The 56,407-nt window shown below is 68.9% G+C and carries 48 protein-coding genes and 1 pseudogene (1 of these 49 running past the window's edge); 14 read left to right on the plus strand and 35 right to left on the minus strand.

Going from position 1 to position 56,407, the window contains the following annotated elements:
* The 4 genes in view from DDV73_RS15225 to DDV73_RS15240 are tightly spaced (each overlapping or abutting the next) and all read left to right on the plus strand, a layout consistent with a single transcriptional unit that may run on beyond the window.
* On the plus strand, positions 1-977 hold the 3' portion of the coding sequence (locus tag DDV73_RS15225; protein ID WP_109508102.1) for an NAD-dependent epimerase/dehydratase family protein. The gene continues 25 nt to the left of window position 1, outside the view; the window shows 977 of its 1,002 coding nt (coding positions 26-1,002); its start codon lies off the left edge, out of view; its stop codon occupies positions 975-977.
* Positions 974-2,140: a glycosyltransferase gene (locus DDV73_RS15230; protein ID WP_206050892.1), complete on the plus strand. Its 1,167-nt coding sequence runs from the start codon at positions 974-976 to the stop codon at positions 2,138-2,140. The genes DDV73_RS15225 and DDV73_RS15230 overlap by 4 nt, the downstream gene beginning before the upstream one ends.
* A complete protein-coding gene (locus tag DDV73_RS15235; RefSeq protein ID WP_109508104.1) occupies positions 2,140-2,700 on the plus strand; it encodes a hypothetical protein in 561 nt (186 codons plus the stop codon). The genes DDV73_RS15230 and DDV73_RS15235 overlap by 1 nt, the downstream gene beginning before the upstream one ends.
* Positions 2,697-3,947, plus strand: coding sequence for a glycosyltransferase (locus DDV73_RS15240; RefSeq protein WP_109508105.1), 1,251 nt, complete (start codon positions 2,697-2,699; stop codon positions 3,945-3,947). Before DDV73_RS15235 ends, DDV73_RS15240 begins: the two co-directional genes overlap by 4 nt.
* A gap of 6 nt (positions 3,948-3,953) precedes the next feature.
* Here DDV73_RS15240 and DDV73_RS15245 read toward each other — a convergent pair whose 3' ends face one another.
* Both DDV73_RS15245 and DDV73_RS15250 read right to left on the minus strand, forming a co-directional pair.
* Positions 3,954-4,607 carry a response regulator gene (locus tag DDV73_RS15245; protein WP_109508106.1) on the minus strand — a complete coding sequence of 218 codons (654 nt, stop codon included), beginning with the start codon at positions 4,605-4,607 and terminating at the stop codon, positions 3,954-3,956.
* On the minus strand, positions 4,604-5,791 hold the full coding sequence (locus DDV73_RS15250; RefSeq protein ID WP_161962415.1) for a sensor histidine kinase: 1,188 nt from the start codon (positions 5,789-5,791) through the stop codon (positions 4,604-4,606). The genes DDV73_RS15245 and DDV73_RS15250 overlap by 4 nt, the downstream gene beginning before the upstream one ends.
* A gap of 142 nt (positions 5,792-5,933) precedes the next feature.
* Between DDV73_RS15250 and DDV73_RS15255 the strand changes: the two genes are divergently transcribed.
* Both DDV73_RS15255 and DDV73_RS15260 read left to right on the plus strand, forming a co-directional pair.
* Positions 5,934-6,881 (plus strand): ABC transporter ATP-binding protein, encoded by a 948-nt coding sequence (locus tag DDV73_RS15255; RefSeq protein ID WP_109508108.1) that lies wholly within the window; start codon positions 5,934-5,936, stop codon positions 6,879-6,881.
* The gene (locus DDV73_RS15260) at positions 6,878-7,744 is read left to right on the plus strand and encodes an ABC transporter permease subunit (RefSeq protein WP_109508109.1); all 867 of its coding nucleotides are present in this window, start codon (positions 6,878-6,880) and stop codon (positions 7,742-7,744) included. Before DDV73_RS15255 ends, DDV73_RS15260 begins: the two co-directional genes overlap by 4 nt.
* A gap of 112 nt (positions 7,745-7,856) precedes the next feature.
* Here DDV73_RS15260 and DDV73_RS15265 read toward each other — a convergent pair whose 3' ends face one another.
* The 5 genes from DDV73_RS15265 to DDV73_RS15285 form a co-directional block, all read right to left on the minus strand.
* Positions 7,857-8,435: a class I SAM-dependent methyltransferase gene (locus DDV73_RS15265; RefSeq protein WP_206050893.1), complete on the minus strand. Its 579-nt coding sequence runs from the start codon at positions 8,433-8,435 to the stop codon at positions 7,857-7,859.
* Entirely contained in the window at positions 8,432-8,833 is a 402-nt protein-coding gene (locus tag DDV73_RS15270) for a VOC family protein (protein WP_109508110.1), read from the minus strand. The genes DDV73_RS15265 and DDV73_RS15270 overlap by 4 nt, the downstream gene beginning before the upstream one ends.
* Before the next feature lie 88 nt (positions 8,834-8,921).
* Positions 8,922-10,343, minus strand: coding sequence for a Cys-Gln thioester bond-forming surface protein (locus DDV73_RS15275; RefSeq protein ID WP_109508111.1), 1,422 nt, complete (start codon positions 10,341-10,343; stop codon positions 8,922-8,924).
* Positions 10,344-10,473: 130 nt separating this feature from the next.
* Positions 10,474-10,971: a GNAT family N-acetyltransferase gene (locus DDV73_RS15280; protein WP_240617303.1), complete on the minus strand. Its 498-nt coding sequence runs from the start codon at positions 10,969-10,971 to the stop codon at positions 10,474-10,476.
* Positions 10,968-11,261, minus strand: a complete 294-nt coding sequence (locus tag DDV73_RS15285) for a hypothetical protein (RefSeq protein ID WP_109508113.1) — start codon at positions 11,259-11,261, stop codon at positions 10,968-10,970. Before DDV73_RS15285 ends, DDV73_RS15280 begins: the two co-directional genes overlap by 4 nt.
* Before the next feature lie 108 nt (positions 11,262-11,369).
* On the opposite strand from DDV73_RS15285, the gene serC reads away from it, so the two are divergent.
* On the plus strand, positions 11,370-12,488 hold the full coding sequence (gene serC, locus DDV73_RS15290) for a phosphoserine transaminase (protein ID WP_109508114.1): 1,119 nt from the start codon (positions 11,370-11,372) through the stop codon (positions 12,486-12,488).
* A 71-nt stretch (positions 12,489-12,559) separates the two neighbouring features.
* On the opposite strand, the gene DDV73_RS15295 is transcribed toward serC, so the two are convergent.
* A complete protein-coding gene (locus DDV73_RS15295) occupies positions 12,560-13,210 on the minus strand; it encodes a LuxR C-terminal-related transcriptional regulator (protein WP_109508115.1) in 651 nt (216 codons plus the stop codon).
* Positions 13,198-15,153 carry a sensor histidine kinase gene (locus DDV73_RS15300; RefSeq protein WP_109508116.1) on the minus strand — a complete coding sequence of 652 codons (1,956 nt, stop codon included), beginning with the start codon at positions 15,151-15,153 and terminating at the stop codon, positions 13,198-13,200. Before DDV73_RS15300 ends, DDV73_RS15295 begins: the two co-directional genes overlap by 13 nt.
* 149 nt (positions 15,154-15,302) lie before the next feature.
* Between DDV73_RS15300 and DDV73_RS15305 the strand changes: the two genes are divergently transcribed.
* The gene (locus DDV73_RS15305) at positions 15,303-16,013 is read left to right on the plus strand and encodes a DUF4386 family protein (RefSeq protein WP_109508117.1); all 711 of its coding nucleotides are present in this window, start codon (positions 15,303-15,305) and stop codon (positions 16,011-16,013) included.
* Here the strand turns inward: DDV73_RS15305 and DDV73_RS15310 are convergent.
* The 3 genes from DDV73_RS15310 to DDV73_RS15320 are packed head-to-tail and all read right to left on the minus strand — an operon-like array spanning position 16,010 to position 18,747.
* Positions 16,010-16,507 (minus strand): O-acetyl-ADP-ribose deacetylase, encoded by a 498-nt coding sequence (locus tag DDV73_RS15310; RefSeq protein WP_109508118.1) that lies wholly within the window; start codon positions 16,505-16,507, stop codon positions 16,010-16,012. The genes DDV73_RS15305 and DDV73_RS15310 overlap by 4 nt on opposite strands.
* A gap of 25 nt (positions 16,508-16,532) precedes the next feature.
* On the minus strand, positions 16,533-17,540 hold the full coding sequence (locus DDV73_RS15315) for a hypothetical protein (protein WP_109508119.1): 1,008 nt from the start codon (positions 17,538-17,540) through the stop codon (positions 16,533-16,535).
* Complete coding sequence (locus DDV73_RS15320; RefSeq protein WP_109508120.1) at positions 17,533-18,747, minus strand: class I SAM-dependent methyltransferase; 1,215 nt, start codon at positions 18,745-18,747, stop codon at positions 17,533-17,535. The genes DDV73_RS15315 and DDV73_RS15320 overlap by 8 nt, the downstream gene beginning before the upstream one ends.
* A 145-nt stretch (positions 18,748-18,892) precedes the next feature.
* Here DDV73_RS15320 and DDV73_RS15325 point away from each other — a divergent pair, with 145 nt between their 5' ends.
* A complete protein-coding gene (locus DDV73_RS15325) occupies positions 18,893-20,257 on the plus strand; it encodes an FAD-binding oxidoreductase (protein ID WP_240617304.1) in 1,365 nt (454 codons plus the stop codon).
* A gap of 43 nt (positions 20,258-20,300) precedes the next feature.
* Here DDV73_RS15325 and DDV73_RS15330 read toward each other — a convergent pair whose 3' ends face one another.
* Complete coding sequence (locus tag DDV73_RS15330; protein ID WP_109508121.1) at positions 20,301-20,660, minus strand: hypothetical protein; 360 nt, start codon at positions 20,658-20,660, stop codon at positions 20,301-20,303.
* On the minus strand, positions 20,657-21,532 hold the full coding sequence (locus tag DDV73_RS15335; protein ID WP_109508122.1) for an NUDIX domain-containing protein: 876 nt from the start codon (positions 21,530-21,532) through the stop codon (positions 20,657-20,659). Before DDV73_RS15335 ends, DDV73_RS15330 begins: the two co-directional genes overlap by 4 nt.
* 97 nt (positions 21,533-21,629) lie before the next feature.
* Between DDV73_RS15335 and DDV73_RS15340 the strand changes: the two genes are divergently transcribed.
* Positions 21,630-22,703 (plus strand): acyltransferase family protein, encoded by a 1,074-nt coding sequence (locus tag DDV73_RS15340; protein WP_109508123.1) that lies wholly within the window; start codon positions 21,630-21,632, stop codon positions 22,701-22,703.
* A gap of 46 nt (positions 22,704-22,749) precedes the next feature.
* A complete protein-coding gene (locus DDV73_RS15345) occupies positions 22,750-24,216 on the plus strand; it encodes a M28 family metallopeptidase (protein WP_109508124.1) in 1,467 nt (488 codons plus the stop codon).
* A gap of 48 nt (positions 24,217-24,264) precedes the next feature.
* Here the strand turns inward: DDV73_RS15345 and DDV73_RS15350 are convergent, their stop codons facing one another.
* From DDV73_RS15350 to DDV73_RS15365, 4 genes are read right to left on the minus strand one after another with little or no spacing between them, the layout of a single operon-like run.
* The gene (locus DDV73_RS15350) at positions 24,265-24,750 is read right to left on the minus strand and encodes a hypothetical protein (protein WP_161962416.1); all 486 of its coding nucleotides are present in this window, start codon (positions 24,748-24,750) and stop codon (positions 24,265-24,267) included.
* 17 nt (positions 24,751-24,767) lie between these two features.
* Positions 24,768-25,262, minus strand: coding sequence for a hypothetical protein (locus DDV73_RS27990; protein WP_154402774.1), 495 nt, complete (start codon positions 25,260-25,262; stop codon positions 24,768-24,770).
* Entirely contained in the window at positions 25,259-25,648 is a 390-nt protein-coding gene (locus DDV73_RS15360) for a DUF7919 family protein (RefSeq protein WP_109508127.1), read from the minus strand. The genes DDV73_RS27990 and DDV73_RS15360 overlap by 4 nt, the downstream gene beginning before the upstream one ends.
* A 3-nt stretch (positions 25,649-25,651) precedes the next feature.
* Positions 25,652-31,636, minus strand: coding sequence for an RHS repeat-associated core domain-containing protein (locus DDV73_RS15365; RefSeq protein WP_161962417.1), 5,985 nt, complete (start codon positions 31,634-31,636; stop codon positions 25,652-25,654).
* 143 nt (positions 31,637-31,779) lie between these two features.
* Here DDV73_RS15365 and DDV73_RS15370 point away from each other — a divergent pair, with 143 nt between their 5' ends.
* The 3 genes from DDV73_RS15370 to DDV73_RS15380 all read left to right on the plus strand — a co-directional run bounded on the left by DDV73_RS15370 (position 31,780) and on the right by DDV73_RS15380 (position 35,188).
* Entirely contained in the window at positions 31,780-32,814 is a 1,035-nt protein-coding gene (locus tag DDV73_RS15370) for a Dyp-type peroxidase (protein ID WP_109508129.1), read from the plus strand.
* 58 nt (positions 32,815-32,872) lie between these two features.
* Positions 32,873-34,609 (plus strand): M14 family zinc carboxypeptidase, encoded by a 1,737-nt coding sequence (locus tag DDV73_RS15375; RefSeq protein WP_109508130.1) that lies wholly within the window; start codon positions 32,873-32,875, stop codon positions 34,607-34,609.
* Positions 34,610-34,693: 84 nt separating this feature from the next.
* Positions 34,694-35,188, plus strand: a complete 495-nt coding sequence (locus DDV73_RS15380) for a hypothetical protein (RefSeq protein ID WP_109508131.1) — start codon at positions 34,694-34,696, stop codon at positions 35,186-35,188.
* A gap of 19 nt (positions 35,189-35,207) precedes the next feature.
* Here the strand turns inward: DDV73_RS15380 and DDV73_RS15385 are convergent, their stop codons facing one another.
* From DDV73_RS15385 to DDV73_RS28765, 17 genes and pseudogenes are all read right to left on the minus strand, one after another.
* Complete coding sequence (locus DDV73_RS15385; RefSeq protein ID WP_109508132.1) at positions 35,208-35,612, minus strand: SRPBCC family protein; 405 nt, start codon at positions 35,610-35,612, stop codon at positions 35,208-35,210.
* A gap of 96 nt (positions 35,613-35,708) precedes the next feature.
* A complete protein-coding gene (locus DDV73_RS15390; RefSeq protein WP_109508133.1) occupies positions 35,709-39,584 on the minus strand; it encodes a DNA-directed RNA polymerase subunit beta' in 3,876 nt (1,291 codons plus the stop codon).
* 17 nt (positions 39,585-39,601) lie between these two features.
* Positions 39,602-43,081 carry a DNA-directed RNA polymerase subunit beta gene (gene rpoB / locus DDV73_RS15395; protein ID WP_109508134.1) on the minus strand — a complete coding sequence of 1,160 codons (3,480 nt, stop codon included), beginning with the start codon at positions 43,079-43,081 and terminating at the stop codon, positions 39,602-39,604.
* 275 nt (positions 43,082-43,356) lie between these two features.
* On the minus strand, positions 43,357-44,169 hold the full coding sequence (locus tag DDV73_RS15400; protein WP_109508135.1) for a DnaJ domain-containing protein: 813 nt from the start codon (positions 44,167-44,169) through the stop codon (positions 43,357-43,359).
* Positions 44,166-44,771: a hypothetical protein gene (locus tag DDV73_RS15405; protein WP_109508136.1), complete on the minus strand. Its 606-nt coding sequence runs from the start codon at positions 44,769-44,771 to the stop codon at positions 44,166-44,168. Before DDV73_RS15405 ends, DDV73_RS15400 begins: the two co-directional genes overlap by 4 nt.
* A gap of 4 nt (positions 44,772-44,775) precedes the next feature.
* Positions 44,776-46,071 (minus strand): MCE family protein, encoded by a 1,296-nt coding sequence (locus tag DDV73_RS15410; protein ID WP_109508137.1) that lies wholly within the window; start codon positions 46,069-46,071, stop codon positions 44,776-44,778.
* Complete coding sequence (locus tag DDV73_RS15415) at positions 46,068-47,462, minus strand: MCE family protein (RefSeq protein ID WP_109508138.1); 1,395 nt, start codon at positions 47,460-47,462, stop codon at positions 46,068-46,070. Before DDV73_RS15415 ends, DDV73_RS15410 begins: the two co-directional genes overlap by 4 nt.
* A complete protein-coding gene (locus tag DDV73_RS15420) occupies positions 47,459-48,595 on the minus strand; it encodes an MCE family protein (RefSeq protein WP_109508139.1) in 1,137 nt (378 codons plus the stop codon). The genes DDV73_RS15415 and DDV73_RS15420 overlap by 4 nt, the downstream gene beginning before the upstream one ends.
* A gap of 1 nt (position 48,596) precedes the next feature.
* Positions 48,597-49,562, minus strand: a complete 966-nt coding sequence (locus DDV73_RS15425) for an MCE family protein (RefSeq protein WP_338066399.1) — start codon at positions 49,560-49,562, stop codon at positions 48,597-48,599.
* Positions 49,559-50,596: an MCE family protein gene (locus DDV73_RS15430; protein ID WP_109508141.1), complete on the minus strand. Its 1,038-nt coding sequence runs from the start codon at positions 50,594-50,596 to the stop codon at positions 49,559-49,561. The genes DDV73_RS15425 and DDV73_RS15430 overlap by 4 nt, the downstream gene beginning before the upstream one ends.
* Positions 50,593-51,885 (minus strand): MCE family protein, encoded by a 1,293-nt coding sequence (locus DDV73_RS15435; protein ID WP_109508142.1) that lies wholly within the window; start codon positions 51,883-51,885, stop codon positions 50,593-50,595. Before DDV73_RS15435 ends, DDV73_RS15430 begins: the two co-directional genes overlap by 4 nt.
* Positions 51,882-52,718, minus strand: coding sequence for an MlaE family ABC transporter permease (locus DDV73_RS15440; protein WP_109508143.1), 837 nt, complete (start codon positions 52,716-52,718; stop codon positions 51,882-51,884). Before DDV73_RS15440 ends, DDV73_RS15435 begins: the two co-directional genes overlap by 4 nt.
* Positions 52,719-52,728: 10 nt before the next feature.
* Entirely contained in the window at positions 52,729-53,514 is a 786-nt protein-coding gene (locus tag DDV73_RS15445) for an MlaE family ABC transporter permease (RefSeq protein ID WP_109508144.1), read from the minus strand.
* Positions 53,515-53,521: 7 nt separating this feature from the next.
* Entirely contained in the window at positions 53,522-54,478 is a 957-nt protein-coding gene (locus DDV73_RS15450; protein WP_109508145.1) for an ABC transporter ATP-binding protein, read from the minus strand.
* A 227-nt stretch (positions 54,479-54,705) separates the two neighbouring features.
* Positions 54,706-55,101 (minus strand): 50S ribosomal protein L7/L12, encoded by a 396-nt coding sequence (rplL, locus tag DDV73_RS15455; protein WP_109508146.1) that lies wholly within the window; start codon positions 55,099-55,101, stop codon positions 54,706-54,708.
* A 78-nt stretch (positions 55,102-55,179) separates the two neighbouring features.
* Positions 55,180-55,812 (minus strand): 50S ribosomal protein L10, encoded by a 633-nt coding sequence (rplJ, locus tag DDV73_RS15460; RefSeq protein ID WP_109508147.1) that lies wholly within the window; start codon positions 55,810-55,812, stop codon positions 55,180-55,182.
* 415 nt (positions 55,813-56,227) lie between these two features.
* Positions 56,228-56,407, minus strand: a pseudogene (locus DDV73_RS28765) (IS110 family transposase); the annotation flags it as partial.

Consider the following 56,407-nt stretch of genomic DNA (forward strand, 5'->3'; position numbering starts at 1 on the left):
CCGGGTTCGTCGGGGGCCGGGTGCTCGAGCTGGGCGGTGAAGGCACATTCGGGACGGGTCGTCGGCCGCCGGTTGAGGAGGTTGCGCAGCAACCGTCTCGAAACCAAGGCACCCGCTACCTCGGCGGCGTGGATCTCGGCCGCATCGAGAACGGCGAGATCCCCGGCCTGGCTGAGCTGATGGACGGGCAGCCGGACGCGGTCATCCACTGCGCGGCCCGGGCAGCGCCGTACGGATCGAAGGTGCAGTTCCAGCGCGACAACGTCGACGCGACCCGCAACGTCGTGGAGTTCTGTGAGCGGCACGGCCGGCCGCGGCTGGTCTACGTCTCGTCGAGCTCGGTGCTCTACCGTGACGGCGACCAGCTGGACCTGACCGAGGAGTCGCCGGTCGGGCCGGGCTTCGCGAACGACTACGCGCGCACCAAGGCGGCCGGCGAGGAGATCACCCGCACCTATTCCGGCAGCTGGGTGATCGCCCGGCCACGAGCGGTGTTCGGGCCGGGCGACACAGTGCTGTTCCCGCGGATCATCACGGCCGCCAAGGCCGGCAAGCTGCCGCTGCTGACCGGCCGCACGACGCCGGCGATGGGCGACGTGATCTACGTCGACAACCTGGCCGCCTACCTCCTGCAGCTGGCGCACCGGCCCGAGCTGAGCGGCGTCTACCACCTCACCAACGGCGCGCCGATCGACATGCAGTCGCTGCTGCTGCAGGTGCTGGACCGGCTCGGCTTCGCGCGACCGGACCGCGAGGTCTCACTGAGTACGGCGCTGCGCGCGGCCACCCTGATCGAGCGGACCTGGCGGGTGGTGCGGCTACGGGGCGAGCCGCCGATCACCCGGTACGGCGTCGGCGTACTGGCCTGGTCGAAGACCTTCGACCCGACCAAGATGCTGACCGACCTCGGCCCGCCGGCGATCTCGATCGACGAGGGCATCGAGCGGTTCGTGGCCTGGCAGAAGGAGCGGCTGTGAAGGCGTCGACTCTCGCCGGCGCGGCGTACCTCGCGCTGCTCGGCGGCAAAACCGTCGCCACCCTCCGCGGCGCCAGGCAGGCGCCCGCGCCGCGGGCGCCGTCGGACGAGGAGCTGGGCCGGGTCGTGGTCGCACAGCCGATCCTGTCCGGCGATCCGGGCCTGCGCGACGCCCTGGCCGACAACCTGCGCGAGCTCGCCGGTGCCTGGCTGGTCTGGCTGGTCGACGACGATGACCCGGAGGCCCAGCGGATCGCCGCCGAGCTGGCCGACCACCACGTGCTGGTGATCAGCTGCCCGCCCGCGCCCGACGGCGTGAACCCAAAGCTGTGGAAGCTGCGGCGGGCGCTGGAGAAGTGCGGCGACAACGACGTGTTCGTGGTGCTGGACGACGACACCCGGCTCCCCGCGGCCAGCCTCGGCGCGCTGCTGGACGGCCTCGAGGACGGGATGGTCGCGACCGGGCTGCCGGCGTACCTGCCGAGCGAGACCCTCTGGGCTCGGCTGGTCGAGCAGTTCGTCGACAACAACGCCGCGCTCACCTACCTCTCGCTGCCGCCGGTCACGCTGAACGGGATGACCTACGCGCTGCGGGTGCGCGACCTGCGCGCGCTCGGCGGGTTCGAGCCGGTGCAGCGCAGCCTGACCGACGACCTCGCGGTGGCCGGACTGGTGCACGGAGCGGGCGGCCGGATCGTGCAGACCGCCTCGCCGCAGTGGATCGCCACCACCGTCGACGGGCCGGAGCAGTACGCGCGGATCATGCACCGCTGGTTCCTGTTCGCGACGATCCTGCTGAAGCGGCAGCCGCCGGGGATGGTGGCCGCGATCAGCGGGCTGCACGGCACTCCGCCGCTGCTGCTGTGGGCGGTGCTGGCCGGGTCGGTCCGGTCCCGGAAGCCGTGGCCGGCGCTCGTCGTGCTCGGTGTTCGCGCGGCGACGCTGGCCGGCGTACAGAAGCGCATCTACGGCCGCAGCCTGCACCGGCCGGTCACGTCGTTGGTCGCCGAGCTGACCCAGCCGGTGCACCTCACCCACGCCTCGGTACGCCGCACGATCACCTGGCGCACCCGGCGCTACCGGGTGGTGCGAAAGTCGCGGAGCGCCTTCCGCGCCACCCGGGGCTCCGCTGGCGTCGACGACGCCGACTTCAGGCCGATCTAATGCTGCCGTTCCAGGTCGTCTTCCTCACCGGCCAGAGCGACCCGCGCTCGTGCGACCTGTCGCCGGCCCAGTGCGCCTTCCTCGACGCGCTGCCGGTGCCCGACGAGGCGAAGGCGCCGCTCAACTTCCCGTACGACGCCGCGATGCGCCCCTGGCGGAAGGTGCCACTGTGGCTGGCGAGCGTGCGGCACGGGCGGCTGTTCCTGGCGATGCGCCGACCCGCCTTCTCAGAACACCGCGACGCCGTGATCGCCCAGCTCGACCGCGCCGACCGGACACTGGTGCTGGCGGGCAGCATCGGGCTGGACCTGCTCGGCCGGCTCGACCTGCCGCCCGAGCTGCTGGACCGGTTGAGCGTGTTCGCCTACGGCCCGGTCGCGACCAGGCCGCCGGCCTGCGAGACGCTCCGCGTGTGCAGCCGCCAGGACTGGGTCGCGCGCTGCTTCCGATCAGGCCGTCGCGCCGATGTGTACGTCGACAGCGGCCACCTCGACTACCTGGAGAACCCCGAGGTCGCGCGGCTGTGCCGCGACCTGCTGACCGAAGTGAGCACTCGATGAGTCTGATCGACATCGTCGCGCCGCCGATGCGCGGCCACCTGCACCCGGCGCTCGGGATCGGCCGGGCGCTGGCCGAGGAGCACGACGTACGGGTGTTCAGCACCGCCGGCGCCCAGGCCGACATCGCTGCCGCCGGGCTGACCGGGATCGCCATCCTGGACGGCGGCGACGCCCGGATCGACGCGATCACCAGCCCGGAGGAGCCGATCAACGGCAACCCGCGCAAGCTGATCGAGGAGTTCCGGGCGTCACTGGCGATCCAGGCCGACTTCCAGCGCGAGCTGCGCGCCGCGTGGCAGTCGCGGCGGCCGGACCTGGTGATCGCCGACTACGTGATCCCGTCGGTCGGACCAGCGGCGCAGGCCCTCGGCATCCCGTGGTGGACCGGCCACTCCTCGCCGTGCGTGATCGAGGGTCGCCTCGGCCCGCCGGCGTACGTCGGCGGCTGGTCACCCGGCGAGGGGACGCTCGGCCGGCTGCGTGACGCGGCGGCCCGGCGTGGGGTGCGTGCCTTCAAGCGGACCGCGTTCCTGGTGGCACGGCGGCGGCTACGCGAGCTCGGCTTCACCGCGCCATACCGCGCGGACGGCTCGGAGGCGGCGTACTCCCCCGACGTGATCCTGGCCCAGATGCCGGCCGGCTTCGAGTTCGAGCGCTCGGTGCCGGAGTCGGTGGTCTGGGTCGGGCCGCTGCTCTACACCCCGCCGACCGATGCGCCGCAGCCGCCGTTCGTCGAGGGCCGCCGGCACGTCCTGGTCACCGCCGGCACCCACCTCGCCTGGCACAAGCTGCAGCTCGTCGCCGCCGCCGAGGCGACCGCACGTCGGCTGCCGGACCTGGAGGTGCACGTCAGCCTGGGCCGAACCGATGCCGCGCCCGTCGCATCGGAGCTGCCCAACCTCGCCGTGCTGCCCTACGTCTCGTACGCGCGGGACCTGGCGCGCTACGACCTGGTCGCCCACCACGGCGGCTCCGGCGTACTCAACCAGACGCTGGCCGCCGGGCTGCCGTCGGTGGTGACGCCGGTGGACTACGACCAGTTCGACCACGCGGCGCGGATGGAGGCAGCCGGACTGGCGGTCCGCGCCGACCGGCTCGACAACCTTCCCACCGCGATCGAGGAGGCGCTGGGCCGTCCGGAGCTCGCTGCCGCCGCCCAGGTGTACGCCGACCGGATCGCCGCGGCTCCCGCGGCGGAAACGATTGCGACACTGGTGCGTGGACGGCTCGCGGTCGCCAGTCGATAGCCGCGGTTACGGCTCGAGACCGGACTGGATCGCGAAGACCACGAGCTGGGCGCGGTCGCGGGCGTGCAGCTTGACCATCGACCGGGAGACGTGGGTGCGCACGGTGTCCGGCGAGACCACCAGCTCTTCGGCGATCTCCGAGTTGGAGCGGCCGGTGGCGACCCAGGCGACGATCTCCCGCTCGCGCTCGGTGAGGCGATGCAGCTCGGGGTGCGGCTCGGGCGCCGCGCGCCCCGTCGTACCGAAGTGCTCGATGACCCGACGGGTCACCGAGGGGGCGAGCAGCGAGCCGCCGTCGGCGACCACCCGGATCGCGTCGAGCAGCGCGCTCGGGTCGGCATCCTTCAGCAGGAACCCGCTCGCGCCCAGCCGGAGCGCCTCGAAGACGTACTCGTCGAGCTCGAAGGTCGTCAGCATCACCACGTGTACGCCGGTCAGGGCGGGGTCGGCCGCCACCTCGCGCAGCATGCCGAGCCCGTCGAGCACCGGCATCCGGATGTCGGAGAGGCAGACGTCGGGCTTCTCGCGGCGCAGCATCGCCAGGCCCGCCCGGCCGTCGGCCGCCTCGCCGGCCAGCTCCAGATCGGGCTCGCTGTTGATCAGCGTGGTCAGCCCCATCCGGACCAAGCCCTGGTCGTCGACGACCGCGACCCGGATCATGCGCCCACCCGCGCAGCCAGCGGAATGGTCGCGCGTACGGCGAACCCGCGGGCTCCGTTGAGCTGTGGCCCGGCCTCGAGCGTGCCGCCGAGCCGTTCGACCCGCGTCCGCATGCCGCTGATGCCCATCCCGCCCGTGCCTCCCGTGTCGGTGCCGCTGTGCTCGCTCACGGCTCCACCCTGCCCGTCGTCGGCCACCGACACCACCAGCGACCCGCCCTTGTCGGTCACGCCGACCTGCGCGGTGGTCGCGTCCGCGTGCCGCAGCACGTTGGTCAGCGACTCCTGCACCACGACGTACGCCGCCTCGTCGACCTCGACCGGCAGCTCGCTGCCGACCGCGTTGCGGACCCGGACGTCCAGGCCGCCGGCCCGCACCCGGTCCACGAGCACCTCGAGGTCGGCCAGCCCGCGCCGTGGCGCCAGCTCGGCCGCCGCGGTGCCGGGCCGGAGCCGGGACAGCTCGGCCCGCAGCGCCTCCAGCGACTCGCGCGAGGTGTCCCGGATCGCCTCCAGCGAGGCCCGGGCGGCGGCCGGGTCCTTCTCCAGCACGTGCAGCGCCACCCCGGCCTGCATCGCGATCACCGCCAGCCCGTGGCCGACGCCGTCGTGCAGGTCCTGGGCCATCCGTAGCTGCTCGACCGTCGCCGCTCGCTCCGCCCGCACCGCACGGGTCTCGCGCCGGTTGCGCAGGTTCGCGCCGATCGCGACGGCGGCGACGTTCAGGCCGATGATCGCGAGCGACTGGGCGAAGACCCCAGGGTCGTCGATGCCGCCCCAGGTGCTGAACATGCCGCCGAGCTCCAGCGCGAGCCCGAGCACGCCCCACCACAGCCAGCGCCGGACCGGCCAGTAGAACCCGACGGCGAAGCTGGCCACGATCGGAGTCAGGTAGACCGGCCCGTCGTCTCCCCCGATCAGCAGGTACGTCGCGACCAGCGCACCGATGGCGACGACGGTCGTCCGGGGCGCCCGGCGGGCCAGTGCTGGCGCCAGGGCCGCCAGCACGGCAATCACGACCGCCGCCTTCTCGGTCCCGGCCAGCGCGTGCAGCTCGGGCTCGCTTCCCCCTGGTCCGTCGCTGTCGTCCGCGGCGTTCGCGAAGAACGAGCCCACACCGACGAAGAGCGCCAGCGGTAGGGCCCAGCGAAGCTCCCGGACCGAGCCGCGCAACAACTGCATCATGCGTCCGACCTTAGGGCGCGCGAGGTCTGGCGTCGTACGACCCGGCGCGGGACCGGCGTACGCAAACGTGCGTACGCCGCGGCCGTTGAGTGCCGCTGCCGGGCGGACGTCGTACCGGCCGAATCTCGAGAGCGTTAGACCCATGAACGAACTAGTGGTGGAAACCAAGGAGCTGACGAAGCGGTACGGCGACAGGCTCGCCGTCGACAAGGTCAGCATGACCGTGCACCGCGGCGAGGTCTACGGCTTCCTCGGCCCAAACGGGGCGGGCAAGACGACCACGCTGCGCATGGCGCTGGGACTGATCCGGCCGACCGCCGGCAGTGCCCGCGTCCTCGGGTCGCCCGCCGGGCGCCCCGAAGTGACCCAGAGGGTCGGCTCCCTGATCGAGGGCCCCGGCTTCTACCCGTATCTGTCCGGCCGGTCCAACCTGCAGGTGATGGCCCGCTACCGCGGCCTGCCGGACAGCGTCGTCGACGCGGCGCTGGAGCGGGTCGACCTGGCCTCGCGCGGCGGGGACAAGTTCAAGTCGTACTCGCTGGGCATGAAGCAGCGTCTCGGCGTCGCGTCGGCGCTGATGGGCGACCCGGACCTGATCGTGCTCGACGAGCCGACCAACGGCCTCGACCCGGCCGGCATGGCCGACATGCGGGCGCTGATCGTGGACCTGGCCCGCGGCGGCCAGACGGTGCTGCTGTCCAGTCACCTGCTGGCCGAGGTGCAGGAGATCTGCCACCGGGTCGGCGTCATCAACGGCGGCCGGCTGCTCAAGGAGTCGACGGTCGCGGACCTGCGTGGCGGTACGACGCTGCGGGTGCGCGCCACCCCGCTCGAGGAGGCGCTCGCCGTCGCGATGCGGATCGCCGGGGACGACAAAGTCGAGCTGGCCATCGACGACAACGGGGACTCGATCCGCCTCGCCGTCGACCCGGAGCGGGCGGCCGAAGTGACGCGCGAGCTGGTGCACGCCGGCGTCGACGTACACGAGGTCACCGCGTCGGAGCGGACGCTCGAGGAGGTCTTCTTCGAGATGACCGGCCCGGCCAACGGAAACAACAACCACACGAGCTCGAAGGAGAAGGTGTCATGACTGGGGCAATCACTGACGTAATGCGCAGCACCCGCGCGGAGCTGCTGCGGTTCCGCCGGTGGCCGGCGGTCTGGGTGACCATCGGGGCCTGGCTGACGATGACCGCGCTGTTCGCCTACGTGTTCAACTACGTGTCGTACGCGACCGGCGACGGGTCGTTCTCCAACGAGGGCACCTCCACCGATGCGCTGCTCGCCGACCTGCTGCCGGCAGCGGTGCCCCAGGCGGTCGCCCAGGGCATGCCGATGTTCGGCGGCGCGATGATGATGGTGCTCGGCGCGATCGTGGCCGGCAACGGCTTCGGCTGGGGCACCTGGAAGACCGTGTTCACCCAGGGTCCGTCCCGGCAGTCGGCGGTGCTCGGCTCGCTGGCAGCACTGACCGTGGCCGTGGCCACGACCGTCGTGATCACCATGGTGTTCGCCTTCGGGATCTCGCTCGGGATCACTGGGGTGGAGTCGCAGAGCTTGGTCTGGCCGTCGCTCGGTGAGCTGGGCCGCGGACTGGGTGGCGGCATGCTGGTGATGGAGATGTGGGCGCTGGCGGGCTTCCTGCTCGGCATCCTCGCGAAGGGCCCGGCGCTCTCGGTCGGCCTCGGCCTGACCTGGGCGCTGGTGCTCGAGAACCTGCTCCGCGGCGTCGGCAGCCTGCTGTCCGCGGTGGAGACGATGACCACCTACCTGCCCGGCACCGCCGCCGGCTCGCTGATCGGGGCCATCGTCGACCCGCCCTCGAGCGGCGACGGCACCCCAGGCGTACTCACGGTCCTGTCCGGCACCGAGGCCCTGGTCACGGTCGGCGTGTACGCCGTGATCCTGCCGCTGATCGCGCTCGTCCTGATGCGCCGCCGCGACGTCGCCTAAGCACGCCGACCCGGCCCTTGTTGACGCCTGAGAACGCCGACCCGGCCCTTGTTGACACAGATGTCGTCAACACGGGCCGGGTCGGTGCAATTTCAGGTCAATACGGGCCGGGTCAGCGGGCTAGGAGGAGGTAGCGCTCGTCGGTGATCGGCTTGCCCCAGTAGACGGGCTCGGGGAGCGGGGTGACGGTGACGTCGGCGAACCGGGTGCGGACGATCTCCTCGCACCCTTCAGCGGTGAGGCCGGCGCCGGTGGACCAGCTGCCCTCGACGAGTACGACGCGACCGCCCGGCCGGAGCAGCTCGACCCACCGCCCGAACGCGGCCACCGGGTCCGGGAGTGCCCACAGCACGTGCCGGCTCAGCACCACGTCGTACGCCGCCGGCTCTAGCGCGGGAGCGGAGGCGTCGCCGACTCTGAAGCTCGCGGCCGGGACCTTCGCCGTCGCTCGGCGCACCATCTCGGGCGAGAAGTCGACGCCGTCGACGGCGTACCCCTCCTCGGTGAGCAGCAGCGAGAGGGTGCCGGTGCCGCAGCCGAGGTCGGCGACCCGCGCTGGCGCCGGCGGCAGTACGCCGAGCAGCAGCTCGCGCCAGGCGTCTCGGGTCGACGGATCGCCCAGCCCGTGGTCGGGCTCGTCGTCGAACCCCGCCGCCTCGGCGTCCCAGAGCTGCGGCGTCTGAGCGCTCACCAGACCAGTGTGTCGTCGGGGTGCGCGGTGGCGGGGGCGTCGTACTTGGGCTGGTAGAGCGTCATCGTGCCGGCGCCGGGGACCACGAGCTGGATCGTCGAGCCCCACTGCTCCTCGACGACCTCACCCTCGAAGCTCGCGCCGCGCTCGGTCAGCTCGGCAACGGTCGCGGCCAGGTCGTCGCACATCAGCGAGAGGTCGAACCGCTGATCGGTGCTGCCCTTCTCGCCGCCGTGCTCCCACGACGACGGGTGGCAGGCGAGTTCGCTCGGGCCGGTCTGGAAGATCAGCCAGCCGCCGCCGGTGTCGGCACCGGGAAACTGCAGCACGTCGCGGAAGAACGTCCGCGCAGCATCGGGGTCCTCGGCGTACACCAGGGTGTGCAGTGCGGTGATCATGCAGCCGAGCCTAGGCCCAAATAGGTCGTGGGCCTCAGGGTGCGCGATGGCGCACGCTGAGGCCCACGACCGGTTGCTCCCTGGTGGATCAGGCCCTGACGCGGCGGCGGACGAGCAGGATGCCGCCTCCGACGAGGGCGCAGGCGAGGACGGCCAGGATGGCCAGGTTCGCCGGGGCGCCGGTGTCGGGAAGGGGACCGCTCGGGTTCTCCGGCTCACCGGGCGCCGAGGACGGCGTGTCCGACGGCTCCGGCGACTCGGACGGCGACGGGGTGGCCGACGGGGTGTCGGACGGCTCGTCGCACGGCTCGTCGGTGAACTCGTGGGTCCACTCGGTGGTGCCGGTCAGCGTGTAGCCGGCCTGCGGCTGCGCGGTGATGGTGACGGTGCCGGCGCCCGGGTGGGTGCCGGCCTCGACGACCTGACCGTCGACGTAGTAGTCGACGCCCTCGGTCTCCGGAACCGTGTAGGTGTCCTTCTCGATGCCGCACTCGTCGGCGAAGGAGGCCTCGGCCGGCGTGACCTCGGTCAGCGACTTGGTCCACGAGAACGTCGCGGTCGCAGACGCTGAGTCGACCCGCGGCTGCGCCAGGATCAGCGTCTGGGTGCGGGAGTTGGCGCCGAAGAAGATCCGGCCGGGACCGCTCAGGACCCGGTCGCCGGTGAGCGCCTCGACGGCGGCCGAGCCGTCCGGCGTACCCTTCGCGACCCGGAGGAAGAACTTGTCGCCGTCGTCGACCTGCTTGCCGAGGCGAGCCTTGGCGCCGGTCTCGGTGACCAGCTCGGTGCCGGCGGGCAGGTCGGCCTTGAGCTCGACGCCGGTGACGTTCGACGAGACCGTGATCGGGCCGAGGTCGGTGCCGTCGGTGCCGGTGGCCGACTCCGGGGTCAGCGACAGCGAGACCGGCTCGGACTCGTCGGTGCCGACGTTGGCCTCGCCGGTGAGGTACTCGTAGAGCTTCCACACGTTCTGGTTGTCGCCCTGGACCTCGGTCAGGTCGATCCGCTCGCTGAAGTGCCACACCGACGACTGGGTCGCGGCGACGGCCTCTTCCTTGGTCAGGCCGGAGACGTCCACGCCCGCCGCCTGCAGCTGGGACACGATCTCGTCCAGGCTCAGCAGCGGGTAGGAGTGGTTGAGCACCCACAGCACCTTGCGCGCGTTCTCCGGGAACTGGTTGCTGCCCGGGAAGTCGCTCCAGCTGCCTTCGCGCATGCCGGTGCCGGTGTCATTGCCGACCGACTGCTCGATGCAGTAGGTCATCAGGTCGTGCTCGGGGTTGTCGTCGACCCGCACCCGGAGCAGCGTGACGCTGCGGGCGCTGAGCTCCTCGCCGTTGCTGAACGCGACGCCGAGGCTCGGGAAGACACCTCCGCCCGCTTGCGGGTAGGGACCGGGGTCGGCCGCGGCCTGGCCGGGCATCGACAGGAACGAGAGAGCGAGTACGGCGATCAGGAACGTGGCGGCGCGCGAAAATGCCCGCCGGGCGGCGTGGGGGTGGGGGTTCACGAGATCCTCTGCGGGGTCGGTTCCGAGACCCGCGGGACGTTAGCGAAGGTTGACTGGAAAGTGCACCTCAACAGTAGGGTTTGTCAGCCAATGTCCGGTTTTGTCCGCACCCTCGGCAGTCCCCGAGAGGCTAAGGAGTGTCGACGCCCAGCAGGCGGGCGAAGCACACCGACTCGGGTTCGTCCCGGTAGTACCCGAAGTTCTCGATCTCGGTGTAACCGCAGCGCTGGTAGAAGGCGATCGCCTCGGGCTGCTTGGTCCCGGTCTCGAGGATCGTGACCTCGGCTCCGGCCTCGCGCGCGGTCCGCTCCAGGTGCTCGAGTACGGCGGCCGCGACGCCGCCGCGTCGGGCCGACGGTACGACGTACATCCGCTTGATCTCGGCCGCGTTCTTGGTGCCGAGGGCGAGTACGTCGTCACGCAGCCGCCAGGCACCGGTCGCGACCGGGGTGTCGCCGTCGTAGGCCACCACGAAGGTCCCGCGCGGGAGCTCGAAGGTGTCCGGCTCCAGCGGGGTGTCGTCACGGCCGCCGTAGCGGACGACGTACTCCTGCTGCACCTCCTCGACCAGCAGCGCCGCGTCGGCGTGGGTGATCGGCAGCCGCTCGATCCGAAGTCGCTCGCTCAATCCGACCATCCTCTCGATCTGCGGGCGCTCGGCTGCGGCCAGTAGCCGAGGACGCCGGCCTTCAGGAACCTCAATGACAGCAACACCAGCAGGAACCCGAGCGGGAACCCGAAGCCCCAAACCGGGCTCACCTCGGGTCCCTCGAACCCGGCCGACTCCAGCGCGACGAACATCCGGCCTGCCTTGTAGAGCAGGAAGCCGCCCAGGCCCAGCAGCGCCAGACCGATCGCCAGCACCAGCGCCCGGCTCGTCACCACGAACGCCAGGATTCCTCGCTCATGTGTGTCCATCGCACGTCCCCCTTCGTCGCGACCGCCGTCGGCGGTGCCAGAATAACGACGACATCTGACATCGTCGTCAGGGAATACGCCACGCAACCCCCGAAAGGTTGTCCCGACGTGACCGACGTCAAGATCCCCGCTGACCTGCTCCCCCGCGACGGCCGGTTCGGAGCCGGGCCGTCGAAGATCCAGACCTCCCACCTCGACGCGCTTGCGGCCACCGGCTCCTCGCTGATGGGGACCTCGCACCGGCAGGCGCCGGTGCGCGACACGGTGGGCCGGGTCCGTGCCGGCCTCGCCGACCTGTTCTCGCTGCCGGACGGCTACGAGATCGTGCTCGGCAACGGCGGCGCGACGGCCTTCTGGGACATCGCGACCTTCGGCCTGATCCGCGAGAAGAGCCAGCACCTGTCATTCGGCGAGTTCTCGTCGAAGTTCGCCAAGGCGGCCGCGCAGGCGCCGTTCCTGGCCGAGCCGTCGGTGGTCAAGAGCGAGCCGGGCTCGCTGCCGACGCCGACCGCCGAGGCCGACGTCGACGTCTACGCCTGGGCCCATAACGAGACCTCGACCGCGGTGATGGCTCCGGTACGCCGCGTCGAGGGCGCCGCCGACGACGCACTGGTCCTGGTCGACGCGACGTCGGGCGCGGGCGGGCTGCCGGTCGACCTGGCCGAGGTCGATGCCTACTACTTCGCGCCCCAGAAGTCGTTCGCCTCCGACGGCGGCCTCTGGATCGCGGCGATGTCGCCGGCCGCGCTCGCCCGGGCCGAGGAGATCGCGTCGGGCGGCCGCTGGGTGCCGGCGTTCTTCGACCTGCCGACCGCGATCGACAACTCCCGCAAGAACCAGACCTACAACACCCCGTCGGTCGCCACCCTGTTCCTGATGGCCGAGCAGCTGGACTGGATGAACGCCCAGGGCGGCCTCGCCGGCATGGTCTCGCGGACCACCGCCTCGTCCGACGCGCTCTACGGCTGGGCCGAGAAGACGTCGTACACCACGCCGTACGTCGTCGAACCGGCCCACCGCTCGCTGGTGATCGGCACCATCGACTTCGACGACACGATCGACGCCGCCGCGATCGCGAAGGTGCTGCGGGCCAACGGCATCGTGGACACCGAGCCGTACCGCAAGCTCGGCCGCAACCAGCTGCGGATCGCGATGTACCCGGCGATCGACCCGGCGGACGTCGAGGCGCTCACCGCGTGCATCGACTACGTCGTGGACGCGCTCTGAGGCGCGATAGTCCAGAACGTTTGACATCAATTTTTGGCGCCAGCTGATGTCAAACGTTCTGGACTATCCGCTCACCGCGGCTGGGCGTTGAGGTATTCGATGACGGCCAGGACTCGGCGGTGTCCGTCGGTGGAGGTCTCGGCGAGGCCGAGCTTGTGCAGGACGTTCGCGACGTGGGTCTCCACGGTGCGCTCGGTCAGCGTGAGCCGGTCGGCGATGCCGCGGTTGGTGCGGCCCTCGGCCATCAGCGCCAGTACGTCGTTCTCGCGCGGGGTGAGCGTCGCCAGCCGGGAGCGCTGCTGGCGGCCGCCGATCAGCCGAACCACTACCTCCGGGTCGAGCGCCGAGCCGCCGGCCGCGACCCGCTGCAGCGCGTCCAGGAAGTCGTCGACGTCGAGCACCCTGTCCTTCAGCAGATAGCCGAAGCGGCCGGAGGCGACCAGCGCGACCGAGTGCCGGGTCTCGATGTGCTGGGACAGCAGCAGGATGCCGAGGTCCGGGAACTCGGCACGGGCCTCGGCGGCCGCACGGGCGCCGTCGTCGTCGAGATCGGGCGGCATCCGGATGTCGAGTACGGCGAGGTCGGGCGCCGTACGCCGGATCTCGGCCAGCGCGGTGGGCGCGTCCGCGGCCGTGGCGACCACGTCGTGACCGGCGTCCTGCACCAGCAGCGACAGTCCCTCGCGGAACAGCGCCGAGTCCTCACCGATCACGATCCGCACGGCAGCACCGCCTCGATCCGGGTGCCTTGTCCAGGCGGGCTGGTGACGCCGATCGAGCCGCCGAGCGCGGCAACCCGGTCGCGCAGCCCGGCGAGGCCGCTGCCCGCCTTCACCACGGCGCCGCCGCGGCCGTCGTCGGTGACGAGTACGGCGACGCTGTCGTCGTGCTGGCGGACCACCAGGTCGATCGCGCCGGCCTCGGCGTGCTTCACCGCGTTGGCGAGCGCCTCGCTGGCGACGTAGTAGGCGGTGGTGCTGACGTGGTCGGGCAGGGCGCCGGTCTCCAGCTCGACCGTCACCGGCAGCGGGATGCCCTGGGTGAGGCTGGCCAGGGCGGCGGGCAGGCCGTCGTCCAGGCAGCTCGGCCGCAGTCCGTGCGCGATCTGGCGCAGCTCGCCGACCGCCGTACCCAGCTCGGCGACCGCGCCGTCGAGCACCGAGTCCACGTCGACGGTGCCGTCGACCAGGTGACGCTGCGCCAGCCGCAGCGACATCCCGAGCGAGACCAGCCGCTGCTGGGCACCGTCGTGGAGGTCGAGCTCGAGCCGCTTGCGCTCCTCGTAGCCGGCCCGCAGCAGCCGCGACCGGCTGGCCTCGACGTCGCGGAGCGCCTGCGCCAGCTCCAGCCGCAGCCGGGCGATCTCGACGACCAGGCCGCTGGCTTCCGCCACGTCGCGCATCAGCCACGGCGCCGCCGAGGCCGCTGCGACGAGTACGCCGACCACCTCGTCACCGACCGTGATGGTCTGCGCGCCCGGCCCGGACGGCACCGGCCGGCCGTCGCGGTCGCGGAACCCCTCACCGCCCGGCACGACGTACCCGATCCGCAGCTCGGGGTCGGCCAGCGCCCGCCGGAGCACCGGCTCCAGCTGTTCGGGCACCGCCTCGCCGCGGTGCACGCGCGTGCGAAGGTCCTCGATCGCAGCGAGCGCCCGAGCCCGGGCCGGGTAGAGCCGGCGGCCAACCGAGTCGACCAGGCGCGGCCGGAGCGTGCCGAGTGCCAGCGCCGACGCCGCCGTCGCGATCACCGCCAGCACCGTCGAGCCGCCGGCGAGTGCCAGCCCGGTGACCGCCGAGACGACCGTGAAGACCAGCAGCAGGCCGGCGCCGATGATCCCGTAGACCGTGGTCAGTACCAGCGCCCGGTCGACGTCGTACAGGTCGTGCCGGATCACCGCGACCGCTGCCGCGATCGGGAACGCCAGGAACATGAACAGCAGCCCGATCACGACCAGATCCGGCCCGTCCAGCACCAGGTAGCTGAGCCAGCACACCAGCAGCGTCAGCGGCAGCGAGATGCCGGCCAGCGCGAGCATCCGGAGCTGGCGGCGGGCCACCTCGCCGGAGCGCCGGTAGCGGACGACCGCGGAGGCGAGCGAGGCGATCAGCGTGGCCATGAAGGCGGGGAGGACCACGAACAGCGCGGCAGCCATCCACTCGACCTCGGGATGCTGCCGGTCCTCGAACGGCGCCGGGTAGGGCCACGGGATCAGCGCCGCGACCACGAAGAAGACCGAGATCACGACCAGCAGCGCGATCGGCACCACCCGCCACCGCCGGCTCGGCAGCCGGCCGTCGGGGAAGTGGAGCAGCAGCAGCGCCATCGGCACGTAGAGCAGCATCCAGCTCCCCTCGCGGGCAGCGACGAACCAGAGCGGCGCCGGCAGCTCACCGGCCCCGGCGACGATGGCATACCCGGTCATCGAGGTGTCGAACACCGCCACGAACGCCCCGAGCATCAGGATCGGGCCGACCGCGTTGGCGGGGGCATGCCGGGAGACCAGCACCGCCGCGCCAGCGGCGACCGCGGCGAGCAGCACGCCCACGGCAACCTCGACGCCGGCGCGGAGCTCGGGAGCGACCGCGAGCGCGACCAGCCCGGGCAGCATCGCGACGGCTGTGAGACCGCCGAGCGCCCAGGTCAGGATCCGCGCCGCTGGCATACGCCCAACGGTAGGTGCGCGCGGACCCCGCCGCCTCCGTATTGGCACGGAGACCAGGTCGGGTGGTCGCCACGATCCGCCCACCCGGTCCGCCGGTCGACAGTGGAGCTCCACCGACGCTGATCCGCGTTCACCGAAGGAGCCAGACCATGACCACCACCGCACCGGCGGCCGCACGTGCCGACGTACGCGACCTGCGCCGCACCTGGCGCGTGCTGCTCGCCTGCCTGCTGCCGATCGGACCGCTCGGCGTGCTGATCACCCGGGCCGCGATGCCCTACTGGACCGACCAGGACGAGGCCACGATGGTCGCCAACATCGCCGACTCACCGGGCCGCTCGGAGGTGATGATCTGGGCGTTCGGACTGACCTTCCCCGCACTGGTGCTCGGCCCGCTCGTGGTCGGCTACCTGGCCCGCCGCGGCGCGCCACGGCTGGCGACCTGGGGCGCCGCGCTGTCGTTCCTGGGCTTCGTGATGGCCGGCGCGATCGGCTCGACCGACCTGCTCACCCACGTGATGGCGCAGGACGGGTACGACGCCGCCACCGTCGTCGACGTCACCAAGCTGACCATGGCGCACCCGTTCGCCGTACTCGGCATCGGCGTGTTCATCATCGGCCACATCGTCGGCATGATCCTGCTCGGCATCGCGGTGGCGAAGGCCGGCGTGGTAGCCCGCTGGGTCGGCATCGCGCTCGCCGTCTCGCAGCCGTTCCACCTGGTGTCCGCGGTGATCCTGCCCAGCCGGATCCTCGACCTGACCCTGGGCTGGGGCCTGACCACGCTGGCGTTCGTGATGATCGCGCGGGCGCTGCTGCGGATGAGCGACGACGAGTTCGACCCGCGGCCTGCTGCCTAGCTCGTGACTGCGGCCCTGACGGCGTCGTATGTCGGCTGGTCGAAGGCCACCAGCCGGGCCTCCTCGACCTCGGTCGGGGAGGCCCGCAGCGTCTCCACGGCGGCCGCGATCGCGTCGTCCTTGGGCCAGCCGTAGACGCCGGCACTCACCAGCGGGAAGGCGACGGTCGTCGCGCCGAGCTCGTCGGCAACTGCCAGCGCCCGGGCGTAGCAGGAGGTCAGCAACGACCGGTCGCGCTGGCCGGCGGTGTAGTTGGGCCCGACGACATGGATGACCCACCGCGCGGCCATGTCCCCGGCCGTCGTCCAGCCGGCGTCGCCGGTAGCCAGGCCACGTGGGAACCGGCGTACGCAGTCGGCCAGCACCTCCGGCCCGCCCGCCAGGTGAATCGCTCCGTCCACGCCACCACCGCCGCGCATCGCGTTGTTCGCCGCGTTGACGACCGCGTCGACCTGCTGCCGGGTGATGTCGCCCTGGACCACGGTGAGCTGCATCTGCTCAGTGTCCCGGATAGTCCGTCTAGCGCGGCCGCAGCGACCTGACGAGTACGACGAGCGCGGCGATGCCGAAGGCGGTGCCGACCACCCAGGGCCAGGCTTCGCGCGAGGCGGCCTGTTCGTCGCCGTCCGGCGCCTCGTCGCGGGGCTTGGTGGACGGGCTGTCCTCAGGGCTTTCACTGGGAGTCGGCGCGGGCGGTGTGACCGCCCGGCGGACCTCGCGGGGCAGATTGAGCCGCAGCAGTGGCGCCTGCACGCCCTCCGACGACAGGAAGACCGCACCGGCCGGCGACACCGCGACTCCCTCGCCCTGTTCCTGGGCCGGCAGCCCGAAGCCGCCGACGACCGCGAGCGAGGGCCAGGTGTAGACCACGGCCCGCCCGTAGGAGCGGACGATCAGGTGCTTGCCGTCGGGGAAGAACGCCGCATCGGTCGCCATCCCGAGGACCGAGCCACTCGCGCGCATCTGATGCGTCTTCCCCGGCACCAGCTCCCGCGGCGCGGCGTACACGGTGCCGCCGAGGAAGGCCTTGGAGACCACGAACAGCTGACCGGTCCGCGGGTGGGTCAGCAGCGACTCGGCATCGTGAGCGCCGTCGGGATAGCTGAGCTCGACGACGTCGGCGTCGACCTCGCGGTCCTGGTCGCCGTACGGCACTCGGGCCACCTCGACCGACGACCGCGACTCGGTGTTGTCGCCGATGTCGGCGACCCAGACCTCGCCGTCGCCCGCGGGGGCCAGCGCCTCGACGTCCTCCGGCTCGCCCGACCAGCGGGTGACGCCGACGGTGCGGCCGGTCTTCAGCGAGACCGTGAAGATCCGGCCGGAGTCGCCCGAGTCGTTGGTGGTGACCGCGAGATCGTCGGCGACCACCAGCCCGCTGGACTCGATGATCTCCGGGTCCTGGAACCTGGTGACCACCTTGGCCCGCTGGCCGTCCGGCACCGCGGCCGCGCCGAGCAGGAACGGCGTCGCCAGCAGTACGGCGCCGATCACCTGGCCGGTCCGTGCGCCGCGCGTGTCAGCCACCGTCGACCGCCAGCAGCTCGGCCAGCTTGGGCCGGACCGCCCAGGTCGCGACGAGGTCGTCGTACTCCTTGCGGACGCTGCCGCCCTTGACGGCCGCGCCGGTGCGGGTGGCGCGAAGCATGGTGTTGCGCGGGGTGTGCTCGGACTCGACGAACTCGACCACGTCCACGCGGTAGCCCTGCAGCCGCATGATCGAGGCCCGCAGCGCGTCGGTCAGGGTGTCGGCGAACCGCTCGCGGAGGATGCCGTGCCGGGTCAGCATCGTGTACGGCGCGGGCGTGGGCGCCTGGCGCAGCTGGGCGGCGATGTCGTGGTGGCAGCAGGGCGCGGCCAGGACCAGCGAGGCCTGCCACTCGACCGCACGGGCGAGCGCCTCGTCGGTGGCGGTGTCACAGGCGTGCAGCGCCAGTACGACGTCGGGCGGCTCCGGCAGCGAGGCGCCGGCAATCGAGCCGACCACGAACTCGGCGGCCACCCCGAGCTCGCCCGCCACCGCGGAGTTGTGGTCGCTGGACTGCTGCTTCACGTCGACGCCGGTCAGGTGCACCGGCAGCCCGCGCACGTCGGTAAGGAACCGCTGCGCGGCGAAGGTCAGGTAGGCGTTGCCGCAGCCGAGGTCGACGATCCGCAGCGGGTCGTCGGCGGTCGGCTTGCGCACGTTGCCCTTGGCGATCGCCTCGGTCAGCGAGGAGTCCAGCAGCCGCAGGAACTCCTCAACCTGGCGGTACTTGGCCTGCCGGCTGGGCTTGATCTTCCCGTCCACCGAGGAGATCCCGAGCGCCACCAGCACCGGGTCGTTCTCGGCGAGCAGCCGCGGCTTCTCGCGGTCGTGAGCGGTGTCCACCTCGACCGGCTCGGCCCGATCGGTGGTGTGCACAAGCGCCTCGAGCCGCTTGGTCACCCGCACCTGGTGCTGCTGGGTGGTGGTCTCAACGTGCCAGTTGCCGAACGGCTCGTCCAGCAGGTCGTCCACCGCCGCCTTCGCCTCATCGCCGGGTGCGTGGTTGGAGGTGTGCGCCTGGGTGTCGTCGTACGCCGTGAGCTGCAGCCGGCGGCCGGCCTTGAGGTCGACGTACCGGAGCTCGACCCGCTTCCAGCGCGGCTGCTGGCCACGCTGCCGCCCGGACGCGACCGCGCGCACCAGTACGGCGTCGTCCAGGATCAGCCCGCGCATCCGCGCCAGCGCCCGCAGCAGCGGCTCACTCATGACGCACCTCAGCCGAGCAGCGCCGCGATCACGGCGATCAGGAGGAGACCGGCCAGGGCTACCGGAATCACGAGCCGTCGGTAGCGGGGATTCATGCCCAGAAGTCTAGGCCTGGGCCGTCGAAGGGCTGTCGTAGCCTGGCACCGTGGGACTGGTTGCCGAGCTCCGGACCGTCCTGGGCGACGCCGGCGTGCTCACCGACCCTGACGTCACCCGGACCTACAGCCGCGACATGATGCCGCTCGCGCCGTCCGGACAGCCGCTCGCGGTGGTCCTCCCGGAGAGCCGGGAGCAGGTCCAGGCGGTCGTCCGCGCGTGCGCGGCGGCGAGTACGCCGATCGTGCCGCGCGGCGCCGGCAGCGGGCTGGCCGGGGGCGCCAACGCGGTCGACGGCGGCGTCGTGCTCGTCACCACCAAGCTCGACCGGATCATCGAGATGGACGCCGACAACCGGCTCGCGGTGGTGGAGCCGGGCGTGGTCAACGACGACCTGCGGCGCGCGGCCGGCAAGCACGACCTCTACTACCCGCCCGACCCGTCCTCCAGCGACTGGTGCACGATCGGCGGCAACGTCGCCACGAACGCCGGCGGCCTGTGCTGTGTGAAGTACGGCGTCACCGCCGACTTCGTGCTCGGGCTGGAGGTGGTGCTGGCCGACGGCGAGCTGCTCCGGACCGGCCGGCGTACCGTCAAGGGCGTCGCCGGCTACGACCTCACCAGCCTGTTCGTCGGCTCCGAGGGCACGCTCGGCGTGATCACCCAGGCGACCCTGGCGCTGCGCCCGGCACCACAGGCGCCGGCCACGATCGTGGCCACCTTCGCCACGACCGCGGCGGCCGGCCGAGCGGTGACCAACGTCGTACGGCGCGGGCTGACGCCGTCACTGCTGGAGATCATGGACCGGCAGTCGGTGCGGGCCGTCGAGGCCTATCTGCACACCGACCTGGACGCCGACGGCGCGCTGCTGCTCGCCCAGTCCGACTCCGGCGACGCCGCGGAGGCCGACGTACTCAGGCAGGTGTTCGCCGACGCCGGCGCCACCCTCACCCATGCCACCACCGACCTCGACGAGGGACGGACGCTGCTCGCCGCCCGGCGGGCGGTGCCGCCGGCGCTGGAGCGGCTGGGTCCGGCGCTCACCGACGACGTGTGCGTGCCCCGGTCGCGGATCGCCGAGTTCATCGACGGCTGCGAGCGGATCCGCGAGGAGTGCGGGCTGGTGATCGCCGTCTTCGGTCATGCCGGCGACGGCAACATGCACCCCAAGATCATCTACGCCGAGGACGACGTGCCCCGCGCCCGCGCGGCGTTCGCGGCGATCCTGGAGCTCGCGCTGAGCCTGGGCGGCACGATCACCGGCGAGCACGGCGTCGGCCGGCTCAAGCAGGAGTGGCTGGCCCGCGAGCTCGGCCCGGTCGGCGTCCGCACCCACCATGCGATCAAGGCCGCGCTCGACCCCGCCGGCCTGTTCAACCCCGGCGCGGCGCTGCCCCGGGAGCGGAGTAGCTAGTGGTCATCTCCAGAAGTTCTTCGAGAACTTCTGGAGATGACCACTAGCCGCCGGCGCAGACGTTGGTGAGGTCGCTCGCAGCGTCGGTCACCGGCTGGATGTTGGGCGTCTTGCCCTTCTCGGCCTGCGTGCGGGCCGTGGTGACGGCCTTCTCGAGGTCCTCGACGGCCTGCTTGACCTCGGCGTTGTCGGTGTCGTTCTTCAGGTCCTCGAGGGTGCGCTCGACGTCCCGCAGCTCGTCGACGATCACCCGCGGGTCCTCACCGGCGTTCTGGACGTCCTGCACCTCGCCGGCGATCGTGGCCGCGGCGTCGGCGCAGTCCAGCGCGCGTTCGATGGCGCTGCAGCCGGTGAGACCACCGGCGACCAGCACGGTCGCGGCAAGAGCGGAGACGAGCTTCACGAAACCCCCAGTGCGTGAGTGACGACATCGAGCACCGGAACGCTACCCGACGCCACCTGAGCCACCGGCACCCAGGCGACCGCATCGGTGGTGCCGTCGACCTCGGTCACCCGCAGCTCCGCTTCGGCCGCCACCGTGGCCGCGAAGATCAGGTGTACGCCGTGGTAGTCCTGGGTCTGGCCGTTGGGCGCCTTGCCGACGAAGTGCACGTCGTGGACGTCGAGCAGCTCGCCGATCTCGCAGTCCACCCCGCACTCCTCGCGCACCTCGCGGGCCAGCGCCAGCGCCGGCCGCTCGCCGTGGTCGATGCCGCCTCCGGGCAGCGTCCAGGTGCCGGGGTGGTGGCCGCGCTTGGAGATCCGGGTCAGCAGGATCTGGTCCTCGCGCCGGATCAGTGCGTACGCCGCCAGCCGTTGCAGCTGGCTCGGCGCGTAGTCGGAGAGCGCCTCCTTCACCAGCGCGACGACCGGGATCCGCTCGGCGTGGATGTCGGCCAGCGGCACCCAGGCCGCGTCCACCGTCGAGCCGTCGACCTCGATGACCCGTGGCTCCGGTGAGTCGGCCGGCACCCAGCCGTCGTACACGATCCGCAGTCCGTGGGCATCGACCTGCTTGCCGTCCCGCCAGGTCTCGGGCAGGTGGATCGAGTAGACCCGCGCCATCTCCCCGACCGTCGCGCGCAGCCCGGTCTCCTCGTAGATCTCGCGGACCACGCCGTCGCGCGGGTGCTCGCCGTGGTCAATCCCGCCGCCGGGCAGCGTCCAGAGCTCGTCGTGGGTGACCCGTTCGGACAGCCGGCTGAGCAGGATCCGGTCGCCCTGCAGGATCACGGCGTACGCCGCGACCCGCTGCCGTAACGGGAGATTCCTCATGCAACGAACCCTAATGGGGTACCTCGACCACCAGCGGCCGCTCGCGACGAGTTGTCCGCGATGTGCACTGGTCTAGACCAGTTGTTAGGTTTGATTGATGCCCTCGACGCAACGCGACCCGTGGCTGGACAACGCAAAGATGGTCCTGGTGACCCTGGTTGTCGTCGGTCATTCCCTGGTGCTGGTGCCCCTGACCGACACCACTGCCCACGTCTACGACTTCATCTACTACCTGCACATTCCGGCGTTCGTGCTGGTCACCGGCTATCTCTCGAAGAGCTTCCAGTGGACCCGACGCCACCTCACCGCACTGCTCACCACCGTGGTCGTGCCGTATGTCGTCTTCGAGGGCGCGATGGCCTGGTTCCGGATCAACGTCGGCCACGAGCAGAACATCGAGCGGCTCTGGCTGGACCCGCACTGGCCGATGTGGTTCCTCGCGGCGCTCGCGATCTGGCGGCTGGCGACGCCGGTCCTGAAAGCGCACTGGCTGATGATCCCGGCCGCGCTCGTAGTCAGTCTCAGCGCCGGCCTGGTCGACGTCGACGTGCTCGACATCAGCCGGGTGCTCGGCCTGCTGCCGTTCTTCGTGATCGGGCTGCACCTCACGCCCGCCCGAATCGAGGCCGCTCGCGCCCCCGGCGCCTGGGTGCTCGGCATCCTCATCCTGCTCGGCATCTGGCAGATCGCCGGCCGCACCGACGACTGGATCAGCACCCAGTGGGTCTACTTCCGTACGTCGTACGAGGAGCTCGGCGTGGCCGGCACCGACGGCGCCGTCAGCCGGCTGCTGCTGATCGCGATCGCGCTGGCCGGCACGTTCGCCGTACTCTCCCTCGTGCCGCGCGGCCGGTCCTGGCTGAGCACGATGGGCAAGCAGACGCTGGTGGTCTACCTGTGCCACGGCTTCGCGATCCAGTACGCCGAGTACCGCGGCTACCTCGACCTGCTCCCCAGCCACCCCGACCTGCTGCTCTGGGTGACCGTCCTGCTCGCGGTCAGCCTGTCCCTGCTGCTGGCGAGCGCGCCGGTGTCCGGCGTACTCACCTGGGTGGTCGATCCGGTCGGCTCGGTTCAGCGCTCCCGTTGTGACAGGCAGCCCGCCGGCGTACCAAAAACGCAACAAGTGCCTGGACGCACTACCTCGATGGACCACGCGCGCATACCGTGAGGCGCAATCTCGGGACCCTGCGAACATCCATCCAATGGAGGGAAGCATGCGTCTCAACCGTCGAACCAGTGCCAGCGCCGTCGCTCTCGTCGCGACGCTCGGCCTGGTCCTCGCCTCACCTACACCCGCCACCGCAAGCCCCGACGACGCCTTCGCCAAGATCCTGGTCGATCGGGTCAAGGGCTCGGGCGTCAAGAAGCACCTGGACGCGTTCCAGGCGATCGCCGACGCCAACGGCGGCAACCGCGCGGCCGGTACGCCGGGCTATCGGGCCTCGCGCGACTACGTTGCCCAGAAGCTGCGCAACGCGGGCTACCGGGTCACGCTCAACCCGATCAACTTCATCGAGTCCTGGACGGAGAACAGCCCGCCCACCCTCGACCTAACCGCCCCGACCGGCAAGAGCTACGTCCCGAACGAGGACTTCTTCACCTTCCAGCCCTCGCCGGCCGGTGACGTAACCGCGCAGGTCCAGGCGGTCGACCTCACCCTGCCGCCCACGCCGACACCGACGTCGAACAGCGGCTGCGAGGCCGCCGACTTCGCCGGCTTCGTCGCCGGGCGGATCGCACTCATCCAGCGCGGCACCTGCCCGTTCGTGACCAAGGTGCTCAACGCTCGCAACGCCGGCGCTGTCGGACTGATCATCTTCAACGAGGGCCAGCCCGGCCGTACCGACGCCTTCCCGCTCAACATCGGCGAGTGGCGCGGCGGCATACCCATGGTGTTCGCGGACTTCGCAGTCGGCCAGGAGCTCGCCAGCACGCCCGGCGCGACGGTCCGGCTCAAGGTCGACACCACCCTGGGGCTCGGCACCGACCACAACGTGATCGCCGAGACTCGGGGTGGCAACTCGAACAACGTGGTCATGGTCGGCGCCCACCTCGACAGCGTCCCGGCGGGTCCCGGCATCAACGACAACGGCTCCGGCAGCGCCGCGATCCTCGAGACCGCCCTGCAGATGTCGAAGTTCCCGGTGTCCAACAAGGTGCGCTTCGCGTTCTGGGCGGCTGAGGAGATCGGCCTGCTCGGCTCCGACCAGTACGTCGCCGGGCTCAGCGCCGCGGAGCGGGACCGGATCAGGCTCTACCTCAACTTCGACATGGTCTCCTCGCCCAACTACATGCTCGCGCTGTACGACGGCGACGACTCCGACGGAGTGGGTGCACCTGCCGGGCCGCCGGGATCTCCTGAGATCGAGGACCAGCTCGCTGCCTTCTACGACAGCCGTGACCTGCCCACCATCGGCACCGACTTCAGCGGACGCTCCGACTACGGGCCGTTCATCGCGGTCGGGATTCCGGCAGGCGGCATCTTCACCGGCGCCGAGGGCATCAAGACGCCCGCGGAGCAGGCCTTGTTCGGCGGCACCGCAGGCGTCGCGTACGACGTCTGCTACCACCAGGTCTGCGACACCATCGCCAACGTCAACATGACGGCGCTCAACATCAACTCCGACGCGATCGCCGACTCCACCGCCAGGTTCGCCTTCAACACCAGCGCGATCCCGTAAGCACCACCGCAGCAAACGAAGGGCCTGGCCGTTCGGCCGGGCCCTTCGTCACTCGGATCGGTCGAAGGTCACGTCGATCTCTGTCGATCGCGTGTGCATTCCGTCGCCAAGACTCGGCACCCATGCCTCGGACACCGCGACCTTCTTCGCCGCCGAAAGCAGGTCGAGGCTGTCGACATCGCCGAACCGCGCTTGCACCTGCCTGGGAAAGGCTTCCGCGTCAAGAATCGTCACTTGTTGGGTGATCGTGACAACAGCTCGCGCCGCCAAGCCGCTTCGCCCTGCCCTGTCCGACCGTCCGGTCGACGGTGTTGATTCGTCCAACGGAGGGCCGAGGTGCCGGATCGGATTCGACCAGCCATACGTCTCGCCTAGGAGCCTCTCGTACTCCAGCATGGCCCGCACCATCTCCTCACCGCGGGCGACAATCGTCGGCACAGGCTCGCCGTCAGCGCAGGCGCGGATATGTTCACTCATGGCCTTGCTGACAGTGTCGATCGTTCCCTGCAACTCAGCAGATGTCGTCATCATCAACCCCGAGATAGTCGTACTCACACGCCAAAGTCGTACACCCAATCAATCCCTTGCGCCCGCGACTCCATCTCGTCAAGGAAGCGTTGCCCGAGTGGGGACGCATACGGAGGACCCGAGATGCCGAGATGTCCGCCACCTGGTTCGCCAAGCCGAATTCGGAGCGTCGCGATCTCCTCATCACTGTGCAGCTTCACCGCCAATTCGAACGGAGCCACGGTTTGATCGCTGATCAGGATGCACATACCCCGAAGCTTGGCTTCGGCATCTTCTGTCTTCAACGCCGAGGAGTAGAACAGACCGTCGAGACTTTCACGCGCCCACTCTGAATGCCGTGCTCGCAGCAACTCCGGGACGAGTATCTCCAGGGTGTCGTTGAGCTCTGAAGCGGATGCGAGCGGCAGTTTGCCGCCAACCGGAACCCGTGCCAAAAGCTCGGTCAACTGCCGGGCGGCCAGTCGCGTCAGATTGGGGCGTTCGCGGTTCTGACGTTCTTGACCAGTCTCTCTAGTCATAACGATTCTTGGCACTCAACCGCTTCTATGAACTCGGCCGGAGGCAAGTAATGGTGCGCGTCAATGTAGTGCAAGATCAGTGATGGCGCAGCGTAAAGTCGGCCGTCAGAACCACTGACGTGAAGTTCACCCATTCCCAACGAGACGTAGCCTCTGTCGGTCGGGGCTGACATCCGCACCGGTGATTCCTCGTCGCAGAACTCGCAGTCGTGCACGCCGCGCATAATGTTCTTCTGGTTCTCTGCATGCTTCAGGAGCTGGCTGAACACCGCAGGCGAAACCACCCCCGTCGGAAACGTCTCCGACGCGGACAGCCAGCCCACGTTGATCATCTCACGCTCACTTTTCGAGTATTCATAGTGAGATAGATCTGCATAATACGCCAAGACTCACCTAACCTTCGTGCACGCCGCCCAATGGCAAACGCCCATATTTGGCTGAAGAAGCTCGGACAGAGGGGTCGACTTCCCGACTGTCGTTGATCCTGAATAGATCGTGAGGTTGTCGGGGGACCTTAGGACATAGTTGGGAATCGACGACCCGGGTCCGTACACATTTACCGGCACTACGGGACCACCTGTTTCGATCGCCCGGCCAATCGAATCACGGATTCCTTTGCCAAGATCGGAGTACACATGCACGCTCGTACCGTCGGGTACGACCGTGTCACCTGAGCCCCAAGTGTATGTGCCGTGTCCGGCGAACACTGTCTGTCCATCAGGCCGGCCGCCCTGGAGGACCCTGGCCGCAAAGCCGTCGCCTAGGCCTCCGCGCATGCGCCAGCGCGCGGCGATGGCGCCGGGAAGGGCCCCAGTGACGCAGCCAATGACGAAGCTCTTGCCGACGGTGCCCCAGTTGACCTTCTGGCCGGAGCTGCGCTGGATTCCCCAACTGACGACGCCTTCGAACGCTCCGCCGGCGAGGCAACCACCAAGCTGCGCGATGAACATGCCAGTGGGGTCGGTGGCATTGGCTGGGGAGTTGTTGACGTAGGCGTACTGGTTGGTGCCGCCGGCGAGGCCGATGGGGTCTTCGGAGATGAACCGGCCCAGGGCGGGGTCGTAGTAGCGGGCGCGGTAGTGCATCAGGCCGGTGCCGTCGACCTGGCGACCGGTGAAGCCCAGGTCGCTGCCGTTCAGGGCGCCGGCGATCGAGCGCTGGCCGAACGGGTCGTAGGCGAACTTGCCCACCACTCGGCCGTCGCTGCGGCCGAGGCCGACCGGGCTGCCGAGGGCATCAGTGAGCACGGCGTCGGTGAGCCCACCGCTGGACCGGGCCAGCCACTGGTCGACTCCGGCGCTGGACAGATCGCCCGTGACGGCGCCGTTGGTCTTCTCCAACGAGGGGTTGGCCCCATCGTGCAGCCAGTTGCGGGTGGTGGAGTTGACCGAGCGGAAGGTACGGCGCCCGGCTGCGTCGTAGCCGAACGACGCGGTCAGCCCGGTCCGGCTCATGCCGGTGAGCTGGCCCTGCGCGTTCCAGTCGTAGCTGTTGACGCCGTCGGAGGTCAGATTGCCGTCAGGGTCATAGGTCAGCGTCCGGCCGGCGTTCTGCGTCAGCCGATCGGCGGCGTCGTACACCATCCCCGACCGCGCAGCCGGAGGCACCACGTTCGCGAACGTCCCGCCCACCGCTCTCCGCAGCCCGTTCGCGGTGTACGCGTAAGCCAAGGTGCCCTTGGTCTTCCCAGCATGGGCGTAGGTCAGGCCGGTCAGCCGACCAGACGTGTCGTAGCCGTGCGTCGTCTTCCAGCCACCCGGCCCCGACTTGGTGGCCAGCAAGCCGTCCGAGTCGTAGCCGAACGCGGTGGCACGGCTGCCCTGCGCCAGCTTGGTGAGCTCACTGGCCGCGTTGAAGGTGTACGTCGTTGCCGTGCGCGCGTCGAGCTTGACCGTCCGCGGCCGGCCGACGCTGTCGTAGGTCCGGGTCACCGTCCCCTGCGGAGTGTCCTCCGAGATGACCTGGTCGTAGGCGTCGTAGCGATATCGAAGCGCCCCCGAGCCGGACTGCGCCACCGACTCCAGCCGGCCGACGGCGTCATAGGTCCGGGTGACCGTCGATTCAGCGCCGGCCGCGGTCACGCCGTACCGGGTCGTGGTCGGCCGACCCAGCTGGTCGTAGGCGTACTCGGTGCGCAGTCCGGACCTGGCGGCGGTGGACTCGAGCTGACCGGCCGCGTTGTAGGTAAGCGTGTCCGTCTTGCCGAGTGGGTCGGTGGCCGTCTTGACGCGCTCGGCGCCGTCGTAGGTCCACGACCGGGTGTGGGTGAGCGGGTCGGTGAACTTGGTCAGGTTGCCGTTGGCGTCGTAGTCGAACTGCGTGGTCCGGCCCATGGGGTCGATCTGACGGACCGGGTTGTTGAGCAGGTCGTAGTAGACGCGGGTCCGGTTGCCGGCGCTGTCACGGGTGGTGGCCGGCCGTCCGAGGGCGTCTCGGAACACACTCACGGTCCGCCCGGACGGGTCGGTCACGGACGCGGGCACGAAGCCGAGGTGGGCGTAGCCCAGCTTGGTGAGCCGGCCTTTCGGTGACTTGATCGAGGTGACCAGGCCACGCGAGTTGTGGGTGTATCGGGTGACCCGGCCGAGCGGATCGGTCACCGCGCTCACGTTGCCGACCGAGTCGAAGCTCATCCGGGAGACATTGCCGGCGGCGTCGGTGATCGACGCGGGCTGGTCGAACGGCCCGTAGGTGCGTCGCTCCACGGTCCTGGCGAAGTGGGAGCTGTCGGCCCTGACCTTGACGCTGGTCATCCGGTTCAGGGCGTCGTATCCGAACGCCGTACGTCGCCCGGCGTGGTCCACGATCGCGTCGACCCGCCCGCGCGAGTTCCGGACCAGCGTGGTGGCCTGGGCCTTGTCGGCGCCCGCCGCCTCGGTGATCTTGACCGGTCGACCGCCCGGCCCGAGGTCGTAGACGGTGGTCGACCCGTTCGGCTGCCGTACCCGGGTCTGGGTGACCTTGCCTGCGGCGTCGGTGGTGTAGTCGAAGTCGTAGGTCATGCCACCGGTCAGGGTCTGCCGATCCACTCGGCCCGACGCCTCGTAGGCCACCCGAAGGTAGGTGGTGCCACGGGCGTCGGTGACCGAGGCGATCCGGTCCGAGGTGCCGTCCCAAGTGTAGGTACGGACCTTGCCGGCCGGGTCGGTCACGCTGGACAGGCGCCCGCGGTCGTCATAGGAGTACCGCACGACGCGCCCGGAGTTGTCGCGGGCCGAGGTGACCCGATGGGAGCCGTCGTACTGAAGCTCGATCCACCGCCCGCTCGGAGACACGATCCTGGTGAGGTCACCGTTGGGCGTCGGCCGGACGAAGTGAACGCGGTTGCCGTTCTTGTCCTGCATCCACCGCGCCCGCGACTCGTGGGGGAACGACCAGACCTCGCCACTGCGCAGGCGGAGCAGGTAGCCGCCGTCACCGGCGTCCACGATCTTCGCGCCCGCGAATGCCGGCGGCGGTTCGACCGCGGCAAGGTCGATGTCTCGCCACGGTCGTGACGGCCGCGCGAAGTGCACCATCCCGCCGTTGGGCAGCCAGAGCGTGGCCCGGGTGATGTGACTGCCCTCGGAGGCGGTCCGCTTCAGGTACCAGTCATAGCCCAGCCGCATGTTCGCGCCGAAGTTGCGGGCGTGGCCGTCGCCCTGCCAATAGTGGCGGGTGACCGAGATCGGGATCACGTCGTCGACGCCGAGGTCGGTGTGGGCATCGGTCAGCCCACCGGATGACACCTCGACCGGGTCGCCCTCCAGCCAGTCGATGAAGTCCAGAAGCCAGCCGCTGTCCGGCAGCGGCAGGGCGCCGATGCCGACGGAGAAGCCGTCCAGCGACCAGACTCGCGTCTCCCGGTCCGGCTGGATGCGGTCACCGTCGGTCGCGACCTTGCCTTGACCGTAGGTCTCCCAGCCGTGCTCGGGGTCGAAGCTGATGAAGTCGACCTCGGACCCGGGCGCCTCACCGGTGTAGTTCGGATAGATCACCTGCGCGCCACGAGGAAAGATGGTGGCACCGCCGGGCTGGACGGTGAAGTAGACCGGCACCCGGCTGTCGCGCGGCATCGCGTAGGGCAGCCGGTTCACAGGCAGCGGGGTGATCCCGAGCTCGGTGACGACCTTGCCGCTCCGGTCACGGACCACGCTGCCCTTCGGGATCTTGACCTTGAGCCCGGGGATCTCCGGCGTCGTCAGCACCACGTCACGCCGCAGCGGACTACTGATCCGCTGGGTGTAGCGGGTGTCGAGGCGTGGGAACCACAGGCTCGGCAGGTACGTCGCTCGGCCCTTCGTCACGGCGACCGGGAGCCGGAACACGCCATAGGTCCGGCCCACGTGGTCGGCCCCGCCGCCGTCGAGCGTGAGGACCACCCGTCCGGCCGGGACGCCGCGCAGCACGAACCGGCCGCGAGCGTCCGTGGTGGCACGGCGACCACCTGCCTCCACCGCGACTTCGGCAACGCCGGAGCCGTGGAGATCACGGACCAGGCCGGAGATCGCCGTCACCCGCTCGGGCACCTGCAGTGGACGAGCCGCCTTGGCGACCGGCGCCGTCATCGACCAGTCCGCGCCGCGGAGCTGAGCGGTGGATGGGGTCCAGGCGGGAGCCGTCCCACCCTGCCGCGCCCGCACCCCACCGACCTGCTCGCCGGTACGGCGCTGCCGGTCGTCAGCACGCGCGCCGCCCAGCCGCCGTGCGCTCACCGACACCGAAGACGCAGAAGTGCGAGACGGGTCCCAGTACAGGCGGTAGGTGCCTGCGGCCGTGAGCGCGACCGACGAGATGGTCGCACCCGACGAGGACGTGACCGAGCGCGCGGTGACCTGGGTGCCGTCCGGCTTCATCAGCCGGATCTCGCCGGAGCCGGTCGATGCCTTGCTCGACTGGACCCGCAGGGTGGCGCCGCTGCTCGACACCTCGAAGGAGGCATAAGCACGCTGACCGACACGGGTCGTCTTCAGCGTCTTGGCCGTGCCGCTCAACGACAGCGTGCCGGCGTTGACGTCGGCCGCCACCTTCCAGGCGCGAAGCCAGGCAGATCCGGTGCTGCCGCCGCCCGGCGCCCAGTAGATCCGGTAGGTGCCCGCATCCTGCAAGGTCACCGGGTCGAGGAAGGCGCCGAACGGGCCGGCGGTCACGAACTTCTGCCGGTCACCGTCAGGGGTCTCCAGCTGGACCTGTGACTGCGACGGGGACTTGCCCACCTCCACAGCGATCCGCTGCCCTGGAGCGCCCTTGAAGGAGACGTAGGCCCGCTGACCGGGAGTGCCGGTCGAGACCGTCTTCTTGGTCCCTGACAGCGAGATCGAGCCCGCGCTGCGGTCGGCGAACCTGACGACCTTGACTCGGACCGACCGGCTGGCTGTCGCCTTGTTGGTGATCACGACGGTCCCGGACCCCTCGCCCGCGATGGTGCGTGGCTCCAGCCAGAGGGTCCGCCCGGTCAGTGATCGGGTGTCGGTGAGCAGACGGTTGTCGGGGCCGAGCGTCGCGACGCGCAGGTCGTTGGAGGTGCCGGAGCTGAACGAGACACTCGCGCCGTACCGGGCCACCCCGGTGACCGGGAAGGTTGCCAGATAGGTGCGGCCGGCGGGGACGATCAGGGACTTCGACACGCCGGTGGTCAGCTTGAACGGACCCCGCGCGGTGGCTGCGTCGACGCCTGCCGGCACCACCCGAAGGTCGGTCGACGTCGTCGAGCTGCCACTGGGCGTGAACAGGGAGATCCGGCCGGACGCCGCGCCCTCCGGGACCTCCACGGTGATCGAGGTATCGGTCTTCGACACGAAGCCGCCGTACGCCCCGTTGAACCGCACCACGTTGTCCGCGGCGCTGGAGTGCAGCCCGCTCGCCTTGATCGTGACCGTGCCTCCGGGGACCACCGACGCTGGTGAGAACGACGTGATCTTCGGCGCGGCGTCCCGCAACACCGTGACCGTGGGCCCGGTCGCGCTCCCGCTTGGAGTCGTGACTCGGACTTCGCCTGTCGTCGAGGTCGGGATCTTGAACGACAGCGTGCTCGCTGTCGACGCGGTCACCGTGGCCCGCTTGCCCGCCATCGTGACGACGTTCTTCGACGGTGTCGCCGAGAACCCCTTTCCGGCCAGCGTCACGACCTCGCCGAGCCGCGCTCGCTGCGGCACCGCGGAGAGTACGGCGACTGCCGGGCGGCCGGCGCTCACGACCGCCGTCATGTTGCCCGCGTCGTCGTAGGTGTAGCGGCTGACCGAGCCGGAGCTCGACACCACCCCGACCAGCTGACCCGCCGAGTTGTGCGCCAGCACCGCGCTGCCGCCGCCGGCATGGGCGGCGAGGGACGCCGAGGCGCCGGACGCCGCCGCACCGCCACCGTCGACACCCACCGCCAGCGAACACGCCAGCACACCTGCGACAAGATCTGCGAACCGAGAACGAAGAGACCAGCCAGACATTGCAACCCCCGTGCATACTCGTGGCGTTCTTGCCACGGGTGAAAGATCCGACAGGTGAAATTGGTATCAGGATTGGAGATGGGCAACCAGTGGCGATGAACGACCTGTGGATAACTCGGCGCGGCCTGCTCGGCGCCACCGCCGCGACGGCGTTCGGCCTGACCGCCTGCCGCGGTTCGGGCGATCCAGGTCCCTCAGACCGAGATGTCCCGACCGCACACGTGGCGCTCACCGCGCCCCGCGAAACCGGTCAGGTTCTGCTCGCTAGCCTGACCGGGCCGGAGTCGGTGCGACCGGTTGCCGAGGCGGCGGCCGCGACAGGTGCCTCGGTCGGCTTCTCGAGCACGGTCCTGCCCGGCCTGGCGCCGCCGCTGCGGACGATGCCGGCCTTCGCCGGCGACGTACCCGACAAGGCCCGCACCGCCCGTGACCTGGTCGTTCTCGTCGAGGCCGACACCCGAGCGGAGTGTGAACGACGCACCGCAGCGCTTCGCGATCGGCTCGACGCCCACCTCACCGATGTCTGGTCCGCGCCGGTCGAGCATCCACTGAGCGGAGAGAGCCGCGGACGCCCGCTCATCACCAATGTCTTCGGCTTCGTCGAAGGTTTCGGCAACCCGGTCGACGGCGCGGCCCACACGCTCCTCGGCCGCGCCGACGGCCCACGCTGGTCCTGGGGAGGCGCTCTGCTCGCGATGCGCGTGGTTCAGGTGAGCCGAGAGCTCTGGGACCGTGACCGGCCCGAGGAGCAGCAGCGGATCATCGGCCGGAGACCCGACGGCACCTGGCTGGACGGTACGGCGCGCGACGAGCCGGCGCCGTACGCCACCGACCCGGACGGCGCCACCACGCCCTTCGACAGCCACGTCCGCCGCGCCAACCCACGCGACGGAAAGTCGCCGGTGATCGAGCTGACCCGGCGCGGCTGGACCTATCGGGCGCCGGGCGAGGAGGGCGTGCTGTTTCTCGCGTACACCAACGACCTCACGGCGTTCGAGACCGTCCAGCGGCGGGTGACCAGCGACGCGCTCGCGCCGTACACACTCACCGTCGGGGGCGGCTACTACTTCGTCCCACCGCCGCACCTCGGCTGGTTGCGCCGGCTCGAGGAGGCCGAAAGTACGGCGTAACCCGGGCTCCGGGTCGTCGTTTGGCCCAGCACCCACCACCTGCCCTGGGGAGAACTTGATGCCACGTCCCACCCGCCGGCTGCTCGCGACCGGCGTCGCGCTGGCCGCCGTCACCCTCACCCCAGCGCTGGTCGGACCGGCCGATGCGGGACTGAACGCCGCCGGGCTGACCGACACGTTCCGCCCGCAGCTGGTCCAGGTGCAGACACCGACCCGCGCCGACAAGGCCCGGCTACAGGCGACCGGACTCGACCTCACCGAGCACGCCGGCCACGACTACGTCGAGGTGGTGCTGCACGACGTCGCCGATCTATCGAGGCTGCGCGCGCTCGGTTTGTCGTACGTCGTCCGGATCGCCGACCTGGTCCGGCGCGAGGCGCAGGTCAACCGCACCAACGAGGAGTACGCCGCCCGGGTCGCCCGCAGCGCGCTGCCGTCGGGTCGCGACAGCTACCGCACGCTGGCCGACTACAACACCGAGATGGCCGCGCTCGCGAAGCGCCATCCGTCGCTGGTCAGGGGCGTCACCCTGCCGCTGCGGTCGCTGGACGGAAAGGCCGTCAAGGGGATCGAGATCGGCCGGGACGTCCGGGCAGCCGCGGACGGCCGGCCGACGTTCGTGATCCTCGGGCTGCACCACGCCCGCGAGTGGCCGAGCGGCGAGCTGACCATGGAGTTCGCCTACGACCTGGTCAAGAGCTACGGGAAGAAGGCGCGGATCACGCGTCTGCTCAACAAGGCCAGGGTGATCGCCGTACCCGTGGTCAACGTCGACGGCTTCGACCGCTCCCGCACCGACGGCGCGCTGATCGACCTCGGCTCGGTCCTGAACCCGCTCGACCCGCTGCTCGGCACCCTGCTCACGCCGGGCAACGCCTACAAGCGCAAGAACTGCCGGGTGATCGACGGCGTCGACACACCCGACGGCACCTGCATCCTGGCGGCGGCCAGCCCCGGCGGCTTCGGGCTCGGCGTCGACCCGAACCGCAACTACGGCGGCTACTGGGGCGGTCCCGGCGCCTCGGACATCCCGATCATGCAGGACTACCGCGGCGCGGGCGCGTTCTCCGAGCCGGAGACCGAGAACATCCGCCGCCTGGTCAGCGGCCGCCAGGTCACCACGCTGATCACCAACCACACCTTCTCCAACCTGGTGCTCCGGCCGAACGGCGTACATCCGGACACGGTAGGACCCGATGGCAAGCCGGTCGGCAACGCGTACGACGAGCGCGCGCTCAAGGCGCTCGGCGACCGGATGGCCGCCCAGAACGGCTACAAGTCCCAGCACGGTTGGCAGCTGTACGACACCACCGGCACCACCGAGGACTGGTCCTACAACGCCACCGGCGGCTACGGCTACACCTTCGAGATCGGGGCACACGAGTTCCACCCGCCGTACCCGCAGGTCGTCGACGAGTACCTCGGCGCCGGCAAGTACGCCGGTCGCGGCAACCGCGAGGCATACCTGATCGCGCTGGAGAACGCGGTGAACCCGACTCACCACTCGGTCATCCGCGGCCAGGCGCCGGCCGGTGCGACGCTGAGGATCACCAAGTCCTTCAAGACGCCCACCTGGACCTCGACCATCAACGACAGGCTCACGTCGACCCTCAGGGTGCCGGCCAGCGGGCGGTACGTCTGGCACGTCAACCCGTCCACGCGCCCCACCGTCTCCGCCGCCGGCCGCACCGAGTCCTGGACCCTGACCTGCTCGGTCGGCGGCAAGGTCCGGGCCACGAAGAGGATCACCGTCGACCGCGGCGAGATCGTCACCCCCGACCTGGCGGGGTGCTGACGCCGGCGGGACGTCACCCGAAACGCTCAACCTGGGGCCCGCGTTTCGGATGACGTCCTGCCGGTTCTCTGCGAGCATCTGGCCATGCTCGATCCCGTGGCCCAGGTCCAGAGCCAGCGTCGTCTCGCGTGGTCACTCCTGGTGGCGCCGATAGCCATCGTCGTGGCGATGTGGTTCGCGCTCACCGAGGACCGCCTCGGCGACCCAGCGCGATGGGCACTGGTTGCTGTGCTGGTCGCGGCCGCTTTCGGAGCCGCGCTCATCGAGGTGGCCGGCTACCGGTTCGCGCCGATCTCACCGGGTACGCCGTCCGACGCCGCCCTGCGCACCGCGCTCGTCCGGACGCAGACCCGGATGATCCTCCGGTACGCCGCCGCCGAGCTGGCGCTCCTGGTGTCCCTGGCGCTGGCGTTCATCGTCGAGGAAGGCGGCTTCTGGCTGGTGCTCGGCGGCGCCGCGCTGTCGATCGCGCTGATGCTGCTCCACGTCGTCCCCAACGCCCGCAACATCGGCCGCTCGCAGGCCGCCCTCGAGCGCTCCGGCGCCGTCGTCCCGCTCCAGCAGCTCTTCAACGCCTGATCCGCGCCGGCACGCTCGCTCAGTCGGAGAGCGTCTTCGCGATCGCCATCGCTCCCGCGGTCATCATCTCTTCGATCCGTGCCGCCGCGTCGTCGGGGAGTACGTCGGTAGTCCAGACGACTCTCGAGCCGGGCGCCCCGTCGCCTGCGGCCTCGATGACGACCGTCGCCTGGTGGTGGGTCAGCCCCATCGGGCTGTCGATAACGCTGTAGACCAGCCGGCGCCGCTCATCGTCGGCGCTGATCAGCTCCTCGCGGGCGATGACACCGTTGACGAACCGCACGGTGCGGACATCCCCGTCGAGCACGCTGCTCACCACGAAGCCGGCAGCAACCCGCTCGTGCACAGCGCCGAAGTCTCGCATCGCATCCCACGCTGTGGCAGGAGTGGCGGAGACAGGGAACTCTTTGTGTACCGAAGCCATGAGTCGAGCATCCGGCCTCCGGTAGCCGGAGAGTCAAGATCAAGACGCGCCAAGGCCCGCCCGTGCAAGCACGAGCGGGCCTTGACTTACTGAGAATTAGTTCTGGTACGACCCAAAATCAAAGTCGTCGAGAGCGACGGCCTGACCGGACGACGTACCGAACTCGTAGTCGTAGGAGTCGTAACCGGTCACGGAGTACGCCGCGGCGCGGGCCTCCTCGGTCGGCTCCACCCGGATGTTGCGGTACCGCTCGAGGCCGGTACCAGCCGGGATCAGCTTTCCGATGATCACGTTCTCCTTCAGACCGCGCAGCGAGTCCGAGCGGCCGTGGATGGCCGCGTCGGTGAGCACCCGGGTGGTCTCCTGGAAGGAGGCCGCCGAGAGCCACGACTCGGTCGCGAGCGAGGCCTTGGTGATGCCCATGAGCACCGGACGACCCGAGGCCGGCTTGCCGCCTTCGGAGACAACCCGCCGGTTCTCCTCCTCGAACAGCACCCGGTCGACCAGGTCGGACGGGAGCAGGTTCGTCTCGCCCGACTCGATGACCGTGATCCGGCGCAGCATCTGCCGCACGATGATCTCGATGTGCTTGTCGTGAATGGACACACCCTGCGACCGGTACACGTTCTGCACCTCGTCGACCAGGTGCTCCTGCGCCTTGCGGACACCGAGGATGCGCAGCACCTCCTGCGGGTCCGGCGTACCGACGGTCAGCATCTGACCGACCTCGATGTGGTCGCCGTCTGCGACCAGCAGCCGGGACCGCTTGGAGACCGGGTACTCCTGGACCTCCGAGCCGTCGTCCGGGGTGACCAGGACCTTGCGGGCCTTGTCGGTCTCCTCAATCTCGATCCGGCCGGCGGCCTCGGAGATCGGCGAGCGACCCTTGGGCTGGCGGGCCTCGAAGAGTTCGACCACACGGGGCAGACCCTGCGTGATGTCGTCCGCGGAGGCCACACCACCGGTGTGGAAGGTACGCATCGTCAGCTGCGTGCCGGGCTCACCGATCGACTGGGCCGCGATGATGCCGACGGCCTCACCGATGTCGACCAGCTTGCCGGTGGCCAGCGAGCGGCCGTAGCACTTGGCGCAGGTACCGGTCTTGGCGTCACAGGTCAGCACGGAGCGGACCTTGACCTCCTCGATCCCGGCCTCGACCAGCTCGTTGATCTTGACGTCACCGAGGTCCTCGCCCGCAGCGGCGAGCACGTCGCCGGTCTCCGGGTGGGTGACCTCGACGGCAGACGAGCGGGCGTACGCCGCGGTCTCGGCGTGCTCGTGCTTGACGACAGTGCCGTCCTCACGACGCTCGCCGATCCGCTTCGGCAGACCACGCTCGGTGCCACAGTCGTCCTCACGGATGATGACGTCCTGCGACACGTCGACCAGACGACGGGTCAGGTAGCCCGAGTCGGCGGTCCGCAGCGCGGTGTCGGCGAGACCCTTACGAGCACCGTGGGTGGAGATGAAGTACTCCAGCACCGACAGGCCCTCGCGGAAGTTCGCCTTGATCGGCCGCGGGATGATGTCGCCCTTCGGGTTCGCCACCAGGCCTCGCATGGCGGCGACCTGACGGATCTGCATCATGTTTCCGGACGCGCCCGAGTCGACCATCATGTAGATCGGGTTGGACCGGTCGAAGTTCGACTCCATCGCCTTGGCGACCTCGTTCGACGCCTGGGTCCAGATCTCGATGAGCTCCTGACGACGCTCCTCGTCGGTGACCAGACCGCGCTCGAACTGCTTCTGGACCTTGGCCGCCTGGGCCTCGTAGCCCTCGAGGATCGAGGCCTTCTTGCCCGGGGTGGTCACGTCGTCGATCGACACGGTGACACCCGAGCGGGTCGCCCAGTGGAAGCCGGTGTCCTTCAGCGCGTCCAGAGACGCCGCGACCTCGACCTTGGTGTACCGCTCGGCCAGGTCGTTGACGATCGCACCGAGCTGCTTCTTGCCGACTTCGTAGTTCACGAACGGGTAGTCGGCGGGCAGCGTGTCGTTGAAGATCGACCGGCCGAGCGTGGTCTCGAGCGTGATCGGGTCACCCTGCTCGTAGCCCTCGGGGTGCAGCTCTGAGGGGAGTACGGCGTCGGTAAAGCGGATCTTGACCTTGCTCTGCAGGCTGATCTCCTGCCGGTCGAAGGCCATGATCGCCTCGGCCGGCGACGAGAAGGCGCGGCCCTCGCCGGGCTCGCCCTCACGGTTCGTCGTCAGCCAGAACAGGCCGATGATCATGTCCTGCGAAGGCATGGTCACCGGACGGCCGTCCGACGGCTTGAGGATGTTGTTGGTCGACAGCATCAGGATCCGCGCCTCGGCCTGCGCCTCCGCGGACAGCGGCAGGTGCACGGCCATCTGGTCACCGTCGAAGTCGGCGTTGAACGCGCCGCACACGAGCGGGTGGATCTGGATGGCCTTGCCCTCGATCAGCTGCGGCTCGAAGGCCTGGATGCCGAGACGGTGCAGGGTGGGCGCACGGTTGAGCAGCACGGGGTGCTCGGTGATGACCTCTTCGAGGACGTCCCACACGACCGGGCGGGCGCGCTCCACCATCCGCTTGGCGGACTTGATGTTCTGCGCGTGCGACAGGTCGACCAGACGCTTCATCACGAACGGCTTGAACAGCTCCAGCGCCATCTGCTTGGGCAGACCACACTGGTGCAGCTTCAGCTGCGGACCGGACACGATCACCGAACGACCGGAGTAGTCCACGCGCTTGCCGAGCAGGTTCTGACGGAAACGACCCTGCTTGCCCTTGAGCATGTCGGACAGCGACTTCAGCGGCCGGTTGCCCGGGCCGGTGACCGGACGACCACGGCGGCCGTTGTCGAACAGCGAGTCCACGGCCTCCTGCAGCATCCGCTTCTCATTGTTGACGATGATCTCGGGCGCGCCCAGGTCGAGCAGTCGCTTGAGCCGGTTGTTGCGGTTGATAACCCGGCGGTACAGGTCGTTGAGGTCGGAGGTCGCGAAGCGGCCACCGTCCAGCTGCACCATCGGACGCAGGTCCGGCGGGATCACGGGTACGGCGTCGAGCACCATGCCGATCGGCTTGTTGCCGGTCTTGCGGAACGCGTCGACGACCTTGAGCCGCTTCAGCGCCCGCACCTTGCGCTGGCCCTTGCCGGTAGCAATGGTCTCGCGCAGGTTCTCGACCTCGGCTTCGATGTCGAAGTCCTGCAGGCGCTTCTGGATCGCGGTCGCGCCCATGTGGCCCTCGAAGTACTTGCCGAACCAGGTCTTCATCTCGCGGTACAGCAGCTCGTCACCCTCGAGGTCCTGGACCTTCAGGGCCTTGAACCGGGTCCACACCTCGTCGAGGCGGTCGATCTCGCGCTGCGCACGGTCACGCAGCTGCTTCATCTCCCGCTCGGCGCCGTCCTTGACCTTGCGCTTCTGGTCGGACTTGGCGCCCTCGGCCTCCAGTGCGGCGAGGTCCTCCTCGAGCTTCTTCGCGCGCTCCTCGATGGAGCCGTCGCGACGCTTCTCGAGGCGCTCGCGCTCCAGCTGGACCTTGCCCTCGAGCGAGGACAGGTCACGGTGCCGGGCGTCCTCGTCGACGGAGGTGATCATGTACGCCGCGAAGTAGATGACCTTCTCCAGGTCCTTCGGGGCGAGGTCGAGCAGGTAGCCCAGCCGCGACGGCACGCCCTTGAAGTACCAGATGTGGGTCACCGGGGCGGCGAGCTCAATGTGGCCCATCCGCTCACGGCGTACCTTCGAACGGGTCACCTCAACGCCGCAGCGCTCGCAGATGATGCCCTTGAAGCGGACTCGCTTGTACTTGCCGCAGTAGCACTCCCAGTCCCGGGTGGGACCGAAGATCTTCTCGCAGAAGAGGCCGTCACGCTCGGGCTTGAGCGTGCGGTAGTTGATGGTCTCCGGCTTCTTGACCTCGCCGTGGCTCCACGTGCGGATGTCGTCCGCGGTGGCCAGGCCGATCTGAAGCTGGTCGAAGAAGTTAACGTCGAGCACTTGTCAGATTCCCTTTCTCATACTTCTTCGACGGACGACGGCTCGCGACGAGACAGGTCGATGCCCAGCTCCTCGGCGGCGCGGAAGACGTCTTCCTCGGCGTCGCGCAGCTCGATCATGGAGCCGTCCTGCGAGAGGACCTCCACGTTCAGGCAGAGCGACTGCATCTCCTTGACGAGAACCTTGAACGACTCCGGGATGCCCGAGTCGGGGATGTTCTCGCCCTTCACGATGGCTTCGTAGACCTTCACGCGGCCCGGCACGTCGTCGGACTTGATCGTGAGCAGCTCCTGCAGGGCGTAGGCGGCGCCGTACGCCTCCATCGCCCAGACCTCCATCTCACCGAACCGCTGGCCACCGAACTGGGCCTTACCGCCCAGCGGCTGCTGCGTGATCATCGAGTAGGGGCCGGTCGAGCGCGCGTGGATCTTGTCGTCGACGAGGTGGTGCAGCTTGAGGATGTACATGTAGCCGACCGAGACGGGGTCCGGGAACGGCTCGCCGGAGCGGCCGTCGAACAGGCTCGCCTTGCCGGTCTCGTCGATCAGGCGGACGCCGTCGCGAGTGGGCAGGGTCGCACCGAGCAGACCGATGATCTCGTCCTCGCGAGCACCGTCGAAGACCGGCGTGGCCAGCTTCGTGTTGGGCTCCGCCTTGTCGGCGTGGATCGAGATCAGGCGTTGCTTCCAGTCGGCCTTGGACCCGTCCTCGTGGAGGTTGATGTCCCAGCCCTGCTTGCCGAGCCAGCCAAGGTGCAGCTCGAGGATCTGGCCGATGTTCATCCGTCGCGGCACACCCAGCGGGTTGAGTACGACGTCGACCGGGGTGCCGTCCTCCATGAACGGCATGTCCTCGATCGGCAGGATCTTGGCGATGACGCCCTTGTTGCCGTGGCGCCCGGCGAGCTTGTCGCCGACCGAGATCTTGCGCTTCTGCGCGACGTACACCCGGACCAGCTGGTTGACGCCCGGAGGCAGCTCGTCGCCGTCCTCGCGGTCGAACACGCGGACGCCGATGACCGTGCCGGACTCACCGTGCGGCACCTTCATCGAGGTGTCGCGAACCTCGCGCGCCTTCTCACCGAAGATCGCGCGGAGCAGCCGCTCCTCGGGGGTCAGCTCGGTCTCGCCCTTCGGGGTGACCTTGCCGACCAGGATGTCGCCGGTGGTGACCTCGGCGCCGATGCGGATGATGCCCCGCTCGTCGAGGTCGGCCAGCATCTCCTCGGAGACGTTCGGGATGTCCCGGGTGATCTCCTCGGGGCCGAGCTTGGTGTCGCGCGCGTCGACCTCGTGCTCCTCGATGTGGATCGAGGTGAGGATGTCCTCCTGGACCAGACGCTGGCTGAGGATGATCGCGTCCTCGTAGTTGTGGCCCTGCCACGGCATGAACGCCACCAGCAGGTTGGTGCCCAGCGCCATCTCGGCCTTGTCGGTGCACGGACCGTCCGCGATCGGCGAGCCGACCTCCAGCCGGTCACCCTCAGCCACCAGCGGGCGTTGGTTGATGCAGGTGCCCTGGTTGGAGCGCTTGAACTTCGCCATCTTGTAGGTCTTGTAGGTGCCGTCGTCGTGCATGACCTCCACGAAGTCGGCGGTCACCTCCTTGACCACACCGGCCGCGACCGCGGTCACGACGTCACCGGCGTCGACCGCGGCGCGGTACTCGATGCCGGTGCCGACGATCGGCGAGTCGCTGCGGATCAGCGGCACGGCCTGACGCTGCATGTTGGCGCCCATCAGCGCGCGGTTGGCGTCGTCGTGCTCGAGGAACGGGATCAGCGCGGTCGCCACCGACACCATCTGGCGCGGCGAGACGTCCATGTAGTCGACCTCTTCGGCCAGGACCTCGGAGACGTCGCTGCCGCCACGCTGGCGGACCAGCACCCGCTCGTCGACGAACTTGCCGGTCTTGTCGAGCGCGGCGTTCGCCTGCGCGATGACGTGACGGTCCTCGTCGTCGGCGGTGAGGTAGTGGATCTCGTCGGTGACCCGGCCCTTGTTGTCGACCAGCCGGTACGGCGTCTCGACGAAGCCGAACGGGTTGATCCGACCGTAGGAGGCGAGCGAGCCGATCAGACCGATGTTCGGGCCTTCCGGCGTCTCGATCGGGCACATCCGGCCGTAGTGCGACGAGTGGACGTCGCGGACCTCCATGCCGGCGCGGTCACGCGACAGACCACCGGGACCCAAGGCCGAGAGACGACGCTTGTGCGTCAGCCCGGAGATCGGGTTGGTCTGGTCCATGAACTGCGAGCTCTGCGAAGTGCCGAAGAACTCCTTCAGCGCCGCGACCACCGGTCGGATGTTGATCAGGGACTGCGGCGTGATCGCCTCGACGTCCTGAGTCGTCATCCGCTCGCGGACCACGCGCTCCATGCGGGCCAGGCCGGTGCGGAGCTGGTTCTGGATCAGCTCGCCGACCGAGCGCACGCGCCGGTTGCCGAAGTGGTCGATGTCGTCGGCGTTGATGACGAGAGTGCCGTCCTCGGCGCCCTCGGAGGGCAGCTCGACCTTGCCGTCGTGCAGCGCCACGATGTACTTGATCGCCGACACGACGTCGTCGATGGTCAGCGTCTGCTGGTCGAAGCGCTCCTGCAGCCCGAGCTTCTTGTTGATCTTGTAGCGACCGACCTTGGCCAGGTCGTAGCGCTTCGGGTTGAAGTAGTAGTTGTTCAGCAGCGTCTGCGCGGCCTCTTCGGTCGGCGGCTCGCCCGGACGAAGCTTGCGGTAGATGTCGAGCAGCGCGTCCTTCTGGGTCTCGGTGTGATCCTTCTCCAGAGTCAGCATCATCGACTCGTACTCGCCGAACTCCTCGCGGATCTGCTCATTGGTCCAGCCGAGGGCCTTGAGCAGCACGGTGACGTTCTGCTTGCGCTTGCGGTCAAGGCGTACGCCGACCAGGTCGCGCTTGTCGATCTCGAACTCCAGCCACGCGCCGCGCGACGGGATGATCTTGGCGGTGTAGATGTCCTTGTCCGACGTCTTGTCGGCGGACCGCTCAAAGTAGACACCCGGCGAGCGGACGAGCTGCGACACGACGACGCGCTCGGTGCCGTTGATGATGAAGGTGCCCTTGTCGGTCATGAGCGGGAAGTCGCCCATGAAGACCGTCTGGCCCTTGATCTCACCGGTGTCGTTGTTGGTGAACTCCGCCGAGACGTAGAGCGGAGCGGAGTAGGTGAAGTCCTTCTCCTTGCACTCGTCGACGGTGTACTTCGGGTCGTAGAAGATCGGGTTCTCGAACGACAGAGACATCGTCTCGGAGAAGTCCTCGATCGGAGAGATCTCCTCGAAGATCTCCTGCAGACCCGACTTCTGGGAGACGTCCTCGCCGTTCGCGAGCCGGCGCTCGACGACGGCCTTCCACTTCTCGTTTCCGACAAGCCAGTCGAAGCTGTCGGTCTGGAGAGCGAGGAGCTGAGGAAGCTCAAGAGGTTCGGTGATCTTTGCGAAGGAGATGCGACGAGAGTTACCAGCGGAAGCGCGCGCGGCCAAGAGGGGATCCTTCGTAGGTATCGCTCTGGTGGGGAAGTCGTCACCCACCACAACCGGCCACCGGGAAGGCAGGAAGCATATGAGGGCAGACGCAAAGACCTAACGTACCCGAGATCTGGTCAGAGCACAACACCGCCTAGACCGAATGCTGACCGCGCATTCGGCCTGACGTGTCAACCGCGCCGCGCAGCAGCGGTCCCTCATCGACAGACACCTTCGCTCGATCATGAACTGCCGGGCCGCGCAGGTCAAGCGCCCACCCTCGGGTTAGTCATCTAGGACTCGCCGAGCAGCTTGGTCTTCATGTCGTCGATCAGCCACTCCCCGCCGACGTTCTCCATGCTCAGGGTGACCTGGTCGCGCGAAATCTTCGGCTCGGTGGTCGCGGTGTTCGTGGTCGGCCGGTTGACGAACAGCAAGATCTCGACCCGTTCGGTGCCGGAGCGGACCACACCGGAGCCGATGACCTGCGCAGTCACCTTTGCCTTTGCCCGTACGGCGTTCTGCTTGACCAGCTCGAAGAGTCGGTCATAGTCCTTGCGGAAGTCGCTGGTGAGGAAGCGCTGAGCAGCCTCCTGGTCGGCTTCCAACCGGGTGTAGTCATAGGACAGCACCGGTACCGCCGCTCGCTCGGCCGCGGCCTGCGCTTCGGCCGTCGCATCCGCGACTTCCTGGTCGGAGGGTACGGCGAGCAACAGCCACCCGGTCGCGGTCGCCACCAGCGCCGTAACCGCCGCCAGGACGATGAGCAGCCACGCGGGCGGCACCCAGCCGCCGGGCTTCGCATCCGGCGCCGAAACGGCAGCGGCCTCGTCGGCCTCGACGTCGTCGGTCGCCACCTCAGCGGTCTCAACGTTCTCTGCGTCGGTGTCCGCCGCTTCCGCCTCCGCCGCCTGTGCTACGGCCAGTTCCGCGTCGTACGCCTTGCGGCGCTTCGGGTCGAGCAGTACCTCAGCTGCCTGATTGAACACCCGGAATGACTTGTCGGTGGGATCCAGGCCAGCTACCGAGTTCTTCCAGGCTGCGCGGATCTCCTCCGGCTTCGCGTCGGTCGGGACGTCGAGCAGGTCGTACCAGTTCACGGTCATGAGGCTCCCTCCGTCACCGGCTCGAACTCGTCGACCAGCCACTCACCCTTGATCTTGACCAGCCTGACCTCGACTCGGAAGACCTGTGCGGGACGCGGCTCTTGGTCACCGAGCTGGTTGGCGATCGCACCCGAGACCAGAGCGGTGGCCGAGTCGGCGTCCATGGAGGCGACGCCGGTGCCGAAGACCTCGGCGGTGCGCTCGTAGTCGAACTGGGCGACCTGCTGCTCGGCGATAGTGGCCGCCGCCTCGAAGTCGGCCTTGTGCTTAGCCGTGATCAACTCATGTACCCGTTCGCGGTACTCCGGCATGGTCTTGCCCTCGAGCAGGTCGGGTCCATAGGTGTTGGCGCGCAGCATGAACTGTTCGGCGCGCGCCATCACCTCCTCCCGGGATCGCTGCGCCTCGGTGAGCTGTCCCTTCTGGAAGCGGAATGGCCGGCCATCCGCGTCCTGCCGCTCGGCGACTGCCCAGATCAGCAGGCCGAGCGAGACCAGCAGGAGTACGGCGAGCAGCAGCGCCAGCAGCGTTCGGAAACCTGGCGCGGCTGATGCGACGGAGGGCAGCACAGCGCGCCCCTTGGCGGGGTTGTCGTCGGTCAAGCGTTCACTCCTGCGTCTGGACAAGAGGCTGAAGGAAGAGCCATCTCCAGGCACCGTCGGCGCCGAACGCCTCGGGGGCAACGGTATCGACCGCGGTGTCGTCGACGAAGCCCTCCTGGCCGGCCCAGATCAGCTCACCGGTCTCGGGATCGAAGTTGGCGACCACCGGCCCGGCGTTGGCATAGTCGGCTGGCGCCCGCGAAGAGTTCTGGGCACCCCGCGCGTTGGACGTCGAGGGGGGCTCGGCGCAGTGGGCATCCATCACCATCGGCCGGTTCTCGCCGTTCTCGGGGATCCGGCGGTCGGTCGACTCGTAACCTTTGTTGCACACGTGCGGGTCGGTGGTGAGTACGGCGCCAAAGTGGGCGTCGTACAGCCCGGTGTTCGGGTCCTTGCTGGCGACGGTGAAGCCGCCTTCGACTGCGTACGGATAGACCACAAGGGCGTGCTCCAGACCGTCGAGGTTCCGGACGACGATCTCGCCGGTCGTGACGAGGTTGTTGAGCAGGTCTGCGAGCTCGACCTTGTTCTTGTCGAGGAAATCCTTGAGCTGGATCGCCGTTGCGCCACCGTTGTCGATGAGGTTGCGGATGTCCTGGTCGCTGCCGACCAGGGTGGTGCTGAACAGCGAGAGGTTCCTGGAGAACGCGCGGATCGCGCTCGCCGACGCCAGCTGCCCCTTGAGCACCGTGTTGCTGTCGCGGATCAGCGCCGTGGTGACGTCGAAGTTCTCGTTGGCGGCCTCGATGAATTCGTTGGACGTGTCGATAATCTGCGCGAGATCCTCGCCGGTGCCGTCGAAGGCCAGGCCGAACTCCGCGATCACCGTGCGCAGGTCGTCGTTGTCGACCGAGCTGACGGTGGTGCTGACGTCGGTGAGCAGCTTGGTGGTGGAGATCGGAAGCTTGGTCTTGTCGATCTCGGACTTGTCCTTGAGATAAGGACCCTCGTCGGAGTTCGGCTGGAGCTCGACGTACTGCTCGCCCAGTGCGGAGCGGTTGCCGACCAGGGCCAGGCTGTCGGCCGGGATCTCGTCGTACTCGTTGTCAATCTCCAAGTGGGCGTCGACGCCCTCGTCGGTGAGCACCAGCTTGTCCAGCTTGCCCACGCCCACGCCTCGATAGCTGACCTCGGCGCCGGCGTACACGCCGCCGGAGTCCTCGAAGTGCGCCACCACGGTGTAGCTGTCGTCGAAAAAGAACCTGTCGAGCCGGGCATAGCGCGCGCCGACGTAGCTGACACCCAGCAGCGTGATCAGCACGAAGATGGCGAGTTGGACCTTGGTCCGCCGCGAGATCATTCGACCACCACCGCCGGCACGAGGAGGGCGACCAGGTCAGGGTCGTAGTTCTCCATCAGCTGTCCCATCGTCGGTCCCCGCGGGTCCGCCGCTCCTGGCTGGCCCGGCGCCGCCCGCTGAGCGCCCGCCTTGAGGCCGGGGAGACCGGGTAGCCCCGGGAGCGCCGGCAGCCCGGGGATCGCGTTGAGCTGCTTGCAGATGTCCTTGTCCTTGTTCGCCGGCTTCTGGCACTCCTCCCGCAGCTTGAGGACTCCGGTGACGCTGCCGAGGGCCTTCTGGCAGGCAGTGCTGGTCGGGTTGCCGCTCTGCAGACACTTCACCACGTTGTTCACGATCACCGTCGGGTTGACGACCGACGGCAGGTTGGTCGGCAGGGTCGGCAGCCCGGGGCCACTCGCGCCGGGGAGCCCGAGGTCCAGCTGCACCGACAGGTTGGTGTAGTCGCCCATGTGCAGGTTGCGTGCCACCTGGGGGTTCTCGCCGACCGCGGCGTCGATGAACGGAAAGGTCAGCAGCGACTGGAGGGAGTAGGGCAGGTCCGAGCCGCTGTCGGCGAGCGAGCCGAGGACCGGGGCCAGCAGTCGCAGCGACTCGACGGTGTTCTCCTTCGACGCCTTGATCACGCGGACGCCGACCGTGCTCAGCCGGTTGAGGGCCTTGAGCATCTTCACCAGGTCGTTGCGCTGGCTGTCCAGCGAACGGAGAGCGCTCGGGAGCTCTTCCAGGGCCGCATCGATGGTGTTTCGCTGCTTGTTGACTGAGACCGCCAGCCGGTTGAGCTTGGTGATGGCGGTGACGATGTCGCCCTTGTTGTCGTCGAGCTGGCGCATCAGCGTGCGGAGCTGGGTCAGCACCGACCGGGCGCTGCCTTCACGCCCGTCGAGGGCCTTGTTGAGCTCGGAGGTGATGGTCTTCAGCTGGGCAACGCCGCCGCCGTTCAGCAGCAGGCTCAACGCGCCGAGCACCTCCTCGACCTCGGGGTTGCGGCCGCTGCGCTCCAGCGGGATCACGTCGCCGTTGCCGAGCTCGCCACGCGGGGCGGCCTCGGCCGGCGGGCGCAGGGACACGAACTTCTCACCGAGCAGCGAGGTCTGCCGTATCTCAGCCTCGGCGTTGTCGGGCAGTTTGACGTCGTTGCGAACCTCGATGGTCACCTTCGCGTTGTAGCCGTCGAGCGAGACGTCGGTGACCTTGCCTACGCTGACGTCGGCGACCTTGACCGTGGACTGCGGCACCAGGTCGAGTACGTCGGCGAACTCCACCTCGATCGTCATCGGGTTCTCGCCGGTGTCGGCCCCACCGGGAAGCGGCAGCTTGTAGACGTCGAAGTCGCAGCCGGTCAGCAGCATCGCGCCGGCAAGCGCGACGCAGAGCGCCCTGAGCTTTTTCACTGCTCCACCTCCACCAGGCCGCCGAGGGTCAGGTCGAAGTCCTGCTCTGGTGCCGTCTGTTCCAAGGCAGCGGACCGCGGCAGCACCGCCGACAGCGCCTCGCAGGCCCGCCCGGTCTGGTCTGCCTGGTTGAGCAGCGTGCACAGCGCGATCGCCGGGTTGTTGGTGAGGGTGTCGACCAGCGGTCCGAGGTTCATACGGGTGTCGAGGGTGCCGGCCTGCGGGTTGTAGGTGTGGCCCAGGTTGGTGAGCGCGGTGGGCGCCACCTTCATCACCTCTTCGAGAGCAACCCGCTGCTTGACCAGCAGCTTGGCGACCCGGTTGAGGCCCTTGACGTTGCGGGTGAGCGCGCCCTGGTTCTCCTTGACGAACGCCGACACGTCGGTCAGCGCAGTCGAGAGATTGCGAAGCGACCTGGCCAGCTCGGTCCGCTCGTCGGCGAGCAGGTCGGCGACCTTGGCCATCGACCGGTTGAAGTCACGGACGGTGGTGTCGTTCTCGGCCAGGGTGCTGATGAACTGCTCCAGCTCGCCAGCCGCACCGAACAGCTCTTCCTTGTTGTTGTCCAGCGTCCCAGTGAGCTTGCCGAGGTCCTTGATCGTTGAGTGGAAAGCCGCTCCCTGGCCACCGAAGTTCTCCGCCGTGGTGTCCAGCAGACGGTTGAGCGCACCGTCCTTGTTGGCACCATTGGGCCCAAGCGCCACGGTGAGGTCGTCGAGGCTCTGGTAGATCTGGTCGAGCTCAAGCGGTGCGGAGGTGTCGTCCAGTCCGAGTACGGCGTCCTTGGCGAGCACCTTGTCGCCCGGCTGGAAGACCGGCGTGAGTTGCACGAAGCGGTCGCCCACGACCGACGGAGCGATGATCACCGCCTTCGCGTCGGCCGGAATCTCGATCTCCGGGTCGTAGGTCATCGTGACCTCGACCTTGGTCCCGGCCGGCTTGACCGACTGGACCTTGCCGATCGCGACGCCGAGGACGCGCACGTCGCTGCCTTCGTAGAGCGACACAGTCCGCGGGAAGTGGGCGGTGAGCCGCTTCTGCTCCTCGCCGCGGAACATGACCAGAGCCGCCGCTGCGAGCAGCGCGATCAGGACAGCCGGGACGATCAGCCTGGTGAGGTTCGCCGTACGCATCTCAACGCACCGCCGGGACTGGTGGGAAGTTGTGGACGACCGTGTCGAACCACGGACCATTGCCGAGCGTGTTGGCGAAGACACGGTAGAACGGCGCCATCAGACGCAGGCTCTGGTCCAGGTTGTCCTGGTTCTTGTTGAGCACCTTCAGCACGTTCTCCAGGTGGGTGAGGGCGGGCTTGAGGTCAGCTCGGCTCTGATTCACCAGCAGCGACAGCTCACGCGACATCTTGGTCGTGGAGACCAGAAGGTTGTGGACCGACTGACGGCGAGCCACCACGGACTTGAACAGCACGCTGGAGTCCCGCATCAGGGCGAGGATGTCCTGGTCGCGCTCGTCCAGCACAGTAGAGACCTTCTTGAGGTTCTTCAGCAGCGTGTTGATCTGGCCGTCGCGCGCCGCCACGTTGCGCGACAGCGCGGATACACCGCGCAGCGCGGCCCGAAACTCCTCAGGGGTGTTCGCGGTCAGCTGGGCCAGCGTCTCCATCGAGGTGGCCAGCTGCTTGGTGTCGATCTGCTCGGAGGTCTCCGCCAGCCCGGTGAAGGCAGCGACCACGCTGTACGGCGAGCTGGTGCGCTCGACCGGGATCTCCGACCCGTCGGCCAACTGGCCCGAACCAGCCGGTTCGAGCGCCAGGAACATGGCGCCGAGCAGCGTCTTCACCTTGATTGCGGCCCTGGTCTCGTCGCCGAACTCCGCGCCCTTCTCGACCTTGAAGGTCACGCGCACGTGGTCACCGGCGAGCTCGAGCTTGTCGACCTTGCCGACTCGGACGCCGGCGATGCGGACCTCGTCGTTGGCCTTGAGGCCGCCGGCTTCGGCGAACGCCGCGTGGTAGGTGTCGCCGCCGCCGATCAGCGGCAGGTCATCGGCACGGAAGGCGCCCACGACCAGCAGCGCCAGTACGACGAGGCTGATCGCCCCGACCATGACCGGGTTGCGCTCACGGAACGGCTTCATCATCCGAGATCACACCTGCCCGTGTTGCCGAGGTCGAAGTCGAGGGGAATCGGCTCGCCGACGGGCGTCTTCACCCTGCCGTGGAACTCGCAGAGGTAGAAGTTGAACCACGAGCCGTAGGTCGCGGTCCGGCCGATCTTGGTCAGCTTGATCGGCATCACCTGCAGCGCCCGGTCGATCTCACCCTTGTCCTTGTCGAGGTTCGCGGTGAGCCGGCGCAGCTCCTTGAGGTCGGCCAGCAGCTCGGGCCGGATGCCGGACACCAGCGACGCGGTCTCGACCGAAAGGTCGGAGATGGAGTCCAGCGAGCCCAGGATGGCCACCCGGTCCTTCTTCAGCCCGCCCACCAGCTGGCGGAAGCTGCCGATCAGGTCCGACAGCTCGTCGTCGCGGCTGCCGATGTGGACCAGAGTGTCGTTGAGGTTGTCGATGAGCTCACCGATGATCTGGTCGCGGCCGGCCAGTGTGGAGGTCACCGAGGCGGTGTGCGCAAGCAGGCCCTCGAGGGTGCCGCCCTCGCCCTGAAAGACCTGGATGACTTCATAGGACAGCTTGTTGAGGTCGGTCGGCGACAGGGCCTGGAAGAGCGGTTTGAAGCCGTTGAACAGCACGGTCAGGTCGAGCGCGGGCGAGGTCTTCTTGACCGGGATCGTCTCACCGGAGTCGAGCCGCGACGTACCGCCGATCTTCTGGCTGAGCGAGAGGTAGCGCTGCCCGACCAGGTTCCGGAAGCGGATGTCGATGTTGGTGGCGTCGGTGACCGAGGCGTCCTCGTCCACCGTGAAGGTCACCAGGGCGCGGGTCCGGTCCTGGATCTCGACCTTCTTCACCGAGCCGACCTTGACGCCCGCGATCCGGACGTCGTCACCCTCGACCACGCCGGTCGCGTCGACGAAGACCGCCTTGTACTCGCGTGAGGCACCAAAGGTGACGTTGCCGATGACCAGCACCAGCACGCTGGTGAACACGGCCGTCACGATCATGAACACCACCAGCTTGACCAGGTCGGAGCTGGTCCGCTTGTCGAGGAGGCTCATCGCAGTGACACCTCCGCCCCTCTCGCCATCGGCGCGATCAGCAAGGTGGCCAGATCCGGGACCTCATCAGCGGTCACGCCTAGCGCCGGACCCAGCAGCGCGCTGAGGAAGGCGTCCTCGTCCGCACTCCCCGCCAAAGTGTCGGTCACCCTGTCACCGGACAGTGCGGGGCCGGGCGCGACCCGGGAAGTGCCCTTGCCGGTCGGCTGCTCGACGCCGTCGTTGACGTCAGGCACATCGGTGAACGGGTTCTCCTGGCTGTATGGCGGGTTCGGCAGCGTCCCGCAGTAAGGGCCGTTCTTCGCGCCGGACACCGGCAGGTCGCCGGTGTGGTAACCGCGCGGCTGGTTGGGCAGCAGCTCGAGGTTGATGTGCAGGATGAAGCCGCGGAACGTCTCCGCCTGGTTGGGGATCGCGTTGCGGACACCGCCGATCAGGCACGGGTACTCCGGGGCGTACTTCTTCAACAGGTTGAACTGCGGCACGCTCAGCTGGCCCAGCCGAATGATGTTCTCGTCGTTCTTGTCCAGGAACTCGGTCGTGGTGTCGGAGAAGCTGCCCACGTCACGCAGGAACTGCTGCAGCTTCTTCTCCCGTCCCTCGAGGGTATGACCGGTCTTGATGGTGTTGCGCAGAATGGTCGCGATCTCCGGCAGCACCTCGACGTAGAGGTCGGAGACCTGGGAGGTGAGCCGCAGGTCCTCGACGATGTCGGGGATCTGCGGGTTGACCCGCTTGAGGTAGGAGTCGAGGGTCACCAGGTTCTCCCCGATGAGCTCACCCCGGCCCTCCAGTGCGGTCGCCATGGCGTTCAGCGTCTTGTTGATCTCGGCCGGCGCCACCGCTCGCAGCAGCGGGTACAGGTCGGAGAGCACCCGCTCCAACTCGATCGACACCTGGGTGCGCGCGATGGTGTCGCCTGCCTGCAGGTCGCCGTCGGGCGAGTCGGGCACTTCCAGCGAGACATACTTCTCCCCGAACAGCGTCTTCGGCACGATGCTGCCGGTGACGTTGGCGGGGATCTCGGTGTCGCGGCCGTGGAACAGACCTAGCGTCAGCTCAGCTCCTTCGCCGCTTGCCTTGCTCTCGATGACCTCGCCGACGATCACGCCGCGGACCTTCACATCGGCCCGGTGTGGAAGCTGCAGGCCGATGCTCGAGGTCTTGAGCGTGACCTCGTCGTACTGGGTGAACTTCTTGGTGAAGACCGCGTAGGTCAGCCAGATGCCCAGCAGCAGCAGGCACAGGAAGCCGACGCCGAGCACCTTGTGGTTGCGGAACGGGTTCATCCGGCCAACCTCACCGTGGTCGAGGCGCCCCAGATCGCCATCGACAAGAACAGGTCCATCACGTTGATCGCGACGATGCTGGTCCGGACCGCGCGGCCCACAGCGATGCCCACGCCAGCCGGGCCACCCGAGGCGTTGTAGCCGTGGTAGCAGTGGATCAGGATCACCATGACCGCGAAGACCAGCACCTTGCCGAAGGACCAGAGCACGTCCCCGGGTGGCAGGAACGCGTTGAAGTAGTGGTCATAGGTGCCGGTGCTCTGCCCGAAGAACTGGGTGACGGTCAGCCGGGTCGCGAAGTACGACGCGAGCAGGCCGACGACGTACAGCGGGACGATCGCGATCAGCCCGCCGATGATCCGGGTGGTCACCAGGAACGGCAGCGACGGGATCGCCATCACCTCGAGCGCGTCGACCTCCTCGGAGATCCGCATCGCGCCGAGCTGGGCGGTGAAGCCGCAGCCGACCGTGGCAGCCAGCGCGATCCCAGCCACCAGCGGCGCGATCTCGCGGGTGTTGAAGTACGCCGACACGAAGCCGGAGAACGCAGCGGTGCCGAGCTGGTTGAGCGCGGCGTACCCCTGCAGGCCGACCTCGGTGCCGGTGAAGAAGCACATCGCGGTGATCACGCCGACGGTGCCGCCGATGACGGCCAGCGCGCCCGAGCCGAGGGTGACCTCGGCCAGGATCCGCAGGATCTCCTTCTTGTAGCGCCGGATCGTGCGCGGGGTCCACGCCAGCGCCTTGATGTAGAAGGCCAGCTGACTACCGAGGTCGTCGATCATCTTGGCCGGCCGCTCGTAGGCGGCCTTCACGGTGTCGATTCCAGACATGTCAGCTCACCTAACCCGTCTTTGGCGGGACGAGCTGCAGATAGATCGCGCTCATGATGAAGTTGACGAGGAACAGGAGCATGAAGCTGATGACGACGGACTCGTTCACCGCGTCACCGACACCCTTCGGACCACCACCGGCGTTCATGCCCTTGTAGCACGCGACGATGGCCGCGATCAGGCCGAAGACGAGTGCCTTCGCCATCCCCTGCCATAAGTCGGGTAACTGGGCTAACGCGGTGAAGCTCGCTAAATATGCGCCTGGGGTGCCGTCTTGTAAGACCACGTTGAAGACGTAGCCGCCGGTCACGCCGACCACGCTGACCAGGCCGTTGAGGAAGACCGCGACCAGCATGCAGGCCAGCACCCGCGGCACCACCAGGCGCTGGATCGGGTCGATGCCAAGCACCATCATCGCGTCGAGCTCTTCGCGGATCTTGCGAGCGCCGAGGTCAGCCGCGATAGCGGAGCCGCCGGCGCCGGCGATCAGCAGCGAGGTGGCGATCGGCCCGGCCTCCCGGACCACCGCCAGCACCGACGCCGAGCCCGTGAAGGACTGCGCGCCGAACTGCTTGATCAGGCCACCGACCTGGAGCGCGATGACCGCGCCGAACGGGATCGCGACCAGCGCGGTCGGGATGATCGTGACCGACGCGATGAACCAGGCCTGCTGGATGAACTCGCGGGTCTGGAACGGGCGGCGGAAGAGGCCGCGGCCGACGTCCAGACCAAAGGCAAAGAGCTTGCCCGCAGTCCCGATCGGCCTGAGGGCCTTGGTGGCGGTGATGGATGACATCTCGAGGTCAGACCCCTGGTGCCAGGCCGGCGTTCGAGCTCATGAACGAGCCGGGAGGCGGTGACACGCCGTTCGCACGGCACCACTCTCCGGGCGGCTGCTGGCTGCGGCGGGCAATGCCGTTGGACGGCATCTGCTGCATCGGGATCGGCGGCAGCGGCGGCAGGTCCTGGCCCTTCTCGGCCTCGAGCTCGTCGGCGTCCTTCTCCTCCGACATGCCGATCGGGCCGACCCGCTGCGCGTTGAGGAACTGGCGGACCACCGGCTCCTCGGAACTGAGCAGCATCTCGCGCGGGCCGAACATCGCGAGGTGCTTGTGGTAGAGCAGGCCGATGTTGTCCGGCACCGTCCTGGCGGTGTTGACGTCGTGGGTGACGATCAGGAAGGTGGCGTCGATCTGGGCGTTGAGGTCGATGATCAGCTGGTTGAGAAACGCCGTACGCACCGGGTCCAGGCCGGAGTCCGGCTCGTCGAAGAGCACGATCTCCGGGTCGAGCACCAGGGCTCGCGCCAGGCCGGCGCGCTTGCGCATGCCGCCCGAGATCTCGCCGGGAAGCTTGGTCTCGGAGCCGACGAGGCCGACCAGGTCCATCTTCTCCATGACGATGTTGCGGATCTCGGACTCGCTCTTCTTGGTGTGCTCGCGCAGCGGGAAGGCGACGTTGTCGTAGAGGTTCATCGAGCCGAACATCGCGCCGTCCTGGAACAGCACGCCGAACAACTTGCGGATCTCGTAGAGGTCCTTCTCGGAGCAGCTTGCGATGTCGGTGCCCTCGATCAAGATCGAGCCGGTGTCGGGCTTGAGCAGGCCGATCAAGGTCTTCAGGAGCACCGACTTGCCGGTGCCGGACGGGCCGAGCATCACGCAGATCTCCCCAGGCGGGATGGTGAGCGTGACGTCGCCCCAGATGAGCTGCTTGCCGAACGACTTCGTGAGGTGTTCGACCTTGATTTCTACGCCCATGGCGGACTTCTCCCTCTGCACCGCTGACAACAGCATCGAAGACAACGCCTGCGACACTGCAGGGCGAGCCTCCCTCGCTTCCCCTCCCAACCAACGCAGATGTGCTGCATTGGTTACGCGCCAGTTCCACAGGCTGTCCATGCCCATCCGCACCCTGGATATGCCACAGGGCGGCCACCCCCGATCGGGGTGACCGCCCTGTGTTGGAGCGTCTCAGAGAGAGTGCGTCACTTGAGGGTGACGGTGGCGCCGGCGCCCTCGAGGGCCTCCTTGGCCTTCTCGGCGGCCTCCTTGGTCGCCTTCTCCAGGATCGGCTTCGGCGCGGACTCCACCAGGTCCTTGGCCTCCTTCAGGCCGAGGGAGGTGAGAGCGCGCACCTCCTTGATGACGTTGATCTTCTTGTCGCCGGCAGCCTCGAGGATGACGTCGAACTCGTCCTGCTCGGCAGCGGCCTCGCCGCCACCGGCAGCGGCGCCGCCAGCGGCCGGGGCAGCGGCCACGGCAACCGGAGCGGCGGCGGTGACGCCGAAGGTCTCCTCGAACTGCTTCACGAACTCGGAGAGCTCGATCAGGGTCATTTCCTTGAACGCGTCGAGCAGCTCGTCAGTGCTGAGCTTCGCCATGGTGGCGTTTCCTTCCATTCGGTGGTGCGCTTCTGTTGGTCAGCGCACCGGTTTCAGGTGGTGTGTACGTCGGCCCGTTCAGGCCTCAGTGGACTCGGCTGCCTCGTCGGCGACCGGAGCGTCCTCGGCAGCGGCTTCGGCCGGAGCGGCGTCTGCCGGCGCCGGCGTACCGGCACCACCTGCGAGGATCGAGGGGTCCTGCTCTGCCTTGGCCTGCAGGGCGCCGGCGAGCCGGGCAGCCTGCGAGAGCGGGGCGTTGAGCAGGTAGACGGCCTGGGAGAGCGAAGCGAGCATCGCGCCCGCCAGCTTGCCCATGAGCACCTCGCGCGACTCGAGGTCTGCCAGCTTGGAGACCTCCTTCGCGTCGAGCGGCTTGCCGTCCAGTACGCCGCCCTTGATCACAAGGGCGGGGTTCGCCTTGGCAAATTCACGCAGGCCCTTGGCTGCCTCGACCACGTCGCCGTTGATGAAGGCGATGGCGGTCGGACCGGTGAGGAGGTCGTCGAAACCCTCGATCCCGGCCTCGGTGGCGGCCAGCTTGGCCAGCGTGTTCTTGACCACGGCGTAGTTGGCGTTCTCGCCGAGCGCTCGCCGCAGTTCCTGCAGCTGAGCAACGGTGAGACCGCGGTACTCGGTCAGCACAGCGCCATCGGCGGCGTGGAACGCGTCCACGACCTCCTTGACGGCTGCTGCCTTATCTGGCCGCGCCATGGGTCTCCTTCCGATCTACGTCGATGAGAGCGACGGTCGGTCAGGAGCTGCGAAATGCGAAACGCCCTGGCACAGGGCTCAGGGCGTTGGTACGGCGGGCTCGGCCCGCCACTGCTCTGGCACCTGCGCAGGCCGTCCGCTCTCGCGGATCCTTCGGTCGGTCTGCCTGGGCCTAGGGCTCGAGCAGCACGACAACCGGCGGTCTCTGGTTCCAGCGGAGAACCTTACGCGACTCCCCCACGCTCCCCAAATCCGCCGACCCGCCCCGTATTCACGCCCTACAACGCCGACCCGGCCCGTGTTGACGCGTGAGAGCGCTGACCCGGCCGGTGTCGACGCGTGAGAGCGCTGACCCGGCCCGTGTCGACATGCTGCGTGTGAAGACGGGCCGGGTCAGCGCGAGTCTGAGACGCTTCTATAGGTTGTCAACCCCTGCCGCGAGGTGTCGGTAGAGCTCGCGGGCGATGTATCTCTTGAGGCAGCGGCGGATGCGGGGCTTGCTAAGGGACTCGGCGGTGCGGCGCGCGACGTAGGCGCGGGTGGCGGGGTGGTGCTGCATGCGGGTCTTGGCGATGGAGTGCAGGGCTCGGTTGAG

The organism is Nocardioides speluncae (assembly GCF_003121585.1).
In the GTDB taxonomy this organism is placed as follows: domain Bacteria; phylum Actinomycetota; class Actinomycetes; order Propionibacteriales; family Nocardioidaceae; genus Nocardioides; species Nocardioides speluncae.

Excerpts from the sequence above, each read along its gene's own strand:
- DDV73_RS15305 (WP_109508117.1), top strand. The coding sequence starts at position 15,303 with ATGACCACCACCGCACCGGCGGCCGCACGTGCCGACGTACGCGACCTG.
- DDV73_RS15450 (WP_109508145.1), bottom strand. The coding sequence starts at position 54,478 with ATGGGCGTAGAAATCAAGGTCGAACACCTCACGAAGTCGTTCGGCAAG.
- DDV73_RS15380 (WP_109508131.1), top strand. The coding sequence starts at position 34,694 with ATGCTCGATCCCGTGGCCCAGGTCCAGAGCCAGCGTCGTCTCGCGTGG.
- DDV73_RS15285 (WP_109508113.1), bottom strand. The coding sequence starts at position 11,261 with ATGGACACACATGAGCGAGGAATCCTGGCGTTCGTGGTGACGAGCCGG.
- DDV73_RS15335 (WP_109508122.1), bottom strand. The coding sequence starts at position 21,532 with ATGAGGAATCTCCCGTTACGGCAGCGGGTCGCGGCGTACGCCGTGATC.
- DDV73_RS15260 (WP_109508109.1), top strand. The coding sequence starts at position 6,878 with ATGACTGGGGCAATCACTGACGTAATGCGCAGCACCCGCGCGGAGCTG.
- rplJ (WP_109508147.1), bottom strand. The coding sequence starts at position 55,812 with ATGGCGCGGCCAGATAAGGCAGCAGCCGTCAAGGAGGTCGTGGACGCG.
- DDV73_RS15255 (WP_109508108.1), top strand. The coding sequence starts at position 5,934 with ATGAACGAACTAGTGGTGGAAACCAAGGAGCTGACGAAGCGGTACGGC.
- DDV73_RS15400 (WP_109508135.1), bottom strand. The coding sequence starts at position 44,169 with ATGACCGTGAACTGGTACGACCTGCTCGACGTCCCGACCGACGCGAAG.
- DDV73_RS15245 (WP_109508106.1), bottom strand. The coding sequence starts at position 4,607 with ATGATCCGGGTCGCGGTCGTCGACGACCAGGGCTTGGTCCGGATGGGG.
- DDV73_RS15270 (WP_109508110.1), bottom strand. The coding sequence starts at position 8,833 with ATGATCACCGCACTGCACACCCTGGTGTACGCCGAGGACCCCGATGCT.
- DDV73_RS15435 (WP_109508142.1), bottom strand. The coding sequence starts at position 51,885 with ATGAACCCGTTCCGCAACCACAAGGTGCTCGGCGTCGGCTTCCTGTGC.
- DDV73_RS15410 (WP_109508137.1), bottom strand. The coding sequence starts at position 46,071 with ATGATCTCGCGGCGGACCAAGGTCCAACTCGCCATCTTCGTGCTGATC.
- DDV73_RS15385 (WP_109508132.1), bottom strand. The coding sequence starts at position 35,612 with ATGGCTTCGGTACACAAAGAGTTCCCTGTCTCCGCCACTCCTGCCACA.
- DDV73_RS15250 (WP_161962415.1), bottom strand. The coding sequence starts at position 5,791 with ATGATGCAGTTGTTGCGCGGCTCGGTCCGGGAGCTTCGCTGGGCCCTA.
- DDV73_RS15420 (WP_109508139.1), bottom strand. The coding sequence starts at position 48,595 with ATGCGTACGGCGAACCTCACCAGGCTGATCGTCCCGGCTGTCCTGATC.
- DDV73_RS15430 (WP_109508141.1), bottom strand. The coding sequence starts at position 50,596 with ATGAGCCTCCTCGACAAGCGGACCAGCTCCGACCTGGTCAAGCTGGTG.
- DDV73_RS15425 (WP_338066399.1), bottom strand. The coding sequence starts at position 49,562 with ATGATGAAGCCGTTCCGTGAGCGCAACCCGGTCATGGTCGGGGCGATC.
- DDV73_RS15300 (WP_109508116.1), bottom strand. The coding sequence starts at position 15,153 with ATGCCAGCGGCGCGGATCCTGACCTGGGCGCTCGGCGGTCTCACAGCC.
- DDV73_RS15240 (WP_109508105.1), top strand. The coding sequence starts at position 2,697 with ATGAGTCTGATCGACATCGTCGCGCCGCCGATGCGCGGCCACCTGCAC.
- DDV73_RS15235 (WP_109508104.1), top strand. The coding sequence starts at position 2,140 with ATGCTGCCGTTCCAGGTCGTCTTCCTCACCGGCCAGAGCGACCCGCGC.
- rplL (WP_109508146.1), bottom strand. The coding sequence starts at position 55,101 with ATGGCGAAGCTCAGCACTGACGAGCTGCTCGACGCGTTCAAGGAAATG.
- DDV73_RS15370 (WP_109508129.1), top strand. The coding sequence starts at position 31,780 with ATGAACGACCTGTGGATAACTCGGCGCGGCCTGCTCGGCGCCACCGCC.
- DDV73_RS15310 (WP_109508118.1), bottom strand. The coding sequence starts at position 16,507 with ATGCAGCTCACCGTGGTCCAGGGCGACATCACCCGGCAGCAGGTCGAC.
- DDV73_RS15320 (WP_109508120.1), bottom strand. The coding sequence starts at position 18,747 with ATGAGTGAGCCGCTGCTGCGGGCGCTGGCGCGGATGCGCGGGCTGATC.
- DDV73_RS15445 (WP_109508144.1), bottom strand. The coding sequence starts at position 53,514 with ATGTCATCCATCACCGCCACCAAGGCCCTCAGGCCGATCGGGACTGCG.
- DDV73_RS15440 (WP_109508143.1), bottom strand. The coding sequence starts at position 52,718 with ATGTCTGGAATCGACACCGTGAAGGCCGCCTACGAGCGGCCGGCCAAG.
- DDV73_RS27990 (WP_154402774.1), bottom strand. The coding sequence starts at position 25,262 with ATGACTAGAGAGACTGGTCAAGAACGTCAGAACCGCGAACGCCCCAAT.
- DDV73_RS15375 (WP_109508130.1), top strand. The coding sequence starts at position 32,873 with ATGCCACGTCCCACCCGCCGGCTGCTCGCGACCGGCGTCGCGCTGGCC.
- DDV73_RS15340 (WP_109508123.1), top strand. The coding sequence starts at position 21,630 with ATGCCCTCGACGCAACGCGACCCGTGGCTGGACAACGCAAAGATGGTC.
- DDV73_RS15345 (WP_109508124.1), top strand. The coding sequence starts at position 22,750 with ATGCGTCTCAACCGTCGAACCAGTGCCAGCGCCGTCGCTCTCGTCGCG.